Here is a 56264-nt window from a genome sequence, read left to right as displayed (position 1 = left end):
GTATGCTTTTAACTTATTGAGTAGATGAGATAACTCTGCAATCCTTGCCGAAAAGACGCGCGAATAATCCTGGATTTACCACCAGCCCAATTGCGTACCCGCCACGGCAACGATGGCGACAATAAGCATAATTATGGTGCTTTTTTTCATTACGCTCCGCCTGGTGCCGCATAGCCGCCGACAAAAAACCAGCCCAGAAAAACCACGGCGACGATAAAAATAGCCACCGGAAATAGAATACCCAGTCTCATTATTGAGCCCCTGTAAGTGCGAGTCGTGTCGACTATGATACGGGATTTCACCGTAGATTAGTCAATATGAAAAAAACGCCCCTGACGGCGAGACTGCTTATCCTGATACATCGCCTCATCGGCGGCGCGCAGCGCCAGTTCTACGTCGATCTGCCAGGGGTCGGCTTCAATCACCCCAAAACTGGCGCCGGGGTAGTTAATCCGGTGTTCGCCAAGGAAATAGATCCCCGCCAGCGCTTGACGTAACGCGGCGATATACTCCTGCTGGTCGGCTGAATCGGGACCCGGACCGACAATTAAAAACTCATCGCCGCCGAGACGACCTACAATATCGCCGCTGCGCACGCGTGCGGCCAGGCGTTCTCCGATCTGAATCAAAAAGCTGTCGCCGCACGGGTGGCCGAATCGATCGTTGATTGCTTTGAAATCATCGAGATCGATAAAAATCAGCAGCACGCTGCGCTGCTGTTCCCGGGCCTGCGAAAACTGTGCGGCAAGATGCTTAAACAGCGAGCGGCGATTCGGCAAACCCGTAAGCTCGTCGGTATACGAATGCATCTCCAGCGCGACGTTAGCCGCCCGAAGCTGCTGTACCAGCGTCTCTTTCTCAACGTAATGGGAGATGAGGTTGGCAAACAGATTCATCACCTGCTCACCCTCAATGTTATAGGGCTGTCTTGCCCGGCTGGTGGCGCACAGCGTGCCGAATAATGAGCCGTCGGTCAGGCGCACGGGAATGCTGAAAAAGGTGGCGATCCCCAAATCCTGGGCGGCGAGACACGAACGCCAGCGCTCGGCAACATCGTTGCTAAAAATGCAGCGGTCGTCCAGCGCGCGTTTGCACAGCGAGTCGTTCCACGGGACGGAGAACCCTTCGGGGATCTGCATTTCGCTGCTGTTGTGCGCGTACATAATATGCTGGCGCTGCGCGTCGAAGTCGATACGAGTCAGGTAGGTAGATTCCATTCGGGTAACCAGCTCCAGCATCTCAAGCAGCTGTCGCACCAGGGTTTCGAGGGAGTGTTCATTAGCGAGCGTTTGCGACACGCGAGCGAGAATAAAATCGGACATGAGAAATACGGCTCCCGAATGCTAATCGTCACTACCAGCAAATGATGCTAAAAAACAATCAGCGCAGAATTAACAGAGATACACAAAATTTAACACATCTGGGGGGAGAATACCTGCATCCGCGGCGGGAAAAAAAGCCCCGTCGGGGGCGACGGGGAAAACTCATTGATTATGGAATGATCTGTTCTCTGGTCAATTCGAGAACAGGGCTACTCTACGATGCAAAAGTGCAGCTAAAATGGAGAAACCGTGGAGATTCAGGGTGAAAGACCGTTTTAATCGATTAAGGAGGGGAAATGAAGGGGATGATAGTCATGCTACCTCTGGCGCTTGCCGGATGCGCGCAGAGTCAGCCGGCGCAGCAAGCACACCCGATAGGGATGGCTAACCCGGCTTCGGTATACTGCCAGCAGCTGGGAGGGAAACAGGTTCCTGTCCAAAGCCCGCAGGGCGTGCGCACCGAGTGCAAGCTACCCAGTGGTGAAACGTTAGATGAATGGGCGCTCTGGCGCCGCGATCATCCGGCTAAGTCATAGCGCTTTCAGCCAGTCAGCCAGCACCTGGGCATGGTTTTGCCGGGTGTTTTTCGCCGCGTAGAGCAGCGTCAGCGGCTGCTGCCTGGCAAGCGCGGCCAGGCGCTCGCCTTCATCGCGGTGGGCTTCCAGCTCCTGGCGATAGCGCTGGCTAAAGTGGGCAAAATCAAGCGTCTCGCCGTGAAAAGCCTTACGCAAATCAGTCGATGGCGCCAGGATTTTGCACCACTCATCGTAATTCAGCGCCTCTTTTTTTATTCCGCGTGGCCACAGGCGGTCTACCAGTATCCGGTAGCCGTCGCTCGCTTCCTGCGGGTCATAAACCCGTTTACATTGAATCATCGTCACTCTCCCTCTGTTCCATCCAGGCAAGCAGCTGCGGCAACTGCAGCTCGGAAAATACCGTTATCCCGTATTCGCGAAGCAGGGCGGCGGCAACGCCGGCACCGGGCTTGCGCTGTCCGTTAAAGGTACCATCATAGATAAACTGACTGCCGCAGGTTGGGCTGCCGTCGGTGAGCAATGCTGCGGTACAGCCTTCCTCCTGCGCTGCTTTTAGCGCCAGCCAGGCGGCCAGCTGATAGCGCGCAGTGACGTCCTGGCCGTCACTTTCAACAATTTTCGCACGGTTTTGCATGACATCCGCTCCCTGCGCGCCAAGGATTTCCGCCGGTAGCCTGGGGATGGGCAATCCGGCAGCCAGCTCCGGGCAGTGGGTGACCAGCCGCCCCTCGCTCTGCCAGCGAGACAGCGCGTTAGCCAGCCGGGCTTTGTGGCTGCCGTTATAGCGAACCTGAAAGCCCATCAGGCAGGCGCTAACCAAAATTTTGTCCTTCATCATGCATCCATAGCGATTTGTCTGCCCTATACCATAGCGCCAGTCAGGCTAAATTACCCGCGTTCAGAAGCAGACAAAATAAGGATTGTGTTCTGCCGTTGAGATCGCTAACCTGAGGCTCCTTGTGTTGCCTGATATTCGCTCTGACATAAGGATTCTGCTATGAACTCCCCCCTGCGTATTGCCCTGGTTGGTGATTACAACCCTGATGTAGTTGCCCATAAAGCGATTCCCCTGGCAATTGATGATGCCGCCGCCGTACTGGAGCTGCCGCTGCGTTATGACTGGCTGGCCACCAGCGAAATAAAGTCCGCTGACGATCTCGCTGATTACGATGCTATCTGGGTGGTTCCCGCCAGCCCCTATAAAAACGCCGAAGGCGCGTTTATCGCTATACGCCACGCGCGGGAAAACAGCATTCCGTTCCTTGGCACCTGCGGAGGATTCCAGCACGCGATTATCGAATACGCGCGCAACGTTATGGGCTGGCGAGATGCCGCACATGCGGAAACCGATACCGAAGGCCGGATGGTTATCGCGCCGCTTAGCTGCTCGCTGGTAGAAAAGTCGGACAACATTGAACTGCGGGCCAATACGCTGATCTCTCGTGCCTATGGCCGTGACAGTATTGAAGAGGGTTACCACTGCAGCTACGGGATTGCCGCCGATTTTGCCCGCGAGCTGGAGCAGGGCGACCTGCGGGTTACGGGCTGGGATGATGACGGTGAGATTCGGGCGGTAGAACTGGTGACGCATCCGTTCTTTGTCGCCACGCTATTTCAGCACGAGCGCAATGCGCTGGAAGGCAGACCTGCGCCGCTGGTTCACGCGTTTTTACGCGCGGCAAGTCAGTGAGCGAACGCCCGGCGGCGGTTGCCGGGCGTCGATATCGCTAGCCGTTGATCTCCCGATCGCGACCGGCCAGCGCGCCAAATACCGCCATCGCAACGGAAATCAGCGCCACGGCGATCAGCGGGATATGCCAGTCGCCGTTGGCATCATGAATTTTTCCCATCACCGGCGGCCCGCAGGCGGCCAGCAGATAGCCCACCGCCTGCGCCATTCCCGACAGCGCGGCGGCCTGGTGCGCCGAGCTGGCGCGCAGCCCGATAAAGGTCAATCCCAGAATCATGGTCGCGCCGGAACCGAAGCCAAAGATAAGCGTCCACAGCACCGCCTGAGCGGGTAAAAACCATAAACCGAGCGCGCTGACTGCACACATCAGGGCGACCAGCACCGCAATGCCGCGCTGATCTTTCAGCCGATGCAGTATTAACGGGATCGCCAGCCCCGGCGCCGCGGTGGCGAGCTGGAGCAGCCCGTGCAGGGAGCCCGCCTGCGCTTCGCTGTAGCCTATGCTTTGCAAAATGGCGGGCAGCCAGCCGATGATGACGTAGTAGACCAGCGAGTTAATCCCGAGAAACAGCGTCACCTGCCAGGCCAGCGCCGAGCGCCAGATCCCGCGGTTGTGGATGGCGCCCGACCCCGTCAGCGGCGCGGTGACTTGCCTGCGCGCCTGCGGTAGCCAGATAAACAGCGCCAGCAGCGGAAATGCCATCAGCATCAACAGCGCGCCGCGCCAGCCCAGTCCGGCGAGCGCCAGCGGAACGACCATTGCCGAACCCAGCGCCGCCGCGCCCCCCATGGTGAGAGAGTAAGCGCCGGTCATTTTGGCGACGTGCTGCGAGAAGTCACGTTTGATCAGTCCGGGCAGCAGAACGTTTCCCAGGGCGATGCCGCAGCCGATAATCGCGGTTCCGATAAACAGCAGCGAGACGAAGGGCAGGGAGCGCAGACCCACGCCGAGGCAAATCAGGATCATCGCCAGCAGCAGGCTACGTTCAATGCCGAATCGGCGGGCGACACCCGCCGCCAGCGGCGAGACCAGGCCAAAGGCCAGCAGCGGCAGGGTGGTTAACAGACCGGTTTGCGCGGTGGTGAGGCCATATTCGCTGCGAATGGCATCAAGCAGCGGCGCGGCGCCGGTAAAGGTGACCCGCAAGGTGGTGGCGATAAGCAGAATACCGGTAATCAATAGCAGATTACGGCGGCCGGCAGAAGGTGAAACAGAATTCATGGCTATCTCAAACAAGAATACGTGGCGCTTACCATAGCCTGTTTGCCGCCTGTTTAAATCAAGCTAAAATGACAGATTATCGCTAAAATCGGACAATATCATGATCGGACTCGGCCTGGACGGCTACGACCCGGACAGCGGCCACGAAGCGGCGGCGGCTTTTCGTATTCAGGTGGTCGCGGACGAGCAGTACATTCCGCGCCACCATCACCGTAAAGGTCAGCTCATCCTGGCGCTACACGGGGCGCTGACCTGCGAAGTGGAGAACGCGATGTGGATGGTGCTCCCGCAGTACGCGGTGTGGGTACCGGGACAGGTGCCGCACAGCAATCGCGCGACGCCGGAGGCGCAGGTCTGCTTTTTATTTATTGAACCCCACGCGGCGCCGATGCCGGATTTCTGCTGCACGCTAAAGATTTCGCCGCTGGTGCGCGAGCTTATCCTCGTTATGGCCGAGCGCGGCAGGGCCGAACTCGCTAAACCGGCAATGAACCGCCTGGTGCAGGTGCTGTTCGATGAACTCCCGCAGCAGCCGCAGGAGCACCTGCAGCTCCCGGTCTCCGGGCATCCAAAAATTCGTCAGATGGTGGACATGATGGCCGTCGACCCGGCCCGCTGGCAAACGCTGGCGCAGTGGGCGGCGGAGTTTGCCATGAGCGAACGCAATCTGGCGCGGCTGGTGGTGCGTGAGACGGGCTTAAGCTTTCGCCGCTGGCGACATCAGCTGCAGCTGATCCTCTCCCTGCAGATGCTGATCCGCGGGCAGACGGTACAGCAGACGGCGCAGAGCCTGGGCTATGACTCGACCACCGCCTTTATTACTATGTTTAAAAAGGGCCTCGGGCAAACCCCGGGGCGCTATCTTGCCAGCCTGGCTACGACTTCCCAATAAACAGCGAAATGATCCCGGCGGCGATCAGCGGGCCGACCGGGACGCCGCGGAAGAGGGCGACGCCGAGCACGGTGCCGACCAGCAGTCCGGCTACCAGCTGCGGCTGCGAGCCCATCAGCGCCACGCCGCGCCCGCCGAGCCAGGAAACAAAAACCCCCACGGCAATCGCCAGCAACGATTTCCAGTTCACGAAGGAGTGCAGCAGCGTAGAGGGCGGTAGCGTGCCGCTGGCAATGGGCGCCATCACGCCGATGGTGAGAATAATAATACCGATGGTCAGCCCTTGCTTTTCAATCCACGGAAAGAAGGCGTTGAGCGGGGTGACGCGGACGATAATTAATACCAGGATTGAAATAGCTACGGTGGTGTTATGGCTAATAAAGCCGAGCGCCGCCAGGCCCAGCAGTATTAACAGGGTGGTGTCGAGCATGTGCAGAGGTCCTTGCCAGAATATAAAAAAGAACAGCCCGTTTACTCTACGCATAATCGCGTAAGTAAACAGGTTTTTTATCGCAGACTCGCGATTTGAGGCATCTGCACGATCGATTTTCCCCCGCGGCACAATGCGCGCCCTGGCGCAGGAGAGGGAACAATCAGGCTTCGCGATGAAACGCGATCAGTTCCGGACGGGCAATACGCAGATAGTCGGCGGTATCAAGGATGATGGACTTATCAAGCTGCCCGGCGTTGAAGGCGATTTCCGGGAAGCGCTCAAACAGCAGCGGGTCGGCGACCAGGCGTAAAGAGGGGTGGAAGCTGAAAGGGGGAATGGCGCCAAAGACGCAGGCGGTCAGGGCGTCAACTTCCGCCGGACTGGCCAGAGAGGCTTTGCTGCCGCCGACGTATTCGGCCAGCCGGGCTAAATCCGCCTGCAGATCGGCGGCAAGGATAGCCAGAACGTGCTGATTAACCCCATGTCCTTTAATTTTACATACCAGCGCTTTTGCTCCCTGACCCAGCGCGGTGCCGCGGATCTTCGACACGGCTTCACACTTTCCGACGGCTTCATGTTCCACGACCCGGTAACGGGCGTGGTCGCGGTTAAGCAGCGCCAACAGCTGCTGATGAATACTCACTTTTACCGGCGCGTTCATGTCGTTTTTTTCCTTAAAAATAAAACCTCAAGATTAATCCTCTCGCCCCGGGTAAGCGTGTTTTTTTTGCTTTTTATTTTCGTACAGCCGGGCATCCGCGATTTTCATGACGTCGGCCAGGCTATCCCCCGGCGCCATGCTGCAGGCCCCCCATGAGAAATTAACGCGCTGGTTAATGTCAATTTCCTTCAGGTGCTGGCGAATACGCTCGGGTATATTTTTCGCCTCCTGTTCCTCATAATCGATCAGTATCAGGAAGAACTCATCGCCGCCCAGCCGGATACCGTAATCGCTTTTACGAATGGCGGCGGAAATGGACTGGGCGAGCAGCACGATGGCGCGGTCGCCTTCATCGTGCCCCCAGGTGTCATTAAGGTATTTAAGCCGGTCGCAGTCCAGCGCCATAAACACGATATTCACGCCTTGCTCGGTGAGCTTTTGCATACGCGATTCCAGCAGCGCGGAGAGAATTTTTCGGTTGTACAGACCGGTTAAAGAATCACTAATGTTTTCTTTAAAAACGTCGGTATACAGGCGAAAGTGCATGCGTACCAGGTGCAGCAGAACGCCGGTAGATATCAGGTAAAACAAAAATAGCTTCCAGGAGCTAAGCAGAAAATAGGTCATATCCAGCGACAGCGAAATGTGCAGGTTTTCCGCCACCTGCTGGCTATGGTGGGCGTAGCTGAAAAAATGCGTGTTGCTGCGGTGAACGCGGATTTCAGACGTTGAGTCCGAGTCCCTTAAGGTGATGTCGAGATAACGCCAGACCAGGGGGCGGTCGGTGGTATAGAGCAGCTTCTCAATATCGTGACGAGTGACGTCCACCATCACAATGCCCTTCAGCCGATCCCGATGATAGACTGGGGTTAAGAACGACAAAATATTCTGTCCGGTTAATGCGTCAGCATAGATGCTGGAAATTAGCGTACGCCCGCGAAGTAAACCGTTAAGACTGAACTGAGTGATGCCCAGTTTACTGTCGTGAAGAAAGTTCCAGTTATCAACGGGGCTGCTATCTATCTCAATCGGCGAATAGAAATACGCGTATTTATTGTCTAAATCGAGGTAATAGCGGAAGCGTTTATCGGATTTGAAGGTTGCCGAATTCAGCGCGGCGATAATATCGCTTTGGGCTATCGCGGCATCAAAAGCCTGCAGCGCCGGGAGATCGTTAATCCACGGCTCGCACGAAGGCTGGGTGGTACTGAGCGTACCGTGAAGCCCGGGGAAGGTATGCCCGGCGGTATTGAGCCCGTATACGTTGCCATTGGTCTGCACGCCAGCGCAGGCCTGTTGGGCCTTTTCGGCAGTGGGGTGCGTATCCAGCTTTCGCGAGACCTGGGAGATAACCAACTGATTTTGATATTTATCGTACAGAAAGGCGGATTCGCCCTTCTCGACGATGTAGCGCATGTATTCCGACATATCCCGATGGCTGGCGACTAATTCATACACCAGAAATGAAGATGTCAGGACAACCACCCCCGCAGAAATGAAATGTCGGAGTAATTTATTCTGTAATTTCATGATGATAATTTCGCCAGCACAATTAAGACAATTCTACCATGTGCGGCGCAGGGACGCCACGTTCGGTGGCAGGCAGACTGTTTATCTATCCAGTGCCGGAATCGGGCACCACCGCGCGGCAATGAAAATAAATAGTTTATTAAATATGAGGGCGCTAATGAATATTGCTGTCGTAAATATCCTGCAAAATCCATTTTTCACTCATTTTATCCTCAATGAAATATGCTGCAATGATGCTGCTATGGCTATCCTGGTGCAGCTAAAAATGAAATAATGTTAATTATCAAGCGAACTTTTCTTATTTTTACCAGTCCTTAGCAGGGTTACAGACAGTACTATTGAAAGCGGCAATGAGGTTATCATGATGGAAAACGCAGCGGTGCAGGGAACCCCTCGAAAGTTTAAAAAAATAAGGGCGCTAAACAGGCGTCGAAATTATTTTTTTAAGAAAATACGCAATGATCTGCGAGTCTATATCGCTAAAGCGTTCTGGGATAGTCGCGCGCGCCGCGAAGCTGATTTAACCTCCGCGAAAACGGTGCTGTTAATGCGTAATGAAGGTGCGATCGGCGATGTAGTTGTTGATTCAGCGCTGGTTAAATGTCTTCACGAGGCGGGAATGACCGTTGACTTTCTGTTGACCAAATCCAATAGTCAGGTCATGCGGTATAATCCGCGCATTCGCCATATCTATGAGGCCGAGAATGTCGACTCGGCGGATTATTTGCACAAATTTACCCATAACGTTCCTCAGTCAGTTATTACTGAGCTTGCGAATAATAAGTACGATATTGTAATCGACCCGTCGTTGTTTGATATTCCGGTACACAGGATGCTGTTGTTACGACAGATAAAGCCCAGAGCGGTACTGGGTTTCAATAAGTGGCCTTCTATTAAACACTACAGCAAGTCTTTTGATTTTGACTGTGAAAACTGGCACGTCAGTAAGACATTTTCTTTTATCGCTGATTATCTGCAGCTGGATAAAAAATCTCTGCAATCTTATGATCTGCATATACCACAGGATATCTGCCAGCAGGTTCGTGATTATCTGGCGGCGCTCAACGGGCGTAACGTGGTGATTAATATTTTTGCCGGGCATCAGGACCGCAGCATGTCGCAGGCGCAGCTGGCAACGCTTCTGGCCAGGCTGTGTGAGGATTATCCGGACGTCAATATCATATTGCTCGATCATCGCAATGAAATCCGGATCCCCCTGCCGGAGAAGGTCTGCGTGAATCCGTTTAAAACGCTGCACCACTGCATGGCGCTTATCGCCGAGGCCGACTTAGTTATCTCGCCGGATACCTCGGTGGTCCATATGGCGGCGGCGTGGAAAAAACCGCTTATCGCGGTCTACAAAGATGTGCGGATGAATAATCGACTCTGGGCTCCGGGGTACGACAACGCGCGGCAGATTATCGTTAAATGCGGCAAGGTATACCAGCTGGAGAGCTTGCCCGACCTGATAATGTCGGAGATTGAACCCGTCACCCTGCAACAGGCGCGAGCCGGGTAAGGTGGGGTAAAAAAACAGCCAGCGTCTGTGCTGGCTGTCCGGAAAGGCTTAACCGTCCGCTTTTGAGGTTTGCTTGTGAAACAGTTCACGGAACACCGGATAAATATCTTCCGGGTCGCGAATATGCTGCATAGCAAAGTTTTCGAAGGTTGACTGCAGGTGTTCATATTCCCGCCACAGCGTCTGGTGCGCGCGCCGGGTTATCTCGATATAGCTATAGTAGCGCACCACGGGCAGGATTTTCTTCGCCAGCAGTTCGTGACACAGCGGTGAATCGTCCGCCCAGTTATCGCCATCCGAAGCCTGCGCGGCGTAGATATTCCACTGCGCCGGGTCATAGCGCTCTTTGACCACTTCATCCATCAGCTTCAGGGCGCTGGAGACAATGGTGCCGCCGGTTTCTTGCGAATAGAAGAATTCGTGTTCGTCGACCTCTTTCGCCTGCGTATGGTGGCGGATATAAACCACATCAACGTTTTTATAGGTCCGGCTGAGGAACAGATACAGCAGGATGTAAAAGCGTTTTGCCATGTCCTTTGTCGCCTGGTCCATGGAGCCGGAAACGTCCATCAGGCAGAACATCACCGCCTGACTTGACGGTTCTGGCCGTTTTTCGTAGTTCTTGTAACGCAGATCGAAAGTGTCAATGAACGGCACGCGGTCAATTTTCGCCCGCAGTTCGGCTATCTCTTTACGCAGCCGCTCCTCTTCCAGCAGCTGCGCCGGTTCGCTTTTGCTAATGGTGTCCAGGTCTTCTTCCAGCGCGTGCAGTTCCCGGCGTTTACCGGCGGTCATCGCCGTGCGGCGCGCCAGCGAGTTTTGCAGCGAGCGAACGACGCTGATGTTAGCGGGCACACCGTTAGCGGTATAGCCCGCGCGATGGGTTTTATACTCCGTCAGCTGACGCTGCTGGTTTTTCTTCAGGTTCGGCAGGGCGAGATCTTCAAAGAGCAGATCGAGATATTCGTCTTTCGAAATCTGAAAAACAAACTCATCCTGGCCTTCGCCGTCGGCGCTGGCCTGGCCCTGACCGCTGCCTCCACCGCCTCCGCCGCCCTGAGGGCGCTCAATGCGGTCATTCTGTACGAAGTGATCGTTACCCGGGTGTACGCGATTGCGCAGGCCGCCGCGCCCCTGATGAAACATCGGTTCGTTAATATCGTCCGTTGGGATGGAGACGGACTCTCCGCTCTGAATATCGGTTACCGAGCGCTTGTTTATGGCCTCGGAGATCGACTGTTTTATCTGCGCTTTATAGCGGCGCAGAAAGCGCTGCCGGTTGACGGCGCTTTTATTTTTCCCGTTCAGGCGTCGGTCTATGAACCAGGTCATATGCCCTCCTGTACTGCATTTGCCAACTTATGCCCCGGCCATTCAGGCGCCGAAATATGCTGGCGCTGAATGTCATTGGGTCTTCGCAGTTATTATTAGCCCGGCAGCCGCTGCCAGCCGGGCTGGTCTATCAGGATGATTTACGTACCCGCAGATACCATTCGCACAGCAGGCGGACCTGCTTGCGGGTATAGCCTTTTTCCATCATGCGGTCGACAAAGTCATCGTGTTTTTTCTGCTCATCGGTTGACGTTTTGGTGTTGAAGGAAATCACCGGCAACAGCTCTTCGGTATTGGAGAACATTTTCTTCTCGATAACCGTGCGCAGTTTCTCGTAGCTGGTCCAGTTTGGATTACGCCCGCTGTTGTGCGCTCTGGCGCGCAGCACGAAGTTGACTATTTCGTTACGGAAGTCTTTCGGGTTGCTGATCCCGGCGGGCTTCTCGATTTTCTCCAGTTCCGCATTCAGCGACTCGCGGTCAAACAGCTGGCCGGTATCCGGGTCGCGATACTCCTGATCCTGAATCCAGAAGTCAGCGTAGGTGACATAACGGTCAAAAATGTTCTGCCCGTACTCCGAGTAGGATTCAAGGTAGGCGGTCTGGATCTCTTTCCCGATAAACTCGGCGTATTTCGGGATCAGATAGCCTTTGAGGAACTCAAGGTAACGCTCTGACTGCTCCTGCGGGAACTGCTCGCGCTCGATCTGCTGCTCGAGGACGTAGAACAGATGCACCGGGTTGGCGGCGACCTCGGCATGGTCAAAGTTAAATACCCGCGATAGGATTTTGAACGCGAAGCGGGTAGACAGGCCGTTCATCCCTTCATCAACGCCGGCATAATCGCGATACTCCTGATAGGATTTCGCTTTCGGGTCGGTGTCTTTCAGGCTTTCACCGTCATAGACGCGCATTTTTGAATAAATGCTTGAGTTTTCAGGCTCTTTCAGGCGCGACAGAATGGAGAAGCGCGACAGCGTTTCCAGCGTGCCCGGCGCGCACGGCGCATGGGTCAGCTCGCTGTTGTTAAGCAGTTTTTCATAGATACGGATCTCTTCCGAGATACGCAGGCAATAAGGCACCTTGACGATATACACGCGGTCGAGGAAGGCCTCATTGTTTTTGTTATTACGGAAGGTCACCCATTCCGATTCGTTGGAGTGGGCGAGGATAATCCCGTTGAACGGCAGGGCGGAGATCCCTTCGGTACCGTTATAGTTGCCTTCCTGCGTCGCGGTCAGCAGCGGATGCAGCACCTTGATAGGCGCTTTAAACATCTCGACGAACTCCATCAGCCCCTGGTTGGCACGGCACAGAGCGCCGGAGTAGCCGTAGGCATCCGGGTCATTCTGCGCGTAGTGTTCCAGTTTACGGATATCGACTTTACCGACCAGCGCCGAGATGTCCTGGTTGTTTTCGTCACCGGGCTCGGTTTTGGCGATGGCAATCTGCGCCAGGATTGACGGCCACACTTTCACCACGCGGAATTTCGTGATGTCGCCGCCGAATTCATGCAGACGCTTGGCCGCCCACGGCGACATAATCGTCCCCAGATAGCGGTTTGGAATGCCGTACTCTTTTTCGAGGATTTGCGCATCCTCCTGCGGGTTAAACAGACACAGCGGATGGTCGTTGACCGGGCTGCGCTCACCGTTTGCGCTGAGCACATAGATAGGGACGCGCTGCATCAAGGACTTCAGGCGTTCGGCAAGCGATGATTTACCGCCGCCCACGGGGCCCAGCAGATACAGAATCTGTTTCTTCTCTTCCAGCCCCTGAGCGGCGTGTTTTAAGTAAGAAACAATTTGCTCGATGGCATCTTCCATACCGTAAAACTCTTCAAAGGCCGGGTAGCGCGCGACGACCCGGTTTGAAAAGAGACGGGATAGCCTGGGTTCGAGGGCCGTATCGACCATGACCGGCTCACCGATGGCCATCAGCAATCTTTCTGCTGCGTTAGCATAAGCACTGCGATCTTGCCGACAGATGGTAAGAAACTCCTGCAGTGTGAACTCTTCGTCCTTGGCAGCTTCATAGCGCTGGCGATAGTGATCGAATATATTCATGGCATGCCGTCCTTTCGTTTTTAGCACAGGTTGAGAGCCGTTCATATGAATAGTGGGAGCCCCCGGAAGAGGTAAGCTGCACAGCGCTCTCTGAATCTCCAGCAACCCTTATGCCAGGTTGGCGAAGTCTCGGGATAACGTGCCCCGCATTTACTTCTTCTAAATTAAAGCGTAGATGCATTTGGAAAACTTGCATGGCGCAGAAAATCAATTTCAATGACTTATCAACAACTCATCCTGAAAAGCAGCGTCTCATTCGCACTTCGGGTTTCGCCACGTCATGACGCTGTCATTCAGCTGTCAGCGGGTGGTCATCTGATGATGAGAATCTGGTGAATTCAGTGTAATGACTGGTAAAGAATTTGAGGCATGACGTATACAACGTTAAACTGCCTGCGCTAATAATTTGACAACAGGAATATGGATCGTGACTAAAATCAAACTTCTGGCACTTGGTGTGTTGATTGCGACTTCAGCATCCGCCGTACACGCTGAAGGGAAGTTCACTTTAGGGGCGGGTGTAGGCGTCGTTGAACATCCGTACAAGCAATATGATGCTGATGTTTACCCGGTGCCGGTGATTAATTACGAGAGCGATAACTTCTGGTTCCGCGGCCTGGGCGGTGGCCTCTACCTGTGGAATGATACCAACGATAAGCTCTCCGTGACCGCCTACTGGTCGCCGATGTACTTTAAGCCAGGCGACAGCGATAGCGAGCAGATGCGCCGTCTGGATAAACGTAAGTCCACGGTGATGGCAGGGCTTTCCTACGAACACTATACGCAGTACGGTTTCCTGCGCACCGCGCTGTCGGGGGACACCCTCGATAACAGCAATGGTATCGTGTGGGATCTGGCCTGGCTGTATCGCTATACCAACGGCAACCTGACGCTTACGCCGGGTATTGGCGTGGAGTGGAACAGCGACAACCAGAACGAGTACTACTACGGTGTTTCGAAGCATGAATCGAATCGCAGCGGCATGCGCAGCTACGATCCGGACAGCAGCTGGAACCCGTACCTTGAGCTGTCGGCTAACTATCGTTTCCTCGGCGACTGGAGCGTATACGGCGTGGCGCGCTATACCCGCCTGTCTGACGAAATTACCGATAGCCCGATGGTGGACAAATCCTGGAGCGGGCTGATTTCAACCGGGATCACTTACTCCTTCTGATAGTGCATTATTACAGTGCAATTTGTGCATCAAAACAGGGCGTAAAGCCCTGTTTTGCATTACGGTGGTGCAATTAAACACAGGAGCATGTCATGGCAGAAAGGACCATCCGTTTTGGCGAGCATTCAGCGGTTCCGCTCATAGGGCAGGGGACCTGGTTCATGGGCGAAAACCCGGCTCTGCGCGCGCAGGAGTCTGCTGCACTACGCGCGGGCATCGATCTTGGCCTGACGGTGATCGATACGGCGGAAATGTACGCCGACGGCGGCGCCGAAGAAGTTGTCGGCGAAGCCATTCGCGGGCAGCGCGAGCGCGTGGTGCTGGTGTCTAAAGTCTATCCGTGGAACGCTGGCGGTCGCAAAATAGCCAGCGCCTGCGAGGAGAGCCTGCGCCGCCTCAATACCGACTATCTGGATCTCTACCTGCTGCACTGGCGTGGGGACTATTCATTGCAGGAGACGGTTGCGGGCATGGACGCGCTCGTTGCGCAGGGAAAAATTCGCCGCTGGGGCGTATCAAACCTCGATTACGATGATATGCAGGAAATCTGGCAGGCGGACGGCGACGAACAGTGCGCGACCAATCAGGTGCTCTACCATCTGGCCTCCCGCGGTATTGAACATGACCTGCTGCCGTGGTGCCAGCAGCAGCGGCTGCCGGTGATGGCATATTGTCCGCTGGCTCAGGCCGGTCGACTGCGCAATGGACTTTTAAATCATTCCGTTGTGAAAAATATTGCGCAGGAGCGGGGCGTAACCGCGGCGCAGATTCTGCTGGCGTGGGTGATTAGCCACCGGGGCGTAATGGCGATCCCGAAAGCGTCAAGCATTGAGCATGTCAGGCAAAATGCCGCGGTGCTGGATATTGTGCTGAACGATGAGGAGCTTGCGCTTCTGGATAACGCCTACCCGGCGCCAGCCAGAAAAACGCCGCTGGATATGGTCTGAACAAGCGTTAAAGAAAAGCCCCGACTTCGCGGGGCTTCAGCTGCCATCCGGCAGATATGGCGCACACGCGGTTAACCCGTGGGCCAACCTTTCTGGCGTTAGCGTTTCACCACGCGAAGGGTTTGCGTCAGGCGCGAAGGTTTCTCTTCGCTGGCCTTCTGCGTTTCGGTCACGCAGCAGGTTTCTACACAAACGAAGGTCTTGTAACCATCATCCGGCATGTCGCCCATGCTGACGGAAAGCGCCGGGCCCGGGTTCCAGGCCACTACGTTGCTGTTGTGATGATGCGTAACGTCGATGTTGCGGTTCAGCGCATCGTCATGAATCACGCTGCAGGTTTCGGCATTCAGATAGACGCGGTCGGTACGATCGGGAAAAGTCTCTGTGCCGTTGCTTAATACGCCTTCTTCCGCATTTTTCACTTTATCAATATAACGGTCGCCCAGACCGCTGACTTTCACTGCCGCAATGTCGCCGACGTTGAAATAGGTATGCAGGGCTGACGTGGTTTCAAATTCGCCGTGCGCTTCCAGCTCAATTTCGCAGGTTTTGCCCAGCTTAAAGCGCGCCAGCAGGGTGAACTCGTGCGGCCAGTACTGGCGGGTGGCGTCGCTGCTTTTCAGTGCAAAGGTCAGCACCACGCCGTTGTCGTCTTCATCGTGCCCTTTCAGGGCCCACGGCAGGTTGCGGGCGAAGCCGTGGGAGGGCAGACCCTGCTGAGCAGAAGGACCAAACCACGGCCAGCAAATCGGCACGCCGCCGCGCAGGGCAACGCCGTTTTTAAATGGGGTGTTGCCGCTGAGCCACAGGACTTCTTCTTCGCCAGCGGGCTTCCAGGAGAGCAGGTGAGCGCCCTGGAAAGCCACGGACGCTTTCACCTGCGGATGGTCAACGACGATCAGCTCCAGGTCATCAAGCTGGCGGCGGGAAAGTACAGGGGTAAGCTGTTCGATAACCGGGAGGGCAAAAATTTTATTAATCATTACGCAATCCTTTATCTTCAGACAAAAAAAAGAGCGACCGAAGTCGCTCTTACAGATTACTGTCTCATCTCAACTTATTTGGAGATGTGAGCAATCAGGTCCAGAACCTTGTTGGAGTAACCAGTTTCGTTATCGTACCAGGAAACCAGTTTCACAAAGTTGTCGTTCAGAGCGATACCCGCTTTGGCGTCGAATACGGAAGTGCAGATTTCACCGTTGAAATCGGTGGATACCACGTCGTCTTCGGTGTAGCCCAGAACGCCTTTCATTGCGCCTTCGGAAGCAGCTTTGATTGCTTTCTTAATTTCTTCATAAGAAGCAGCTTTTTCCAGACGAACGGTCAGGTCAACAACGGATACGTTCGGAGTCGGAACGCGGAACGCCATACCGGTCAGTTTGCCATTCAGTTCTGGCAGAACTTTACCTACAGCTTTAGCAGCGCCGGTAGAGGACGGGATGATGTTCTGAGCTGCGCCGCGGCCGCCGCGCCAGTCTTTGTGAGACGGGCCATCAACGGTTTTCTGAGTCGCGGTGGTTGCGTGAACGGTAGTCATCAGACCTTCGATGATGCCGAAGTTGTCGTTGATAACTTTTGCCAGCGGAGCCAGGCAGTTGGTGGTGCAGGATGCGTTGGAAACGATGTCCTGGCCTTCGTATTTGTCAAAGTTAGCGCCTTTAACAAACATCGGAGTGTTGTCTTTGGACGGGCCAGTCAGTACGACTTTTTTCGCGCCAGCGGTGATGTGTTTACGAGCGGTTTCGTCGGTCAGGAAGATACCGGTTGCTTCAGCAACAACGTCAACACCCACTTCGTCCCACTTCAGGTTAGCCGGGTCACGCTCAGCGGTAACACGGATTTTTTTACCGTTAACGATCAGATGACCGTCTTTCACTTCAACGGTACCGTTGAAACGGCCGTGAGTGGAGTCATACTTCAGCATGTAAGCCATGTAGTCAGCGTCTAACAGATCGTTGATTGCAACGATCTCGATGTCAGAACGTTCCTGAGCAGCACGGAAAACAATGCGACCGATACGGCCAAAACCGTTGATACCTACTTTGATAGTCATATATTCCACCAGCTATTTGTTAGTGAATAAAAGGTTGCCTGTAAAATTACAAAAACCTTACGCAGCGTCAAGCGGAATCGTGTCAATCATTGCGACAAATCAATCCAGAGCATGCCTTTGCGCGGTCGATTTATCCCACTTTCCCTTTGAGCCCAATTCCATATGGGGGCTGCGCCCGGAATTTTAAAGGTCACTGAAGATAAAAATGTGATATTCATCACAATTGTGTGGCTGCCTTTTGGCGTCGCCTAAGTTTAGAACAAAAGTGCACGCTTCATTGTTAATATTTTGTTAGAATTGACGTGAAAAGTTGTCCTTTCACAGCGAGAAGCAAGCCAATGTCGAATAAACCCTCTTCGGACGAGCTCAAAAAAAATTTGAGCGAGATGCAGTTTTACGTGACGCAGAATCACGGTACTGAACCGCCGTTCACCGGGCGGTTGCTCCACAACAAACGCGATGGCGTCTACCACTGCCTGGTGTGTGATGCCGCGCTGTTTCACTCGCAAACCAAGTATGATTCCGGCTGCGGCTGGCCAAGCTTTTATGAGCCCGTCAGCGATGACGCTATCCGCTACCTTAATGATTACTCCCACGGTATGCAGCGCACGGAAATTCGCTGCGGAAACTGCGATGCTCACCTTGGGCACGTATTCCCGGATGGTCCACAGCCCACCGGAGAGCGTTTTTGTGTTAATTCGGCCTCATTAAGCTTCACCAATGATGAAAACGGTGAGCAAATTAAGGGTTGAAAAAACGATTCAGCAAATTATTCCAAACGGGGTTGGCGGAAGATGGAAATTGAGCGGATTATTGACGGTATGACGCCGGAAGTTTATCAGCGCCTGGCGACGGCGGTTGAGCTGGGTAAATGGCCGGACGGCGTGGCGTTGACTGACGAACAGAAAGAGAACTGTCTGCAGCTGGTGATGCTCTGGCAGGCGCGATACAACGTTGACGCGCAGCATATGACCATCGATACCAACGGGCAGATGGTGATGAAGAGTAAACAGCAGCTGAAAGTTGACTTCGGCATTACGCCGCAGCCTATCGCGACCTTTAAATCCTGAGACTGAAAAGGCCTGCGTCAGCCCGGCTAACTGCGCGCCGGGCTCTGAGGCATCACAACGTTACTTCTTGTTCATCATCGCTTTAAGATCGGCGAAGGGGTTATATTTCGCTTCGCCGACGCTTTTCTGCGCATCTTCGCCAGCGACCACCGTCGAGCCATACAGATCGGCTTCGGTGTATTTTGAGTGCTCATGATCGTGACAGTACAGGCACAGCATCTCCCAGTTGCTACCATCTTCCGGGTTATTGGAGTGGTCGTGGTCAATATGGTGTACCGTCAGTTCACGCAGGTTTGAATAGACAAACTCTCGCGAGCAGCGTCCGCAGACCCAGGGGAAGAGCTTCAGCGCTTTTTCGCGGTAACCGACTTCCAGACGGGCGTAGTTTTTCGGGATATAAGCCATAATACCCATGCCTTTTGTTGCAAATGAAAAGCTGCGCCGGAGCCGGCGCAGCGGAATGGGGTTATCATAACCTATTGTGCTGGCGCTGACACCGCGCAGATCAGCGTTTGATCCCCAATGACTCGGCCAGCTGTTTCGCTAACTGATTCTGGTCATCGGCGCCGTACTCCCAGAACATCGCGCCACCCAGCCCCTTGCTCTTGATGTAGTCAGCCTTGATGGCCACCGAGCGCGGGTTCTCATACGAAAGCGCAAAGAGGGCTTGACCGTCGGCGGACTGCACCGACAGCCACGGTACCTTCGCTTCATCATCCCAATGCTGAGTAAAGCGCTTCTGCGGATCGTTGATTAACTTCGCCACGATATCGTTATATTTCACATAGGTATCTTTGGTCAGATCGACGCCCAGCGATTCGAACAGCTCAATCTGTTGAGCCGCAAAGTAGGGGCGGGTGGCCGGGTTTTTCTGCGCGTCCGGCTTGCTCCAGTCAATACCCGGCTCGACGGCGCGTTTGGGTATCCGGCCATAGAAACCAATCCCCAGGTTCATCTGGCTCGCCTTTAGACCGGCGGCAAGGTAGTTGTTCACTATAAAGTCCGCGCTGTACTTATCCGCTTCGGCGACCGTCGGCCAGCGGGTTGAATCATACAGGTTGGAATTGAAGTACTGGGTACCGTAGGCCAGGTCGTAGGTCATCAGGTTGATGTAGTCGAGCGATGGTGCAATGGCTTTGACGTCCACCCAGCTTTTTGGGCTCTCCGCGTTGGCGCCTACGGCGATGGTCACCAGTTTTTTATTACCGACCGCCGCGCGCAGCTCTTTCAGCAGGGCGGTAAAATTATCGCGATCGGCCGGTTGGCTGGCGACCAGCCCCCACGCGCCGTTGACCGGATACTCCCAGTCCAGATCGATCCCATCGAGACCGTATTTTTCAATAATCGCCTGAGCGGACTGAATAAACACCGCCCGGGTTTCCTTCGTCGCCGCCGCGCCGGAGAATCCGCGCGCTCCCCAGCCGCCGACGGAAAGCAAGACTTTCAGGTTCGGGTTCTGCTGGCGCAAGCGGGGGATTTTCTGTAAATCAGCCTGCACTTTCGGCGACAGCCAAATTTGATGCAGCTTGCTCGGATCTTTCAGGGCGGTGTTGGTTTCGTCTTTTTCATCGTTGTAAACCAGACCAAACGAGTAGTTGAGATGGGTAATCTGGCGTACGTCCAGTTTATCAATATCGCCGCCTGGACCGGCAGTGACGTCGCCGCCGCCGTTAAAGTAGCCGACGGACATCAGTGAGTTAGCGGAAACAACGCTCGCGCAGAGCAGGGGTAAAGCTGCCAGTAAAGGCAAAAGTTTCATAGCGGATCCTCTTTGACTTAAAAGTGACATTGAAAAGCAAACACGCCACGGAAATGGCGTGGCGAAAAAAACAGCTCGTGCAGCCTAGCATCTTCCGCTGCGCAAAAATGCGAAGCGGTTCACGGCTGCATTAGCGAAGCGGTAGTGAGACGACGTCCTTTTCTTCACTTCAATCATCTCCCTCGACGAATTTTACCGTATTTGTGATCTGAGTTGTGAAATGCAGATCAATATCTGTGTTTTAAAGATTTAATATTGACCTCAAAGATTCTGTGGTTAAGTATGGCCTTCACTGATGCAAAATCATTAAACAAAGGAAAACGCAATGAAAGCACTGGCAAGATTTGGTAAGGCCTTTGGCGGCTATAAGATGATTGATGTTCCGGAGCCGGCGTGCGGACCGGATGACGTGGTGATTGAAATCAAAGCCGCCGCCATCTGCGGCGCGGATATGAAACACTACAACGTGGACAGCGGCTCCGATGAATTTAACTCCATTCGCGGTCACGAATTTGCCGGTGCAATTGTCCGGGTTGGCGAAAAGGTCAAGGACTGGAAGGTCGGCCAGCGGGTGGTTTCTGACAACAGCGGGCACGTCTGCGGCGTGTGTCCGGCCTGCGAACAGGGCGATTTTCTGTGTTGTACAGAAAAAGTGAATTTAGGCCTGGACAACAATACCTGGGGCGGCGGATTTTCGAAATACTGCCTGGTGCCGGGGGAGATCCTCAAAATTCATCGCCACGCGCTGTGGGAAATCCCGCCGGGCGTTGATTACGAAGAAGCTGCGGTGCTGGATCCTATCTGTAATGCCTATAAATCGCTCGCCCAACAATCCAGGTTTCTTCCCGGTCAGGACGTGGTGGTTTTCGGTACCGGTCCATTAGGGCTATTTGCCGTACAGATGGCGCGCATTATGGGGGCCGTTAATATCGTGATGGTCGGTCTGGAAGAGGACGTCGCGGTGCGTTTCCCTGTTGCCAAAGCGCTCGGGGCAACGGCGGTCGTCAACGGTTCATCCGAAGATGTGGTCGCCCGCTGCCAGGCAATCTGCGGCAAAGATAATCTGGGGTTGGTTATCGAATGTTCCGGCGCCAATATCGCTCTCAAACAATCCATTGAAATGCTGCGCCCCAACGGTGAAGTGGTACGCGTAGGTATGGGCTTCAAAGCGCTGGACTTCTCCATCAACGATATCACCGCGTGGAACAAAAGCATCATCGGGCATATGGCCTATGACTCTACGTCCTGGCGCAACGCCATTCGCCTGCTCGCCAGCGGCGCTATCAAAGTCAAACCAATGATCACGCACCGCATTGGCCTGTCGCAATGGCGCGAAGGGTTTGACGCCATGGTCGATAAAACCGCCATCAAAGTCATCATGACTTACGACTTTGATGAATAACCCCCGTGATAAAAAGGAACGTTATCCGATGGAACAGATAGCAAAACCGCACTGCGGCGCCAGGCTGGATCGCCTGCCTGACTGCCGCTGGCACTCTTCAATGTTTGCCATGGTCGCTTTCGGATTACTGGTCTGCTGGAGTAATGCCGTTGGTGGATTAATTCTCGCGCAGTTAAAAGAGCTCGGCTGGACCGACAATTCGACTACCGCCACGTTCTCCGCCATTACCACGGCAGGTATGTTTCTCGGCGCGCTCGGCGGCGGCATCATCGGCGATAAAATTGGGCGTAAAAACGCGTTTATTTTGTATGAAGCGATTCATATTATCGCCATGGTCATTGGGGCGTTTTCCCCGAATATGAGCTTCCTTATTGCCTGTCGTTTTGTCATGGGCGTGGGATTAGGCGCGCTGCTGGTGACCTTATTTGCCGGTTTCACCGAATATATGCCCGGCAGAAATCGCGGAACATGGTCCAGTCGGGTCTCGTTTATCGGTAACTGGTCTTATCCGCTCTGTTCGCTGATCGCGATGGCATTAACGCCGCTAATTAGCGCGGAATGGAACTGGCGCGTGCAGCTGTTGATCCCGGCCGCGTTGTCGCTGATAGCTACCGTGATTGCCTGGCGCAGTTTCCCTGAGTCCCCCCGCTGGCTGGAGTCGCGCGGGCGCTATGTGGAAGCTGAGGAGATAATGCGGGCCATTGAAGGGCGGGTGGCTCGGCAGACGGGCAAGTCGCTGCCGCCGGTAGTTATCGATGATGATGGTAAACCGCCGCGCGCCGTTCCTTATTCGGCCTTATTAACGGGCGCATTGCTGAAACGGGTTATTTTAGGCTCCTTCGTGCTGATAGCCATGAACGTCGTCCAGTACACCTTAATTAACTGGCTACCGACGATATTTATGACCCAGGGTATTAATCTGAAAGACTCTATTGTCTTAAATACCATGAGTATGTTCGGCGCGCCGTTCGGGATTTTTATCGCCATGCTGGTGATGGATAAAATTCCCAGAAAGACGATGGGTGTAGGTCTGTTAGTGTTAATTGCCGCGCTGGGATATATCTATTCGCTGCAAACCAGCATGCTGCTGATTACGTTAATTGGCTTCTTCCTGATTACGTTTGTCTATATGTACGTCTGTTACGCCTCGGCGGTTTATGTTCCGGAAATATGGCCGACTGAAGCGAAGCTTCGCGGGTCGGGTCTCGCGAACGCGGTGGGGCGAATCAGCGGTATCGCCGCGCCTTATGCGGTGGCGGTACTGCTTAACGGCTATGGCGTAACTGGTGTGTTTGTGCTGCTGGGGGCCGTCTCTATTATTGTCGCTATCGCTATTGCAACCATCGGAATTGAAACCAAAGGCGTCTCTGTCGAAAGTCTCGGTATTGATGCAGTTACCAGCAAATAATATTGACGGGAAATAAAATGAAAAATTCAAAAGCGATATTAAAAACACCGGGCACGATGAAAATTATCGCTGCCGATATCCCGGTACCCAAAGAACATGAAGTGCTGATCAAAATTGAATACGTCGGAATTTGCGGTTCAGATGTCCACGGTTTTGAGTCGGGGCCCTTTATTCCGCCGAAAGACCCTAATCAGGAAATTGGTCTGGGACACGAATGCGCCGGTACGGTGGTGGCCGTAGGCAAGCGCGTAAGCAAATTTAAGCCGGGCGACCGGGTGAATATTGAACCCGGCGTGCCGTGCGGCCACTGCCGCTACTGCCTGGAAGGAAAATACAATATCTGTCCCGACGTCGACTTTATGGCCACGCAGCCAAATTATCGCGGCGCGCTAACCCACTATTTATGCCATCCGGAGAGCTTCACTTACAAACTGCCCGATAACATGGACACCCTTGAAGGCGCTTTGGTGGAGCCTGCGGCGGTTGGCATGCATGCCGCAATGCTGGCGAACGTCAAGCCGGGCAAGAAAATCGTCATACTTGGCGCAGGCTGTATTGGCTTAATGACCCTGCAGGCATGCCTTTGCCTGGGGGCAAGCGACATCGCGGTGGTTGATGTGCTGGAAAAACGCCTTGCCATGGCCGAACAACTCGGAGCCAAAGTCGTTATCAACGGCGCGAAAGAGGACACCGTTGGGCGTTGCCAGCAGTTCTCCGGCGATATGGGGGCCGATGTTGTTTTTGAAACGGCCGGGTCTGCCATCACCGTTAAGCAGGCTCCTTACCTGGTGATGCGCGGAGGAAAAATCATGATCGTCGGTACGGTTCCCGGTGATTCAGCCATCAATTTCCTCAAAATTAACCGTGAGGTCTCGATTCAGACCGTCTTCCGCTATGCCAACCGCTATCCGGTCACCATAGAAGCGATCTCCTCCGGGCGTTTCGATGTGAAATCGATGGTGACGCATATTTATGATTTTGAGGATGTTCAGCGCGCGTTTGATGAATCCGTTAATAACAAACGCGAGATTATTAAAGGCGTTATTAAAGTTAACCATTAATGTATTGCAAAGGGAGAAACAACCATGCTGGCAGATATTAAATATTGGGAAAGCGATGCCCAGAATAAACATTATGCGATTGCCCACTTTAACGTGTGGAATGCGGAAATGCTGATGGGAGTTATTGATGCAGCGGAAGAGGCTAAGTCGCCGGTGATTATCTCTTTCGGTACCGGATTTGTGGGCAATACCTCGTTTGAAGATTTTTCGCATATGATGGTTTCGATGGCCAAAAAGGCGTCGGTTCCGGTGATTGCTCACTGGGACCACGGGCGCAGCATGGAGATAATCCACAACGCCTGGGTCCACGGCATGAATTCGCTGATGCGCGACGCTTCAGCCTTTGATTTTGAAGAGAACATTCGCCTGACCAAAGAGGCGGTGGATTTCTTCCATCCGCTGGGTATTCCGGTTGAGGCGGAGCTGGGGCATGTGGGGAATGAAACGGTCTACGAAGAAGCGCTGGCGGACTATCACTATACCGACCCGGATCAGGCGGCGGAGTTCGTCGAGCGTACCGGCTGCGATTCGCTGGCGGTGGCGATTGGCAACCAGCACGGCGTCTATACCTCAGAACCGAAATTGAATTTTGATGTAGTGAAACGCGTGCGCGAGGCGGTATCCGTTCCGCTGGTGCTACACGGCGCGTCCGGCATTAGCGACGCGGATATTAAGCAGGCCATTTCGTTAGGTATTTCGAAGATTAACATCCATACCGAACTGTGCCAGGCGGCGATGGCGGCGGTACAGGAGAACCACAATCAGCCGTTCCTGCACGTAGAACGTGAAGTTCGCAAAGCGGTGAAAGCGCGCGCGCTGGAGAAGATCAAACTGTTTGGTTCTGACGGGAAAGCGGAATGACAATATGGATAATATCGAGGTTATTTGTCTGGGTGCGGCTATCGTAGATATTCCTCTGCAGCCGGTGAGTAAAAATATCTTTGATGTCGACTCTTATCCGTTAGAACGCATCGCCATGACCACCGGGGGAGATGCCATTAATGAGGCCACTATTATTTCCCGACTCGGTCACCGAACAGCATTAATTAGCCGGATAGGGAACGACGCAGCAGGACATTTTATTCTTGAACACTGCCGCCGGGAGAATATTGATATCCATAGCCTGAAGCAGGATAGCGAAATCGATACCTCAATCAACGTGGGCTTAGTCACCGCCGATGGCGAGCGTACTTTTGTGACTAACCGCAACGGGAGCCTGTGGAAGCTGAATATTAACGATGTTGATTTTGACCGCTTCTCTCAGGCAACGCTGCTGTCGCTGGCGAGCATTTTTAATAGCCCGCTGCTCGACGGCAAAGCGTTAACGGAGATCTTCATTCAGGCCAAAGCGCATGGGTTAATTATTTGCGCCGATATGATTAAGCCGCGGCTTAACGAAACCCTTGAGGATATTCGTGAGGCGCTGAGCTACGTCGATTATCTGTTTCCCAATTTTGCCGAGGCAAAACTGCTCACCGGCAAAGAGACGCTGGATGAGATTGCCGACTGTTTCCTGAGCTGCGGCGTAAAAACGGTCGTCATCAAGACCGGTAAGAGAGGCTGCTTTATTAAGCGTGCCGATATGAAAATGGCGGTTCCGGCGGTTTCTGGCATTACCGCCATCGACACCATTGGCGCGGGGGACAATTTTGCCTCGGGATTTATCTCCGCGCTGCTGGAAGGCAAGCCGCTGCGCGACTGCGCGCTGTTTGCTAACGCAACGGCCGCGATCTCGGTGCTTAGCGTAGGCGCCACCACGGGCGTGAAGAACAGAAAGCTGGTTGAACAACTTCTCGACGAATACGAAGGGTAATAGCAGCAGATGAAAATGATTCCTTTAGGCAGTACGGATATGACGCTTTCCCGCATGGGATTAGGCACATGGGCCATTGGCGGAGGCCCGGCATGGAACGGCGATCTCGACCTGCAGATATGTATCGATACCATTGTTGAGGCACATCGCTGCGGGATCAATCTGATTGATACCGCGCCGGGCTACAACTTCGGCAACAGCGAAGTGATTGTCGGCCAGGCGCTTAAACAGCTTCCGCGCCGTGAAGTCGTCGTCGAAACCAAATGCGGTATCGTCTGGGAGCGGACGGGTAGCCTGTTTAACAAGGTCGGCGATCGCCAGCTGTACAAAAACCTGACGCCCGAGTCGATTCGCGAAGAGGTGGAGGCCAGCCTGCAAAGGCTGGGTATCGACACCATTGATATCTATATGACCCACTGGCAGTCGGTGGAGCCCTGCTTTACGCCAATTGCGGAGACCGTCGCCACGCTGAACGCGCTAAAGAAAGAGGGCAAGATTCGCGCCATCGGCGCGGCGAATGTCGATGTCGGGCATATCAGGGAGTACCTCAAACACGGCGAGCTGGATATCGTGCAGGCCAAGTACAGCATTCTTGACCGGGCGCTGGAAGCCGAGCTGCTGCCGCTCTGTCAGCAGAACGGTATTGTGGTGCAGGTCTACTCGCCGCTTGAACAGGGGCTACTGACCGGCACTATCGGCCGCGATTATGTTCCCGGCGGCGCGCGCGCTAATAAGGTCTGGTTCCAGCGGGAAAATATGCTGCGCGTGATTGATATGCTTGAGCAGTGGCAGCCGCTGTGCGAAAAATACCGCTGCACCATCCCCGCGCTGGCGCTGGCGTGGATTTTAAAGCAAAGCGATTTAATCACCTTACTCAGCGGCGCCACGGCGCCCGAACAGGTGCGTGAGAATATTGCCGCGCTGACCATCGCTCTGACGGATGATGATTCATTATTGATGAGACGAATGGCGGAAGCGGTGGAGACAAAATAAGAGCGGCATCATTGACCTCTGTTTCTGTGTAAAAGAATATTGGAATCTGCTATTCGGACATGTTATTTTGAAAACAAACATATCCTGGCAGAAGCCAGGGGGTTATTACTTTGCGGGAAACAGAGGTGTTATCGTGGCGGCAAAAGATAGGATTCAGGCCATTAAGCAAATGGTGACTAACGATAAGAAAGTGGCGGTTTCTAATTTAAGCGCAATTTTTCAGGTCACTGAGGAAACCATACGCCGCGATCTGGAAAAGCTCGAAGATGAAGGTTTTTTGACCCGAACGTACGGCGGTGCGGTATTAAATACCAGTGCTTTATCCGACAATATTCATTTTTATAAACGGGCAAAGTCTCATTTTGAAGAGAAGCGAATTATTGCCCGTAATGCCTTGCCGTTTATTAAAAATAAAACCACCATGGCTGCCGATTCCAGCAGTACGGCGATGGAGTTATTAAAGCTGCTAAAGGAGAGAAACGATCTCACGCTGTTAACCAACTCGGCGGAAGCATTTCATGAGCTGGCGCAGTCGGAAATAAATGTTGTTTCGACCGGCGGAGAACTGAATAAGAACACGCTGTCGCTGCAGGGGCGAATCACCAAGGAAATTATCAGTCGTTATCATGTAGATATTATGGTAATGAGCTGCAAAGGCCTCGATATGCAGAGCGGGGCGCTTGACTCTAACGAAGCGGAAGCGGAAATCAAGAAAACCATGATTCGCCAGGCAGCCGAAGTAGCTCTGCTGGTCGATCACTCCAAATTCGATCGTAAAGCGTTCGTCCAGTTGGTGGATTTTAGCCATATTAATTACCTGATCACTAATAAGGCGCCGGGTGCACAGTGGATTGCATTCTGTAAAGAAAATAATATTCAACTGGTTTATTAACTTCGCCGTTGGTGGTGTCGATATTGTTTTCGTTTGCACCTGGGTAATGCCATAAAAATTTAATGATGACGGACAGCGCGGCAAAAGTGACCCTGCCGCCAACGCCATACTTTATAATTTAGCTGAATTTGAGGCATCCAGATGGAACAATGTGACCCTATCGGCGCAAGATTAGACCGCTTACCCTTGTCGCGATTTCATTTTCGTATTTTTGGCATTATTAGTTTTAGTTTATTAATCACCGGTTTCCTCAGCTATTCCGGTAACGTGGTGCTGGCAAAATTAGTCAGCAACGGCTGGTCAAATAATTATCTCAATGCGGCATTTACCTCGGCGCTGATGTTTGGCTACTTTATCGGCTCGCTGACCGGTGGTTTTATGGGGGACTATCTCGGACGGCGCAAAGCTTTTCGCGTCAATTTACTGATCGTCGGGATCTCTGCCTGTGCGGCAACCTTTGTGCCCAATATGTACTGGCTTATCTTATTCCGCTGTCTGATGGGCTGCGGGATGGGCGCGCTGATTATGGTGGGCTATGCCTCATTTACCGAATTTATACCGCCCGCGGTACGTGGCAAATGGTCCGCCCGACTGTCGTTTGTCGGCAACTGGTCGCCCATGCTGTCGGCGGCCATCGGCGTTGTAGTGATCGCTTTTTTAAGCTGGCGGATGATGTTTCTGCTCGGGGGGGCGGCTATGCTGTTGGCCTGGTATCTGTCGGGGATGTATTTTATTGAATCCCCACGCTGGCTGGCCGGCAAGGGACAACGACATGCGGCTGAAGAACACCTCCGGCAGGTGGAGTCGCAAATCGAGAAAGAGAAAAACATCACATTACCGTCCTGGCAGAGTACTGCCCCGGTTGCGGAGCCGTGCGCGGAAAGCGGCTCTTTCTGGCTGCTGTTTAAAGGTCAGATGCTGCGGCGAACGCTGGTGGCGATCGCGGTACTGATCGCCATGAACATTTCGCTCTATACCATCACGGTGTGGATCCCAACGATTTTCGTCAATTCGGGGATCGACGTGACGAAATCTATCTTGATGACCGCGATAATGATGGTTGGGGCGCCGGTGGGGATATTTATCGCCGCGCTGATTATCGACCGTTTTCCGCGGCGATTATTTGGCTCATTTCTACTGATAATTATTGCGGTGCTCGGCTACGTCTATTCGATTCAAACCGCAGAGTGGGCCATCTTAAGCTATGGTCTGGTGATGATATTTTTCCTGTACATGTACGTCTGCTTTGCTTCAGCGGTATATGTGCCGGAGCTGTGGCCAACGCATCTCCGTCTGCGCGGTTCAGGTTTTGTTAACGCGGTAGGCAGAATTGTCGCCGTATTTACCCCTTACGGCGTCGCTATCCTGCTGACCCGCTACGGCGCGATTACCGTATTTATGGTTCTTGGTTTATTGCTGGCGCTTTGCGCGCTGATTCTGTTTTGTTTTGGCATCGAAACGCGCAACGCGTCGCTGGAAGAGATTTCCGCTCTGGCCTGAGATAACGCGCCGACAGAACAATGCCTGTCGGCGTATTTTATGCGTGGGTTTCCAGCCAGTCGTCAAGGGTATAGAGAGTTGCGCCCGCGGCGGCCATCTCCATAAACGCCAGATTGCTATCCTGCGGCTGAATATTCACCCCGCGGCAGCCGTCGGTAATCACGTTGACGGTGTAGCCCAGATTGAGGGCGTCAAGCACGGTAAACTTGACGCAGTAGTCGGTGGCGAGACCCAGCACCGTTAGCTCGCTGATGCCGCGCTCGCGCAGCCACGCATCGAGCTGCGTTTTCTGCCGGTGGCCGTTGTCGAAAAAGGCGCTGTAGCTGTCAATGGCCGGATTTTCCCCTTTGTGGAACACGGCGGCAATAGCCTGCTGTTTGAGCAGCGGATGCAGCGACGCGCCTTCGCTATTCTGCACGCAGTGATCCGGCCAGAACGTCTGCGCCAGGCCATCAAGCTCGCCCTGGGTATAGGGTTCGACCTGATGCTGACTGGCAAAGCTGCCGTGGTTCGCCGGGTGCCAGTCCTGGCTGGCAACCACCGTTTCGCCCCGCGCCGTGCTCCAGGCGATAAGCTGGTTGGCGACGTCCACCGTGCTGTCGCCCTGCGGGACGGCTAGCGCGCCGCCGGCGCAGAAATCATTTTGTAAATCGACCAGTAGCAGCGCGCGCTGGGTCATGTGCTTCTCCTTACTCATCGGGTGTCAGTTCGCCGCGCAGATTCTCCTGCATGGCGTGACGGATAGCCGCTACGTCCAGATCCTGGCTCAGCAAATAGTGTAGCTTGGTCAGTGTGGCCTCGACGGTCATATCAAATCCGCTAATCACGCCAGCCTGCGCCAGCGCGTTGCCGGTGGCGTAGCCGCCCATGTTGACCTTGCCGGACATACACTGGGTCAAATTAATCACCACGATACCGCGCTGGCTGGCTTCGGCCAGGACCTGAATAAACTCGCCGTTCTGCGGCGCGTTACCGACGCCATAGGAGCGCAGGATCAGCGCTTTGACCGGCTGGCGCAGGAAGTTGCGCACCACGTCGGCGGAAATGCCGGGATAAATCGTCACCACGCCAATCGGCTGCGGCGTGATAGGGTGCACCACCAGCTCGCCGCTGCCGTGCGGCGCGGGAGGCGTGCCGAGCCGGCGAATATGGATACCGGCTTCCAGCAGCGGCGCCAGGTTGGGCGAGGCGAAGGCGTTAAAGCCGTCGGCATGGGCCTTCGTCGTGCGGTTGCCGCGGTAGAGGCGATTATTGAAGAACAGCGACACTTCGTTAATCGGATAGTTGGCGGCGACGTACAGCGCGTTGAGCAGGTTAATCTGGCCATCAGAGCGCAGTTCGGCAAGCGGGATTTGTGACCCTGTCACAATGACCGGTTTTCCCAGATTCTCCAGCATGAAGGAGAGCGCCGAGGCGGTAAACGCCATGGTGTCCGTGCCGTGGAGGATCACGAAACCATCGTACTGGTCATAATGGTCGCGAATATCGTCGGCGATATGCTGCCAGTCTTCCGGCGTCATATCGGAAGAGTCCATTAACGGGGCGTATTCATGAATGGTGAAGTCCGGCATCTCCGGGCGGTGAAACTCGGGCATCAACGCCAGCTGGCGCTGTAAATGGCCGGAAACGGGGATATAGCCGTGTTCAGAACGCTGCATACCAATGGTGCCGCCGGTATAGGCAACGTAAATAGATTTCTTCTGCATAGCATCGCTTAGGTTAAACGTAGACAGGCGCAGTATAGAGGGGCGGAAGAAAAAATAAAGTAAATGCCGCCCCACGGGATGGGGCGGCAGAGGATTAACGAATATTGGCGCAGGTTAAGCAGAACGCGTAGCGGTTCTGCGGATCGTTGAATGCCGCCAGCTTATCGCTCTCGGTTTTCACCGCATTGGCCGCCGCGGCGACCGGTGCGGGCAGATACGCCTGGACCGCTGCCGGCAGCGCCGCGCGAACGGAACCCGTCAGGCTATCCACCACCATCGAAAAGAAGGTCGGTTCTTCCTGATAGTAGTTGATATGCCACTGTTTCAGCTTCGCCAGCTCGGCGGCTTTTGCCACTGCATCGTCAAAGTCGCCAAGGCTATCGACCAGGCCGTTCGCTTTTGCATCTTCACCGGTCCAGACGTGGCCCTGAGCGATTTGGTCAATTTTCTCCGGCGTGCTCTTACGCGCGTTCGCCACCAGGGTGATAAAACGCTTGTAGCCGTTTTCGATGCTGAGCTGCATCAGCTGTTGCACTTCCGGAGGCAGCGCTTTGGTGGTTGAGACATCAGCCAGCGGCGAGGTGGCCACGCCGTCGGTATGGACGCCAATTGAGCCGAGGGTATCTTCGACGGTATTGATCACCCCAAAGATACCGATAGAGCCGGTAAGGGTGCTGGGGTTGGCGACGATATAATCCGCCGGGGTGGAGATCCAGTAGCCGCCGGAGGCTGCCATGCCGCCCATTGAGACCACCACCGGTTTACCGGCCGCTTTTGCCGCCGCCAGCTCTTCGCGAATCATCTCGGAGGCGCTGACGCTGCCGCCCGGGCTGTTAACCCGCAGCACGATCGCTTTCACTTTCGGATCGAGGCGCGCGTCGCGGATCTGCGCGGCGGTGGTGTCGCCGCCGACGTTACCCGGCGTTTCTTCGCCATCCATAATCGCGCCGTTAGCAAAGATAACCGCTATTGCGGAACCCTGGTCGGCAGGCGTTTTCAGCGTGTAATCGTAGTAGCTGATTGCGCTGTAGTTGTTGTCCTCTTTACTCCAGCCAAACTGTTTAGTCAGCGCTTTTTCCACCTCGGTAGAGGTGCCCAGCGCATCAACCAGCTTGTTATCCAGCGCGTATTTTGCCGTATCGCCATCGACTTTACGCAGGCCGTCAATCACGCCCTGAGCGCCGGGGAACAGCTGCTGAGCGGTGATCTGGCGGTTGGCGGCAATGGTATTGAGGTAGTTTTGCCACAGCTCGCCAATCCAGCGGCTGTCCGCCTCGCGCGCCGCCGGGGACATATCATCGCGGATAAACGGCTCTACCGCTGACTTATAGGTGCCGACGCGGAAAACGTGGGTCGACACTTTGAGCTTGTCGAGCAGCGATTTGTAGTACAGGCCGTTGGTCGCGAAGCCGTGCAGGTCCACTTCGCCCTGCGGCGAGAGCCAGATCTTATTGGCGAAGCTGGCCAGATAGTACTGACCCTGGCTGTAGCTGCTGCCGATGGCATATACCGGCTTGCCGCTATCGCGGAATTCGCGCAGCGCTTTACCGATATACTGCATCGACGGCTGATCGCCGCCGGCAAAGTCCTTCAGATCCAGCACGATACCGGTGATATTGCGGTCGTCTTTCGCCTGGCGAATTGTCTGCACAATGTCGAACAGCGAGTTTTCCTGCAGGCGATCGGAACTGGCGCCAAACAGCTGGCGGCCAATCACGCCAAGCTTGCTGCTGGCCGAGGGTTTATCGACCACCACGCCGGTGATATCCAGCAGCAGCGCGCCGCGGGTAGCGTGCTCTGTCGTTGTACTGCTGAACTGGGCCCAGATGCCGACGCAGGCCAGCACCAGCACCAGGAAAACCACGTTCAGTGCGAGCTGGCGAATGAAATTGAGCACGCGCCATGTCCATTTAAAAAATCCGGCGAGCAGTCGCCAAAGAGTTCGCATGTATTCTCCCTAACCATAATCAAAAATGGGCGAGCCGCAGGGGCTGCCGCGTCTGGCTATCCTAATGAGAGTGCCGTCGGTTGTCAGCAGGAATCACCCGTTGGGCTGTAACAAAATCCTTGCGCATGTTAATTTTATGAAAAATCACATCACAGGAGTTATACAGATGGATGCTCTCGAACTACTGGTTAATCGCCGCAGCGCTTCACGTCTGACCGACCCGGCTCCGGCGGGCGAACAGCTGGAAAACATCCTTCGCGCTGGCCTGCGCGCGCCGGACCACGGGACGCTGCAGCCGTGGCGCTTCTTCATTATTGCCGATGAAGGGCGCGAGCGCTTCAGCCAGCTGCTGGAAAAAGGCGCGGTGGCGGCAGGGGGAGATGAAAAAGCGATTGAAAAAGCGCGCAGCGCGCCGTTTCGCGCGCCGCTGATCATTGCGGTGGTGGCGCACTGTGAAGATCATCCGAAGGTGCCAAAGTGGGAGCAAGAGATGTCGGCGGGCTGTGCGGTGATGGCCATGCAGATGGCGGCCGTGGCGCAGGGGTTTAACGGCATCTGGCGCAGCGGCGCGTTAACCGAAAGCCCGGTTGTACGCGAAGGGTTTGCCTGCCGCGAGCAGGATAAGATCGTGGGCTTTCTCTATCTGGGGACCCCGCAGCTCAAAGCGTCAACCACCATCGCTTTGCCGGATACCGCGCCGTTCGTGACGCGCTTCTGAGTCCGTTCTCGTTATGCCGGGCGGGCCCGGCTCACCGCCTCCTCGGGGGAAGTAGCCCGGCTAAGCGCAGCGCGAGCCGGGTGGAAGCAGTGTCAGTGTATCAGACTTGACACCTTTCCCGGAGGCGGTGCTGGCGCACCAGTCCGGACTACCAAACCGCGGACGGCTGGGAACCCGTAGCCGAGGCAGAGCGTTTCAGACGCCGCCTCCGGGCATTCAACGGCGACGATGTTACTTCTGTCGTTTCGCGAATTCGTCTTTCGCTTTCTGAAGCTGCTGCTGGAAGGCCGGATTGGTATGCAGCGTGGCGACGACCGCCGAACCGACGATACGCGCCGCGTCTACGTCGCTCTGCCAGTGATAGCCGCAGATCACCCGGCTCTCGCCGAGCTCAAAGCCGCGCTTAAGGATTTCATTTTGCCGCTGGGGATTAATCTCAGCCAGCACCAGCGCGGTGGCCCAGCCGATAGAGGTGTGGCCGGAGGGGTAGGAGCCGTTTTTCGACAGCGTATCCTGTTCCTTGGTGTTACAGGTGGCGACGCCATAAAACGCAAATGGGCGAATGCGCATGTACTTCTCCTTCGCTCCTCGCGTCGCCAGGTCGCCGGCATCTTCAATCATGTTGGTGAGCAGCTTGTGCAGCTCCGGCGCATCTTTGGCGGTAATGGGCGAGCCGAAGGCGCCGGAGAAGGCGTTGGCGACGCCGCCGCCGCTCAGGTTGGCGTCTTCAACCGCCAGCTTACCGCGCTCGGTGCCGCGCAGCAGACGGCCTTTCTCATACATCGCCTGATCGTTTAAAAACGCGATACTGCCCACTTCCGGCGGCGGCGGCAGCAGCGTCAGGCTGTCGATGGCCTGGGCGTTGGTCAGGTAGTAGAGATCGGGTTTTGTGGTGACGTCGTTACCGGCGGGAACCAGGGCGAAAGCGTTAAGGGAGAAGAGACTGGCCAGGCAAACGGCGAGAACACGCTTTTTCATGAAAACTTCCTTACGTTGTTATATGTCCAGAGAAAACAGAATTTATGCTTGTCATATTTCTGTCATTTTTTAGTAAAGGGTAAAATTACGTTGAAAAAGCGGGGCCGCATCGCAAAATCGGTTTTTTGTCTGCTTAATGAGCAACCATACGCGATTTCGGACTGTCGCACTTACCACTCCGCCATTTGGGCGCTACCATATCGGGATTGCAATGACAGGAGATGTCCATGAGCGAGCAAGCCATTCGTTTAACGCAATACAGCCACGGAGCCGGTTGCGGGTGTAAAATTTCCCCTAAGGTGCTGGAAACTATCCTGCAAAGCGACCAGGCCAAATTTATCGACCCGAATCTGCTGGTGGGCAACGAAACCAGCGATGATGCCGCGGTCTACGATCTCGGTAACGGCACGTCGATCGTCAGTACTACCGATTTTTTTATGCCGATCGTCGACAACCCGTTCGACTTTGGGCGCATTGCGGCGACCAACGCCATCAGCGATATTTTCGCCATGGGCGGTAAGCCGATTATGGCGATCGCTATTCTCGGCTGGCCCATCAATACCCTGGCGCCGGAAATTGCCCGTCAGGTGGTTGAGGGCGGGCGCTTTGCCTGCCAGCAGGCGGGGATCGCGCTTGCCGGCGGCCACTCCATTGACGCTCCGGAACCCATTTTCGGGCTTGCCGTGACCGGCGTCGTCCCGACCGAGCGGGTGAAGAAAAACAGCACCGCGCAGGCCGGCTGCAAGCTGTATCTCACTAAACCGCTGGGTATTGGCGTGCTGACCACCGCGGAGAAAAAGTCGCTGCTGAAGCCTGAGCACCAGGGGCTGGCGACGGAAACCATGTGCCAGATGAACCTCGTCGGCTCGGCGTTCGCCAACATTGACGGCGTGAAGGCGATGACCGACGTCACCGGCTTCGGGCTTCTGGGCCACCTGAGCGAAGTGTGCCGCGGCGCGGGCGTACAGGCGCAGCTTACCTATGCGGATATCCCGAAATTGCCCGGCGTCGAAGCCTACATCGCGGCGGGTGCGGTGCCGGGCGGTACCGGGCGTAACTTTGCCAGCTACGGCCATTTGATGGGCGACATGCCGCCAGCGTGGCGCGATCTGCTGTGCGATCCGCAAACCTCCGGCGGTCTGCTGCTGGCGGTAACGCCGGAAGCCGAGGCTGAGGTGCAGGCTGCCGCCGCTGAGTTTGGTATCACGCTTACCGCTATCGGCGAGCTGGTTACCGCCCGCGGCGGACGCCCCATGATCGAGATCCGTTGATTTCATGCGGCTGTTTATTGCAGAAAAACCGAGTCTCGGTCGCGCCATCGCCGATGTGCTGCCAAAACCGCATCGCAAAGGCGACGGCTACATTGAGTGCGGTAACGGGCAGGTGGTCACGTGGTGCATCGGCCACCTGCTGGAGCAGGCCCAGCCCGACGTCTACGATGCGCGCTATGCGCGCTGGAACCTGCTCGACTTGCCTATCGTGCCGGAAAAGTGGCAGCTGCAGCCTAAACCGTCGGTGACCAAACAGCTTAACGTGATTAAGCGTCTGCTCGGCGATGCGCAGGAAGTCATTCATGCGGGTGACCCGGACAGAGAGGGGCAGCTGCTGGTGGATGAGGTACTTGACTACCTGCAGCTGGCGCCGGAAAAGCGTCAGCAGGTGCAGCGCTGTCTGATTAACGATCTTAACCCGCAGGCGGTGGAGCGGGCGATTAACCGCCTGCGCGCCAACAGCGAATTTGTTCCGCTGTGCGTCTCCGCGCTGGCCCGCGCCCGCGCCGACTGGCTATACGGGATCAATATGACCCGCGCGTACACCATCCTTGGCCGTAACGCGGGTTACCAGGGGGTACTCTCGGTCGGGCGCGTGCAAACGCCGGTGCTTGGCCTGGTGGTACGCCGCGATGAAGAGATTGAAAACTTCGTCGCTAAAGACTTCTTCGACGTCAAGGCGCATATCGTTACCCCCAAGGATGAGCGTTTTGTCGCCACCTGGGTGCCCAGCGAGGCCTGTGAACCGTACCAGGATGAAGAGGGGCGACTGCTGCATCGCTCGCTTGCCGGGCACGTCGTCAAGCGCATTGAGGGCCAGCCGGCGACGGTCACCGCTTATAACGATAAGCGGGACTCTGAGCCAGCGCCGCTGCCATTCTCCCTCTCGGCGCTGCAGATTGAAGCCGCGAAGCGCTTCGGCTTTAGCGCGCAGAACGTGCTGGATATCTGCCAGAAGCTGTACGAAACCCATAAGCTGATTACCTATCCGCGTTCGGATAGCCGCTATCTGCCGGAGGAGCATTTTGCCGGGCGCCATGCGGTGCTGAACGCGATCGGCGTGCACGCGGCGGATCTGCTGCCGCAGCCGGTGGTGGATCCGGAGATCCGTAACCGCTGCTGGGACGATAAAAAGGTCGATGCCCACCACGCGATTATTCCGACCGCCCGCAGTTCGCAGGTTAAACTCAGCGACAACGAAGAAAAGGTTTACGGCCTGATTGCCCGCCAGTATCTGATGCAGTTCTGCCCGGATGCGGTGTTCCGCAAATGCCAGATCGATCTCGATATCGCCAACGGCAAGTTCGTTGCCAAAGCGCGTTTTCTGGCGGAAGCGGGCTGGCGAACCCTGCTGGGCAATAAAGAGCGCGATGAAGAGAACGACGGCATGCCGCTGCCGGTGGTGGCAAAGGATGACGAGCTGCTGTGCGAAAAAGGCGAAGTGGTGGAGCGTCAGACCCAGCCGCCGCGTCATTTTACCGATGCGACGCTGCTATCGGCGATGACCGGTATTGCCCGCTTTGTGCAGGATAAAGACCTGAAGAAGATCCTGCGCGCAACGGACGGCCTCGGTACGGAGGCAACCCGCGCCGGGATTATCGAACTGTTGTTCAAACGCGGCTTCTTAACCAAGAAAGGGCGCTATATCCACTCCACTGACGCCGGGAAGGCGCTGTTTCACTCTTTGCCTGAAATGGCGACGCGCCCGGATATGACCGCCCACTGGGAATCTATTCTGACGCAAATCAGCGAGAAGCAGTGCCGCTATCAGGACTTTATGCAGCCGCTGGTCGGTACCCTGTTCCAGCTTATCGACCAGGCCAGGAGCACGCCGGTACGCCGCTTCCGCGGAATTGTGGCCCCGGGCGACGGCAAGAAGAGCTTTAGTAAGGGGAAAGGCAGAGCCAAAGCGAAAGATAAAAAAAGCGCCGCCGGCCCTGCGGCGGAAAGTCCGCAATAAAAAACCCCGGGAAACCGGGGTTTTTCAATTATGCTCCGAACCCATATACAGGGGTTCATTCAGCGAATGGACTTAAATAACACCCTGCGCCAGCATAGCGTCAGCAACCTTCACGAAACCGGCGATATTCGCGCCGCGTACGTAGTTGGTCTGCTTCGCTTCACCGCCGTATTCAACGCAGGCGTGGTGGATATCCAGCATGATATGGTGCAGACGGGCATCCACTTTCTCCGCTTTCCAGCCCATACGCGCGGCGTTCTGCGCCATTTCCAGTCCTGAAGTGGCGACGCCGCCGGCGTTGGCCGCTTTACCCGGCGCGAACAGCACGCCCGCTTCGAGGAACAGATCGGTCGCCGCGATAGTGGTTGGCATGTTGGCGCCTTCCGCGACGGCCTTCACGCCGTTGGCAATCAGCTGGCGGGCAGCGTCGACGTCCAGCTCGTTCTGCGTGGCGCACGGCAGAGCGATATCCACCGGCACGGACCACGGCTGCTTACCTTCAAGGTAGGTCAGGCCGAACTCGCGCGCGTAATCCGCCACGCGGCCGTGGCAGCGCTCTTTAATGTCGATCAGGCGCGCCAGTTTTTCTTTGGTGAAGCCAGATTCGTCAACCACGGTACCGTTGGAGTCGGAAGCCGTAATCACCCGGGCGCCGAGCTCCATGGCTTTCTCAATCGCGTACTGCGCCACGTTGCCCGACCCGGACACCGCGACGCGAGCCCCTTCAAAGCCCAAACCGTGGCGCTTAAGCATCGCTTCGGTGAAGTAAATCAATCCGTAACCGGTGGCTTCCGGACGAATCAGGCTGCCGCCGAAGGAGAGGCCTTTACCGGTGAAGACGCAGGCGCTGTTGTTGGAGAGCTTACGCATCATTCCGGCCATAAAGCCCACTTCACGACCGCCCACGCCGATATCACCGGCCGGCACGTCGGTATCCGGACCGAGGTGGCGATACAGCTCAGTCATCAGCGACTGGCAGAAACGCATCACTTCGCCATCGCTTTTTCCTTTAGGATCGAAGTCGCTGCCGCCTTTACCGCCGCCCATAGGCAGGGTGGTGAGGGCGTTTTTGAAGGTTTGTTCAAAGCCGAGGAATTTCAGAATCGACAGGTTTACAGAGGGATGGAAACGCATACCGCCCTTATACGGGCCGATGGCGGAGTTGAACTGCACGCGCCAGGCGCGGTTAACCTGAACCTGATTGCGGTCATCAACCCAAACGACGCGGAACTGGATAGCACGCTCCGGTTCAACCAGACGTTCCAGCAAATTCATCTGACGATAGCGCGGATTTTCCTCAAGGAATGGCCACAGGGTGGTCATCACCTCGCGGACCGCCTGAGCAAATTCAGTTTGATTTGGATCGCGCTGTTGAACGCGGGCGAGAAAACCTTCCAGAGTGCACGTCTGATCCATAGATATAAGTTCCCCTTATGGTTGTGGTTGCGTCTATTTATTATGATTCGGCCCTTGAAAAAGCCGATTTTCCGACTATACCATCGGAAATCGTTAGTTAAGCAAGGAAAAATTGTTCAGAAAGCAAAATTTATAATCAGGCGGTGGTCATAATCAAAAACGATGACAACCACCCGATAAAATTAGCGGGAATGGAGAGCGGCGCGCTGGGCGATAAAGGCTTCGAGCAGGGGAATATCGGCTGGCGCAAGAGGGAAGGTTAACGCCTCCTGCGGTGAACACCAGCGCAGATGGCTGTGGTAGCGGGCGATGGGTTCGCCGTTAAAATGCGGAACCCACCAGGCGTGAAGATGTATCAGGCGGGCGGACACTTCGCGCTGGTGGCTGGCGATGTAGCATTCCGGCCGGGCGTCGATCGCCAGCTCCTCCTGGAGCTCGCGCGCCAGCGCCTGGGCCTGGGTTTCGCCGGGTTCGACTTTACCGCCGGCCAGTTCCCACATTCCCGGCTGATCCGCGTGGGGCGGCCGCTGCGCCAGCAGAATTTGCCCGTTGCGTTCGATAATGGCGGCAACAACATCAAGGGTTTTTAGCATGTGAATCATCGTTCTGTACGGGATAATGGCCTATTATCACCGTCCTTGTCCCCGTCAAACAACCCTGAATTCACTGGAGAGACTTTGTGCTTGACCGTCATTTGCATCCCCGCCTGAAACCTGTCCTCAACGCCGCCGCCGCCCTGCTGGATCGTCCGGCTATCTCTCCCGATGGCCTGACGCTCTTTGGCTTTGCGATTGGCGTGCTGGCGCTGCCGTTTTTAGCCCTGGGCTGGTATCCGGCGGCGCTGGCGGCGATCGTGCTCAATCGCCTGCTGGATGGCCTGGACGGCGCGCTGGCCCGGCGACGCGGATTGACCGATGCGGGCGGTTTTCTCGATATTTCGCTCGATTTCCTGTTTTACGCCCTGGTGCCGTTTGGCTTTATTCTTGCCGATCCGACGCACAACGCGCTGGCGGGCGGCTGGCTGCTGTTCGCGTTTATCGGCACCGGCAGCAGCTTTCTCGCCTTTGCCGCGCTGGCGGCTAAGCATCAAATCGATAATCCGGGCTACGCCCACAAATCGTTTTATTATCTCGGCGGGCTGACGGAAGGGACGGAAACTATCGCGCTGTTTGTGCTGAGCTGCCTGTTTCCGGCGTGGTTTGCGTGGCTGGCGTGGATGTTTGGCGCACTGTGCTGGCTGACGACCTTTACGCGGGTGTGGAGCGGATACCTTACCCTGAAGCAGGTAAGAGATTGATGGGCGGTTTTTTCCCGGCTCGCGCTGCGCTTAGCCGGGCTACGGGGCCGCAGTCGTCAGCGGTCCGGTGCGCCAGCGCCGTCTTCGGGAAATGCGCCGGGAAGGATGCTTCCCGGCGGTGCATATGGCCAACAGGCGAATTACATACTGCTTTCCGGGCCGCGTTCCCCGCGCGAGACCGGGTTTTTCGGGTTGCTGCTCCACTCGTACCAGCCGCCGTCGTAGACCGAGACGTTGTTCCAGCCCATCGCCCGGGCGTACATAAAGGTTTCTGAGGCGCGCCAGCCGGTACCGCAGTAAAAAGAGACCTGCTGGTTCGGCAGAATATTCCATGATTTCCACATCGCGGCGATATCATCTGCGCTACGCATGGTGCCGTCCGGATTATGGAAATCCTCCATATGGGTGGAGTCGCTTCCGGCATGACCCCAGCGGGCCCCGGCAATCTCCCCCATCGGCTTGATATAGCTGTAGCCGCTGGTGGTGCCGATAAACTCCGGCCAGGAACGAATGCTCACCAGCGAGGCGTCCTGACGGTGCAGCAGGGCGCGAGCCTGCTCGGTATTGAGCATCAGCTGCGGCTGACCCGGGATCGGCGCGCCGAACTCCGGCTCGGGCTTCTGCTTCGGCGGCGTTCCGCGCTCGACCGGCAGCCCGGCGTCGGACCAGGTTTTCCAGCCGCCGTCGAGCAGGCGCACATCCTTCACCCCGGCGTAGAGCATGATCTGCGCCACGCGGGCGGCGGCATACACGTCGCGACCGTACAAAATCACCGTGGTGTCATGGCGAATACCGTGTTTTGCCAGCATCGCTTTAAGCTGCGCGTCGGAGACTTTATTCCATAGCGGCTCGCTCTCCACCTCGTTGGTATCGATATACCCGGCGCCCGGAATATGGCTCAGCAGATAAAACTTCGGCGCGCCCCAGGCGGCCTCGAACACCTTCCAGTGCCCGGCAGGCGCGGCGGTGACCGGTTTACCCTGCTGGAGGTCGTGCAGCCACTGCGGATACACCAGCTGTTCAAAATGCGGCAGCTTCTGCAGGCGGTCCGCCTGGCTCAGGGCGTCGCCGAGCGAGCTGAGGTGAGTGAAACCTGCCGCCTTAAGGCGCGCCGCGACTTTCGCGTTGTCGTCGGCGTTGCCGTACAGCGCAATCGGCGTAGAGGCCTGCAGATTGTGCAGCTTAGCCCAGGCGCTCAGCTGTTCATCGTTCAGCGAGCCAAGCCAGCTGGCGGCGAGGTTGAGCGCCTGCGGTTCATGGCCCTGAGGGCCGTTGGCGCCTTGCGGCCAACCGTTATAGAAAGCGCTAAGGCGCGTGTCAATAGCGACGCCGTTGTGCTGTTGCAGCGTGGAAAGCGTTAGCGTTGGCATGGTGTCAGCGGCGGAGGTGGAAGCAGCAGCAAGCCCCATCAGCAGGGCGAGTGCGGTCAATTGAGAAACACGTTTCATCGAAATGCCCGGCAGTAGAAAATTGAGCGGCAATTCTCCGCGAACAACGCGGAGAATTCTTTGCGATAGCGCAGGCTTTCATTGCCAGAGCCCCATATGCAAACAGCGTCCGCCGGTGGGCGTATCCTGGTCATCATGCGTGACCAGCACCGCGGGGATCGCCTGCCGCGCCAGTTCGTTGAACACCCAGCGGCGAAAATCGGCGCGCAGCGCAACGTCGAGGCGGTTAAACGGCTCATCCAACAGCAGCGCCCGCGGTCGGGCCAGCAGGGCGCGCAGCAGGCTGACCCGCGCCCGCTGGCCGCCGGAAAGGGTGGCCGGATCGCGCGTATAAAACCCCGCCAGACCGGCGCGCTCCAGCGCCTGTTCGACCTGGGCTTTGCGCTGGGGGCCGCGGACGTCAGCGGCAAGCGCCAGCAGTAAATTTTGCCCGACGCTGAAGTGGTCGAACAGCAGCGCGTCCTGGAACAGGATGCCGATGCGCCGTCGCTCGGTGGGTAAACTGTCGCAGCGCTGGTTATCCAGCCACAGCTCGCCGGCGGCGCGAAAATTCTCCGCCAGCGCGCCGACCATCCAGGCGAACAGGGTTGATTTACCGCTGCCCGAGGGCCCCATCAGGGTCAGTATCTCGCCGGGAGCAACGGAAAAGTCGACGTTGCGCAGCAGCGGCTCTCCGTTGAGGCTGAGAGTCAGGTTTTTGACGATCAACATTAGCGTAATCCTTGTCGATAGCGGCCGGTCAGCCAGGCCAGCAGCGCGGTGGCGGCAAAAAACAGCGCCGGCAGCAGTAGCTGCCATAGCGCCTGCGCGGCCAGAGTGGACGTCTCGCCGCCGCTGCTCAGCGCGACGGCTTCGCTGGTGAGCGTCGGGAACCGTCCGCCCCCCAGCCATAACGTCGGCAGATATTGCGCGATGCTTACCGAAAAGCCCACCGCCAGCGCGGTCAGCAGAGGACGCGTCAGGGCGGGTAAGGTAACCAGCCAGAAGATGCGGCCTCGTTGCCAGCCGAGGGTGCGGGCGAGCAGCTCCATGCGCGGGTCGCGAGCGCGCCACGCGGGACGCAGAATAAACAGCATCCACGGCACGACCCACAGCAGGTGCCCCCATAAAACGGCGACCCACTCGCCGTCCAGCCACGTATACAGCGCCAGCTGATATTGGCCGTCTACCAGCGGCAGCGCCGGTAAAATCAGCGGCAGCCAGATCCATCCGTCGAAACGGGAAGGGCCAGACGCCAGCCACAGCAGGCAGATAACCGCGCCGAGCGACGCTGAGCAGAGTCCAAGCCACAGGCTGTTGCCGACGCTATCGCTGACCGGCTGGCTATTCTGCGCCGCCGCGGCAAGCAGCAGGGCGCAGGCCACGCCGCACAGCGGCAGAAGAAGGGCGAAGCTTTTCCCGGTGAGCACCCGCGGCTGCGGGTGGCGGATCCCCTGAACCTGCGGGATCCGCCGTCGCCAGAGACGCCAGACTCCCCACGCCGCCAGCGCCATGATGGCCAGCGTCAGCAGCAGTACCAGGCTGGCGAGGGCGCCTTTCGCCTGCTGGATCTCATCGCCCTGGCTTAACCATTGCCAGGCCAGCACCGCCAGCGTCGGCGGGTTACCCGGGCCAATCACCAGAGCGACGTCGACCGCCGAAAGGCTCCAGGCGGCGGTGGCCAGCAGCGCTATCGACAGCGCCGGAAGCAGCGTGGGCAAGACTAACCATTTCAGGCACTGCCAGCGTCCGTAGCCGAGGCTTTTTAATACCGTCGCCTGTCCGGCCAGGCGTTTCTCGCCTAACAGGCCATAAACCACCCACAGCAGAAACGCGCTCTCTTTGAGCGCCATCGTCAGGCCCAGTCCAATGCCGTAGCGGTCAACCGGCGGGGTAAAAAAGGGCAACAGGCGCGGGAGCCAGCCGCCATCGGCGAAGAGCAGCAGGGCTGCGGTGGCGAAGGCCACGTGAGGTACCGCCAGCAGCAGAGGGAGCCTTGCGGCCAGCCGCCGCCAGCCGCCCGACGGCCAGAGTGCGGCCACGACGGTGAGCGTGATGATCAGCGCGCCGCCAACCGATAGCAGGGTTGAGACGAGAGTCGCCGCCAGCGCCTGGCTGAATTGCGGGTCGGCAAACAGCGACAGCCAGCGCGCGCGGCGGAGCGCCGGAAGCGCCATCAGCGCAGCGGCCGGCAGCAGCGGCAGATAGATCAGCGCGACGGCGGCCCAGGCCAGCAGCCTTAGTGCGTGCCGTAGCGGCGCAGCCATTCCTGCTCCAGCGCGTCAACCCAGGCCGCGTGCGGTTCACCCAGCATCGGCGGCATATTCTGCGGCACAACGGCGTTAAAGGCCTGCCGCTCAGTCTCGGTTAATTTCGCCGGATCCAGCACGCTGGGGTCGCCCCACACCGTCGGGTCGGCCTTGCGCAGCTGGGCCTGCGGCGAGAGCAGAAAATTCGCGACCACTTTCGCCCCCGCCGTCGCCCGGGCATTGGCCGGGATCGCCACAAAGTGGACGTTGCCAAGCATCCCCTCGCGGAAGCCGAAACCGTAGCTGTCTTTCGGCAGCTCGCCGCTGACCGCTTTTTGCTGCGCGTGCAGCGGGTTAAAGGTGATGGACAGCCTGAGGGTCCCATTTTTAAGCATGGCATCCATGCGGGCGGGCGAAGCCGGGAAGTCGCGGCCCTGGCGCCACAGCAGGGGGTGAAGCCGATCAAGATAGTGCCACAGCGGCGCGGTCACGGCGGCGAAGGTGGCCTCCTCAGGCGGCTGGCGTAGCGCGGCGGGCCGCGGAGTCAGCGTCAGCAGCAGCTGTTCAAGAAACGCGGTACCGGTAAAATCCGGCGGACGCGGATAGGTGACGCTGCCGGGATGCGCGGCGGCGAAAGCCAGCAGCGCCTGCGGAGTGGTGGGCCCGTCGGGCGTTTGTGAGCGGCGGGCGATAAAAGTGAGCTGCGCGCCGCCCCACGGCGACTCGGCGCCGTCGGTGGGGATAGAGAAATCCTCGCGCACCGGCTTTTGCGTATCGACAAAGCGCCAGTTGGGCAGGGTTTCCGCCCACCGGGTTTGCAGCAGCCTGGCGTTTTTCAGGGTGCGGAAGTTTTCGCCGTTGACCCACAGCAGATCGATGGAACCGCCTTTACTGCGTCCGGCGCGGGCTTCGGTCTGGATGCGCTTCACCGCGTCGGCGGCATCCGCAATATGCACGATACGCAGGTCGATAGCGTAGTCGCGCTTTACCTCACCGCTGACCCAGTCGAGATAGCGGTTCACCGCCGGATCGCCGCCCCAGGCGTTAAACCACACCGTCTGGCCGCGGGCTTCTTGTTGTAGGGATTGCCAGCCGGCGCTGGCGGCCAGCGGGGAGAGCAACAGCAAAGCGAAGACCAGCACACTGCGCATAACCACTCCTTATGGTTTTGAATCGGTTGGGATCCGGCACAATCCCTGGGCGGGGATCGCCATGGCCGAATTAAAGCGCGCCGACAGGTTTTGTAAACCGATCAGCGCCGTGAGTTCGGTGAGCGCGCGGGCGTCAAACTGGCCTGCCAGCCTGTCGCGCAGCGCATCGTCGACCACCGGCGGCGTCATGCTGGCCGCCTCGGCATACTCCAGCGCCAGCCGCTCGCGGTCGCTGAACAGCGCGCTGTTCCGCCATTCGGCGACCGCCAGCAGCTTAGCGCTGCCGCCGCTGCGTTCCGCCAGCTTCATATTGGTGATATCAATGCAAAACTCGCACAGGCACAGCTGCGCGACGCGGGCGCTGACCAGCGATCTCAGCACCGGATCGAGGGGCGAACGCTTGCGTTCCAGATAGCCGACGAACATCGACACCAGGTAAAACACCAGCGGAATACGGCCCCACCAGCGGATAGGGCTGAGCACCTCGCCGTAGTGGCGACGATGCAGCCAGGCCTGCGGGCGAAGAATCAGCGGAATAGACTTCAGAGGGGGTAAGCTCATCGTGAACGCCTCTTTTGTTGTTCAAGATAGAGCGCTTTCGCGACGACCACCACAATCGCCAGCGCAAACAGGATCGATAAACCGGTCACCAGCCAGAATGTGCCGCCGGTCAGCAGGCTGCCGGTCCACGAATAGACTATCGTCGCGGGCAGCTGGCCGAGACCGGTGGCCAGCATAAAGTGGCGAAAGCGCATTGACGTCAGCCCGGCGGCGTAGCTCACCGGGTCGAAGGGAACGAAAGGGAGCAGACGGCAGATTAATATGGTGTGTTTGCCGTAGCGGGTAAAAAAGCCATCCGTACTCTGCAGTACGCTCTTGCCGGTGAGCTTTTCCACCGCGTCGCGGCCGAGCGCTCTGGCGATAAAAAAGCACAGCGCCGCGCCGGCCATCGCGCTCACCCACGACAGCGCGCCGCCCCAGAAGGCGCCGAACAAGGAAGCGTTAGCGAAGGTGATCAGGAAGGCGGGAAGCGGGGCGATAATCGCCTGCAAAATCATCAGGGCGAAGGAGACCAGCGCCGCCTGCGGGCCCCAGGAGTCGATAAAGCGTTCAATAGCCTGCTGATCGAGTGTGGCAAAAGCGGCGAGGCTGCGCTGCATAAACTCATTGACGCCGGGTATCAGCCACCATGCCAGCAGAAGCGCAAACAGCGTCATGCCGATGGCTATCCGGTAGCGCGCGTTGCTATTTTTCATCGTGAGCCTGTATCCGTGATGTCTCGATTCGCCGATAGCGGGCATATCTTTTCGCCGCCTGAATCAGGACAAATAAAGCCAGCCCCGCGAGGGTCAGCTTCAGTATAAACAGGGGGGTGATACCCTCGCGGATAAGCTCGCTGGCCATCAGCGTATAGATAAATATGCCGGGCAAGGTGGTGAGGGCGGAAATAAAGGTAAACGTCCAGAATGGAATCGCCGTCAGGCCATAGGCGTAGTTCTGTACATTATAGGGAAACAGCGGGATGAGCCGGGTCAGAATTAAAAAATCGGTGCCGCTACGGGCGATGCCTTTTTCAATGGCCTGAAAAATCGCCGTCTGCCCGACGTATTTAAGCAGCAGCTCGCGGCCCAGCCAGCGGGCGAACAGAAACGACGCGGAGGAGGCGAGCGTCGCCGCCAGCAGCGATAGCAAGGTTCCCGCCAGCGGACCGAAAATCACCCCGCCGGCAATCACTAAAAGAGTGCCCGGTAGCAAAAAAAGGGTGGCGACGATAAACAGCAGAATATAGAGCGTATAGCCGAAGGCGCCGCTCTGGCGGATCATTTCGCGCAGACGATCAAAATGGGTAACCAGCCCGGCAAAACCCGATTGCTGAATAATACAGGCGACAATGCTCAATATCACCACAACAAAAAGCAGCTTATATTCTGCTTTATGACGGCTTCTTTTGCATTGGGTTCTCCTGTATGGCGCGGGCGGTCTGAAGTGCGCGCGACAGTATAATAGTTTGCCGCCGTTCACAATCTCTGACGGCGGCTTTTTTGATATGGCTCAGGCTCTCCGGACGGGAGAGCCTGACGGAGGGAATATTTAGACTTTAAAGGTCGCCCATACCGGCGCGTGGTCGGACGGCTTTTCCATTGCGCGAATTTCGTAGTCGATGCCGGTTTCGATGCAGCGCTGCGCCAGCGGGGTGCTTGCCAGCAGCAGATCGATACGCAGCCCGCGGTTATCGTCAAAGCCCTTAGAGCGATAGTCGAACCACGAGAAGTGTTCGTTATCCTGCGGATTCGCATGGCGGTAAGTATCCACCAGGCCCCAGCTCAGCAGGCGCTCCATCCATTCGCGCTCTTCCGGCAGGAAGGAACACTTGCCGGTACGCAGCCAGCGCTTGCGGTTCTCTTCACCGATGCCGATATCGAGATCGGTCGGGCTGATATTCATGTCGCCCATGATCAGTACCGGATTCTCTTTATTCAGTTCGGTATCAAGGTAGTTTTGCAGGTTCTGATAAAACGCCGCCTTCGCCGGGAATTTGGTTTCATGATCGCGACTTTCGCCCTGCGGGAAATAGCCGTTAATCACCGTCACGTTGCCAAACGGGGAAGGGATTTCCGCCATGATGATGCGGCGCTGGGCCTCTTCACCATCGTTTGGGAAACCGCGACGCACGGAGATCGGCGTCTCTTTGGTCAGCAGCGCGACGCCGTAATGGCCTTTCTGCCCGTGATAAAAGACGTTATAGCCCAGCTTTGCCACCTCTTCGAGAGGAAACATATCGTCGTGAACTTTGGTTTCCTGTAGGCCGATGACGTCGGGCTGGTGTTTATCGATGATGGCGGCCAGCTGATGCGGGCGGGCACGCAGGCCGTTGATATTAAAAGAGACAAATTTCATAGTCGCTGCCACTGTGCAAGGTGAATAGTGCAGGGATGGTAGCAGAAATTCGCCGGGCTGGCTGCGCAAAGGCGCTTTATTCTGCCGATTGCAGCGGTTGGTAGCCTGTTTGCACAAACTGTGCACCATTCTGGAACGCGTTGCGCCAAAAAAGGGCGATTATTGCCGATAAATTTCGTCAAGGATCACAATTACAGAATTATATCTTACCCCTGCATAATCTTTCTTTTTATTCCACTGCAAAAGCCTCTTTTAGTATTTTTATTCACTTTTTATGCATTTTATGTGAATAACGGTCTTTCGTAACTTATTGATATTTCGTTGACGACCTCGATTTATGCATTTTTACCTCTGGCTGGCACGAACCGTGCAATCTACATTTACAGCGTAATAACCATATTCATTAACATTATTTAAACTTTTTATTTACCGGAAGAGGTCGATATGTCTCAGTCAATTACGCGTAGCAACTTTGATGAATGGATGATGCCTGTATACGCGCCAGCGGCTTTTATTCCGGTACGCGGCGAGGGGTCACGCCTGTGGGATCAGCAGGGAAAAGAGTATATCGATTTTGCCGGCGGCATTGCGGTGAACGCCCTCGGTCACGCTCATCCTCGGCTGGTTAAAGCGCTGACCGCGCAGGCGGAAAAGTTCTGGCATACCGGTAACGGCTATACCAATGAGCCGGTATTGCGTCTGGCTAAGCAGCTGATTGACGCCACTTTTGCCGACCGGGTCTTTTTCTGTAACTCCGGGGCCGAAGCCAACGAAGCGGCGCTAAAACTGGCGCGCAAATATGCCCACGATCGTTTCGGCAGTGAGAAAAGCGGCATCGTGGCGTTCAAGAATGCCTTCCACGGCCGCACGCTGTTTACCGTTTCCGCTGGCGGCCAGCCGGCCTATTCGCAGGATTTTGCGCCGCTGCCGCCGCAGATTCAGCACGCCATCTATAACGACCTCGATTCGGCAAAGGCGCTGATCGACGACAATACCTGCGCGGTGATCGTTGAACCGATGCAGGGTGAAGGCGGCGTAGTGCCTGCGAATGCGGACTTCCTGCGCGGCCTGCGTGAGCTGTGCGATGCGCACAACGCGCTGCTGATTTTCGACGAAGTCCAGACCGGCGTCGGCCGTACCGGGGAGCTGTACGCCTATATGCACTACGGCGTGACGCCGGACGTGCTTTCCACCGCGAAAGCGCTGGGCGGCGGTTTCCCGATCGGCGCGCTGCTGGCATCGGAGCGCTGCGCCAGCGTGATGACCGTCGGCACCCACGGCACGACCTACGGCGGCAACCCGCTGGCCTGCGCGGTGGCGGGAGAAGTGTTTGCCATCGTCAACACCCGCGAAGTGCTCAGCGGCGTTAAGCAGCGCCATCAATGGTTCTGCGAACGGCTCAACGCGATTAACGCGCGTTACGGCCTGTTTAAAGAGATTCGCGGCCTGGGGCTGCTTATCGGCTGCGTGCTGAAGGATGAATATGCCGGCAAGGCGAAGACCATCAGTAATGAGGCGGCGGAAGAGGGGCTGATGATGCTGATCGCCGGCGCCAACGTGGTGCGTTTCGCTCCGGCGCTGATTATCAGCGAAGAAGAGATCAACGCCGGGCTGGATCGCTTCGAACTGGCCTGCAAACGCTTTCTCGCGGGGGTCTCATCATGATGGTGATCCGTCCTGTAGAAAAAGGCGATCTGCCGGGGCTAATGACCCTGGCGGGCGAGACCGGCGGCGGCCTGACGTCGCTGCCGGCCGATGAAGCCACGCTGGCCGCGCGCATTGAACGTTCGCAGATGACCTGGCGCGGCGAGCTGCCGAAAAGCGAGCAGGGTTATGTGTTCGTTCTTGAGGACTGCGCCAGCGGCGCGGTAGCGGGAATTTGCGCCATTGAGGTGGCCGTGGGGCTTAACGACCCCTGGTACAACTATCGCGTCGGTACCCAGGTGCACGCATCGAAAGAGCTTAACGTCTACAACGCCCTGCCGACGCTGTTTCTCAGTAACGACCATACCGGCAGCAGCGAACTGTGTACGCTGTTCCTGGACCCAAAATGGCGTAAAGAGGGCAACGGCTATTTGCTGTCGAAATCGCGTTTTCTGTTTATGGCCGCCTTTCGCGAACGCTTCAACGATAAGGTCGTGGCGGAAATGCGCGGCGTCATTGACGAACACGGCTACTCGCCGTTCTGGGAGAGTCTCGGGAAACGCTTCTTCGCGATGGAGTTCTCCCGCGCCGACTACCTGTGCGGCACCGGGCAGAAGGCGTTCATCGCCGCGCTGATGCCGAAGCACCCGCTGTATATCGACTTTTTAAGCGACGAAGCGCGAGCGGTCATCGGCGAGGTCCATCCGCAAACCGCGCCGGCACGCGCGGTGCTGGAGAAAGAGGGATTTCGCTATCTCAACTACGTCGATATCTTCGACGGCGGCCCGACGCTGGAGTGCGAAATTGACCGGGTGCGGGCCATTCGCAAAAGCCGGCTGGTCACCGTCGTCGAAGGCCAGCCCGCGCCGGGCGAGTGGCCGGCCTGTCTGGTTGCTAATGAGCAGTACCAGCAGTTTCGCGCCATGCTGGTTCACGCCGACCCGGAGAGCGACCGCCTGGTGCTAAGCGCGCGCGAGCTGGATGCCCTGAAATGCCACCCCGGCGACCAGATTCGCCTGGTTCGTCTGTGCCCTGAGGAGAAAAAATCATGAGTTTATGGATTAACGGCGACTGGCAAAGCGGTCGCGGCCCGGCCCGTAGTAAACATAACCCGGTAAGCCAGGCGCTGCTGTGGCAGGGCAACGATGCCGATGCCGGGCAGGTGGCGCTGGCGGTCACCGCGGCGCGCGCGGCGTTTCCCGCGTGGGCGCGTCAGCCGTTTGCCGCCCGGAAAGCGATAGCGGAAAAGTTTGCTTCGTTACTGGAAGCGAACAAAGGTGAATTAACCAGGATTATCGCCCAGGAGACCGGCAAACCGCGCTGGGAAGCGGCAACGGAAATTACCGCGATGATCAACAAAATCGCCATTTCGGTGAACGCGTATCATAGCCGTACGGGGGAAGCGCAGACCGCGATGGCGGACGGAGAGGCGACGCTTCGCCATCGGCCGCACGGCGTGCTGGCGGTCTTTGGCCCCTACAATTTTCCCGGACATTTGCCTAACGGGCATATCGTTCCGGCGCTGCTGGCGGGAAATACCGTGGTATTCAAACCCAGCGAGCTGACGCCTCAAAGCGGAGAGGCGGTGGTGAAGCTATGGGCCGAAGCCGGCCTGCCGCCGGGCGTGCTTAACCTGCTCCAGGGCGGGCGGGAAACCGGCGAAGCGCTGAGCGGCCAGGCGGACATCGACGGCCTGCTATTTACCGGCAGCTCTGCGACGGGTTTTCAACTTCATCGCCAGCTTGCCGGGCAGCCGGAAAAAATTCTCGCTCTTGAGATGGGCGGCAACAACCCGCTGATCGTCGATGACCCACAGGATATCGACGCCGCGGTCCATCTGACCATTCAGTCGGCGTTTATTACTGCCGGACAGCGCTGTACCTGCGCGCGCCGGCTGCTGGTAAAACGCGGCGAGGCCGGCGATGCGTTTCTTCAGCGGCTTGTGACGGTGTCACAAACGCTGATTCCCGACGCGTGGGACGCTGAACCTCAGCCGTTCCTCGGCGGGTTAATTTCAGCGCAGGCCGCGCAAAAGGTACATCAGGCCTGGCTGGCCCACGTGGCCAGCGGCGGAAAAACCCTGCTGGAGCCGCGCCTGCTGCAGGCCGGAACCTCGCTGCTGACGCCGGGTATTATCGAGATGAGCGCGGTGGCGCAGGTGGCCGACGAAGAGGTCTTCGGGCCGCTGCTCTGCGTCTGGCGCTATGACCATTTCGATGAGGCGATTGCCCTCGCTAACGCGACCCGTTTCGGGCTTTCCTGCGGGCTGATCTCCGCCGAACGCGACAAATTCGACCAGCTGCTGCTGGAGGCGCGGGCCGGGATCGTTAACTGGAACAAACCCTTAACCGGCGCCGCCAGCACCGCGCCGTTCGGCGGTACCGGCGCTTCCGGTAACCACCGGCCGGGGGCGTGGTACGCCGCAGACTATTGCGCCTGGCCGATGGCCAGTCTCGAATCACCGGAGCTGGCGCTGCCGGCAACCCTCAGCCCCGGGCTGAATTTCCGTAAGGAGACATCACAATGAAAGCCCGGGAAGTGAACTTTGACGGGCTGCCGGGCCTGACCCACCACTATGCGGGTTTATCTTTCGGCAACGAAGCCTCGACGAAGCACCGCTATCGGGTGTCGAACCCGCAGCTGGCGGCAAAGCAGGGGCTGAAAAAAATGAAAGCGCTGGCGGATGCGGGCTATCCGCAGGCGCTGATCCCGCCGCAGGAGCGGCCAAACATTCCGCTGTTGCGGCAGATCGGTTTTAGCGGTAGCGATGAGCAGGTGCTGGAAAAGGCGGCGCGCCAGGCGCCGGAACTGCTCTCGGCGGTCAGCTCCGCGTCATCGATGTGGGTGGCTAACGCCGCCACGGTCTCCCCCTCGGCCGATTCGCTGGATGGCCGGGTGCATCTGACCGTCGCCAATCTGAACGATAAATTCCATCGCGCCAGCGAAGCGCCGACCACCGAAGCGCTGCTGCGGGCGATTTTCCCCGATGAGCAGCGGTTTGCCGTACACGGCGCGCTGCCCCAGGTATCGCTGTTCGGCGATGAAGGGGCGGCAAACCACAACCGCCTCGGCGGCGACTACGGCGCGCCCGGCGTGCAGCTGTTTATTTACGGCCGCCAGCAGGGGGGCGAAGATAATCCGCTGCGCTACCCGGCGCGGCAGACGCTCGAGGCCAGCCAGGCCGTCGCCCGCCTGAATCAGGTCAATCCCCGGCAGGTGATTTTCGCCCGGCAAAATCCGGCGGTGATTGATAAAGGCGTGTTTCATAACGATGTGATTGCGGTAAGCAATCAGCAGGTGCTGTTTTGCCACGAGCAGGCGTTTGTTGACCAGCCGCAGCTCCTGCAGCAGCTGGCGCAGCAGGTCTCCGGCTTTACGCCGCTGGTGGTGCCGGCGAGTCAGGTTTCGGTTGAAGAGGCGGTAGCGACCTATCTGTTCAACAGCCAGCTGCTGAGCAAAGAAGAAGGCGGGATGCGGCTGATTTTGCCGCTGGAAGCGCAGGAACACCCGGGCGTCTGGCGCTACCTGAACCGGCTGGTGGAGGGCGATAACCCCATCGATGAGCTACAGGTTTACGATCTGCGCGAAAGCATGGCCAACGGCGGCGGCCCTGCCTGCCTGAGGCTGCGGGTGGTGCTGACGGAGGACGAGCGACAGGCGGTGAATCCGGCGGTCATGATGAACGATACGCTGTTCGCCACCCTTAATGACTGGGTAGACCGCTACTATCGCGATCGCCTGACCCAGGTTGATCTCGCGGATCCGCAGCTGCTGCGCGAAGGCCGCGAGGCGCTCGACCGCTTAACGCAAATCCTGCGCCTGGGCTCAGTGTATCCGTTTCAGCAATAAGGAGGCGTCGTGGACGACTTTCTGGCACTTACTCTGGCGGGGCGTCTGCCCCACCATTTCCATGGTCAAACCGCGCATTTTCGCTGGCACTGGATTGACTGCGGTATTCTGCAGCTCATTCCTCATGAACCCTGCGATCGGTCATTGGTTTTGTCATCCGGGCTTCACGGCAATGAAACCGCGCCGGTCGAAATCACCGATTTACTGCTGCGGCAGCTGTTTCGTGGGGAAATACCGCTCCGCTGGCGGCTGCTGGCGATCTTTGGTAACCCTCCGGCGCTGCGGGCCAACAAGCGCTATATGCACAGCGATATCAACCGGATGTTCGGCGAGCGATGGCGCGCTTTTAGCGCCAGCGATGAAACCGTTCGCGCCCGGCAGCTGGAGCATGCGCTGGCGCGATTTTATGCCGGGACGCCCGGCGAGCGCTGGCACCTGGATTTACATACCGCCATACGCGGTTCGCTGCATACCCGCTTTGGTGTCCTGCCGGCGCGGGATACGCCGTGGGATGAAGCGTTTTTGCGCTGGTTAGGGGCGGCAGGGCTGGAGGCGCTGGTGTTTCATCAGCAGCCTGGTGGGACTTTTACCCATTTCAGCTGCGAACGCTTCGGCGCGCGCTCCTGCACGCTGGAGCTCGGCAAGGCGCTACCTTTTGGCGAAAACGATCTGCGCTTGTTCGCGGCGACTCAACGCGCGCTGTCGCTGCTGCTGGCGGGAGAAGTGGCGGCGGAAGAGGCGCACGCGCCGCTGCGCTACAGGGTGGTACAGCAAATTACCCGCAGCAGCGACAGTTTCCGGCTGCATATGTCGGCGCAGACGCTGAACTTTACGCCGTTTGCCGCCGGGACGCTGCTTGCTGAGGATGGCGATACCCGCTACATAGTGGAAAGGGAGCAAGAGTACGTTTTGTTTCCCAATCCCAGCGTCGCCTTCGGCCAGCGCGCCGGGCTCATGCTGGAGCGCTTCCGGTGAATCCGTCGCCCGTCCGGGCGGCGGCATTTATTTCAGCGTTTATTTTTCCGCAGCCATCTTATTTTTTCGTGCTCTGTCCATTGATTGCAGATTATTCCTGGTTAAATGCTTTGTTTTTAATCTCTGCTGATTTATAATCTTCATAATTTCCCAATAAAACAGTTGCTTATTTATTTTTTATTGCATTTATTCCCTCATTTTCCTTATTTTCTCCATAATTGGCGAGAAAATGTTTTTTACATTTTCAATGTTTTACGCTTGCTCTGATTAATTGACGATAAACGTCGTAAAGTTAATCTCGTCAACACGGCAACGCGCCGTAAGAATAACGCAAAGTAAGGATTGAACTATGAAGAAGATTACTGCACTGTTTGTTGCCTCTACTCTGGCTCTGGGCGCGGCTAACCTGGCCCACGCGGCTGACGCTACTGCAACCCCAACCGATAACGCGCCGATGATGCATCATAAGCGCGGACCTGCGGGCCCACATGAAATGATGTTTAAAGGGCTGAACCTGACCGATGCGCAGAAAACGCAAATCCGCGACATTATGAAGAGCCAGCGCGACAACATGAAGCGTCCGTCCCTGGATGAGCGCCGCGCGATGCATGAGCTGGTAGCCAGCGATACCTTCGATAAGGCAAAAGCGGAAGCGCAGATTGATAAGATGGAAGCCCAGCATAAAGAGATGGCGCTGGCTCGTCTGGAAACCCAGAATAAGATTTACAACATTCTGACGCCGGAACAGAAAAAGCAGTTCAATGCCAATTTTGAGAAGCATCTGACAGATCGTAAAGCGCCGGAAGGTAAAATGCCTGCACCTGCTGAATAACTCAGCGCGCTGACTTAAGACCGCCGGTCTTGCCCAATAACGCCAACAGGCTTTGGGCAGGACCGGCGGTTTTTCTTTATCTGTAGCGACAAGCTGATTTACCCGGCAGGGACGAATGTGCCAGTATGAGTGCCATCGCCACGGACTCTGGTGTCCTGGTCTAAAGCCTACTTTGCTCATGGATCTTGCATATGGAAATGTATATCGGCCTCGCCGTCCTCGTTGTCGTCCTCATCTGGGTCGTGATGACCTATAACCGCTTTATCTCCCTGCGACGTTTCAAGGACGAAGCCTGGAGCGGCATTGCCGTACAGCTTAAGCGCCGCCACGACCTGGCGCCGAATCTACTGAGCCTGGTGAAACGCTATGCGCAGCATGAAAAAGAACTGCTGGAAGAGATCTCCCGCCAGCGCGGCGAACTGGTCGGCAGCACCCGACAGATCGCCGACAGCGAACGCCAGTACTCTGGTACGCTAGGGCGCGTTTTCGCGCTTGGCGAAGCGTACCCGGAACTTAAAGCCAGCGAAAACTACCTTGCCTTACAGCAATCTCTCAGCGAAATAGAAGAGCAGCTGCAGATGGCTCGCCGCTACTTCAACGGTACGGTGCGCGATTTCAATATCCTGGTCGAGTCTTTCCCCAGCCTGCTGCTGGCGCGACTGTTTAATTTT

General features: G+C 56.7%; 55 protein-coding genes (1 of these 55 cut by a window edge). 27 read left to right on the top strand and 28 right to left on the bottom strand.

The annotated features are described in order from the left end of the window. Positions 1-149 precede the first annotated feature (149 nt). The gene (locus ABLU87_RS19910; protein ID WP_004101234.1) at positions 150-251 is read right to left on the bottom strand and encodes a YoaK family small membrane protein; all 102 of its coding nucleotides are present in this window, start codon (positions 249-251) and stop codon (positions 150-152) included. Positions 252-308: 57 nt separating this feature from the next. After that, positions 309-1322: a sensor domain-containing diguanylate cyclase gene (locus ABLU87_RS19905; RefSeq protein ID WP_025106942.1), complete on the bottom strand. Its 1014-nt coding sequence runs from the start codon at positions 1320-1322 to the stop codon at positions 309-311. Positions 1323-1618: 296 nt separating this feature from the next. On the opposite strand from ABLU87_RS19905, the gene ABLU87_RS19900 reads away from it, so the two are divergent. Continuing rightward, positions 1619-1858, top strand: coding sequence for a DUF333 domain-containing protein (locus ABLU87_RS19900; protein ID WP_025106943.1), 240 nt, complete (start codon positions 1619-1621; stop codon positions 1856-1858). On the opposite strand, the gene ABLU87_RS19895 is transcribed toward ABLU87_RS19900, so the two are convergent. Next, positions 1853-2197, bottom strand: coding sequence for a DUF488 domain-containing protein (locus ABLU87_RS19895; RefSeq protein ID WP_014228940.1), 345 nt, complete (start codon positions 2195-2197; stop codon positions 1853-1855). The two genes, ABLU87_RS19900 and ABLU87_RS19895, sit on opposite strands and share 6 nt — an antisense overlap. Then, complete coding sequence (locus tag ABLU87_RS19890; protein WP_064377937.1) at positions 2184-2693, bottom strand: DUF523 domain-containing protein; 510 nt, start codon at positions 2691-2693, stop codon at positions 2184-2186. The genes ABLU87_RS19895 and ABLU87_RS19890 overlap by 14 nt, the downstream gene beginning before the upstream one ends. Before the next feature lie 162 nt (positions 2694-2855). Between ABLU87_RS19890 and ABLU87_RS19885 the strand changes: the two genes are divergently transcribed. Next, complete coding sequence (locus tag ABLU87_RS19885; protein ID WP_049070256.1) at positions 2856-3548, top strand: CTP synthase; 693 nt, start codon at positions 2856-2858, stop codon at positions 3546-3548. A 37-nt stretch (positions 3549-3585) separates the two neighbouring features. Here the strand turns inward: ABLU87_RS19885 and ABLU87_RS19880 are convergent, their stop codons facing one another. Next, complete coding sequence (locus tag ABLU87_RS19880) at positions 3586-4770, bottom strand: CynX/NimT family MFS transporter (RefSeq protein WP_025106946.1); 1185 nt, start codon at positions 4768-4770, stop codon at positions 3586-3588. A gap of 97 nt (positions 4771-4867) precedes the next feature. Here ABLU87_RS19880 and ABLU87_RS19875 point away from each other — a divergent pair, with 97 nt between their 5' ends. Next, on the top strand, positions 4868-5662 hold the full coding sequence (locus ABLU87_RS19875; RefSeq protein WP_162557687.1) for a helix-turn-helix transcriptional regulator: 795 nt from the start codon (positions 4868-4870) through the stop codon (positions 5660-5662). Here ABLU87_RS19875 and ABLU87_RS19870 read toward each other — a convergent pair. From ABLU87_RS19870 to dgcJ, 3 genes are all read right to left on the bottom strand, one after another. Further along, positions 5646-6092, bottom strand: a complete 447-nt coding sequence (locus ABLU87_RS19870) for a DUF441 domain-containing protein (protein WP_004138309.1) — start codon at positions 6090-6092, stop codon at positions 5646-5648. The genes ABLU87_RS19875 and ABLU87_RS19870 overlap by 17 nt on opposite strands. Before the next feature lie 163 nt (positions 6093-6255). Beyond that, complete coding sequence (locus ABLU87_RS19865) at positions 6256-6756, bottom strand: YbaK/prolyl-tRNA synthetase associated domain-containing protein (RefSeq protein WP_004850011.1); 501 nt, start codon at positions 6754-6756, stop codon at positions 6256-6258. Positions 6757-6789: 33 nt separating this feature from the next. Beyond that, positions 6790-8286, bottom strand: coding sequence for a diguanylate cyclase DgcJ (dgcJ, locus tag ABLU87_RS19860; protein WP_122116722.1), 1497 nt, complete (start codon positions 8284-8286; stop codon positions 6790-6792). Between the two features lie 361 nt (positions 8287-8647). Here dgcJ and ABLU87_RS19855 point away from each other — a divergent pair, with 361 nt between their 5' ends. Further along, entirely contained in the window at positions 8648-9805 is a 1158-nt protein-coding gene (locus ABLU87_RS19855; protein ID WP_122116721.1) for a glycosyltransferase family 9 protein, read from the top strand. A gap of 48 nt (positions 9806-9853) precedes the next feature. Here the strand turns inward: ABLU87_RS19855 and ABLU87_RS19850 are convergent, their stop codons facing one another. Together ABLU87_RS19850 and yeaG are read right to left on the bottom strand one after the other, a co-directional pair. Then, complete coding sequence (locus ABLU87_RS19850; protein WP_004138302.1) at positions 9854-11137, bottom strand: YeaH/YhbH family protein; 1284 nt, start codon at positions 11135-11137, stop codon at positions 9854-9856. 130 nt (positions 11138-11267) lie between these two features. Then, a complete protein-coding gene (gene yeaG, locus ABLU87_RS19845) occupies positions 11268-13202 on the bottom strand; it encodes a protein kinase YeaG (protein ID WP_004121478.1) in 1935 nt (644 codons plus the stop codon). Positions 13203-13629: 427 nt separating this feature from the next. Here yeaG and ABLU87_RS19840 point away from each other — a divergent pair, with 427 nt between their 5' ends. Beyond that, positions 13630-14376: a MipA/OmpV family protein gene (locus ABLU87_RS19840; RefSeq protein WP_004850021.1), complete on the top strand. Its 747-nt coding sequence runs from the start codon at positions 13630-13632 to the stop codon at positions 14374-14376. Positions 14377-14468: 92 nt separating this feature from the next. Next, positions 14469-15323, top strand: coding sequence for an aldo/keto reductase (locus ABLU87_RS19835; RefSeq protein WP_348866006.1), 855 nt, complete (start codon positions 14469-14471; stop codon positions 15321-15323). Between the two features lie 98 nt (positions 15324-15421). Here ABLU87_RS19835 and ABLU87_RS19830 read toward each other — a convergent pair whose 3' ends face one another. Both ABLU87_RS19830 and gapA read right to left on the bottom strand, forming a co-directional pair. After that, positions 15422-16306: a D-hexose-6-phosphate mutarotase gene (locus ABLU87_RS19830; protein WP_014838178.1), complete on the bottom strand. Its 885-nt coding sequence runs from the start codon at positions 16304-16306 to the stop codon at positions 15422-15424. 74 nt (positions 16307-16380) lie between these two features. Then, on the bottom strand, positions 16381-17376 hold the full coding sequence (gene gapA, locus ABLU87_RS19825) for a glyceraldehyde-3-phosphate dehydrogenase (RefSeq protein ID WP_004138295.1): 996 nt from the start codon (positions 17374-17376) through the stop codon (positions 16381-16383). A 338-nt stretch (positions 17377-17714) separates the two neighbouring features. Here gapA and msrB point away from each other — a divergent pair, with 338 nt between their 5' ends. Together msrB and ABLU87_RS19815 are read left to right on the top strand one after the other, a co-directional pair. Further along, a complete protein-coding gene (msrB, locus tag ABLU87_RS19820) occupies positions 17715-18128 on the top strand; it encodes a peptide-methionine (R)-S-oxide reductase MsrB (protein ID WP_004121465.1) in 414 nt (137 codons plus the stop codon). 42 nt (positions 18129-18170) lie between these two features. Further along, positions 18171-18446 carry a YeaC family protein gene (locus ABLU87_RS19815; protein ID WP_004850031.1) on the top strand — a complete coding sequence of 92 codons (276 nt, stop codon included), beginning with the start codon at positions 18171-18173 and terminating at the stop codon, positions 18444-18446. A 60-nt stretch (positions 18447-18506) separates the two neighbouring features. Here the strand turns inward: ABLU87_RS19815 and yajD are convergent, their stop codons facing one another. Next, positions 18507-18851: an HNH nuclease YajD gene (gene yajD / locus ABLU87_RS19810; protein ID WP_004138290.1), complete on the bottom strand. Its 345-nt coding sequence runs from the start codon at positions 18849-18851 to the stop codon at positions 18507-18509. A gap of 100 nt (positions 18852-18951) precedes the next feature. Then, positions 18952-20205: a glycoside hydrolase family 18 protein gene (locus tag ABLU87_RS19805; protein ID WP_064358726.1), complete on the bottom strand. Its 1254-nt coding sequence runs from the start codon at positions 20203-20205 to the stop codon at positions 18952-18954. A gap of 325 nt (positions 20206-20530) precedes the next feature. On the opposite strand from ABLU87_RS19805, the gene ABLU87_RS19800 reads away from it, so the two are divergent. The 8 genes from ABLU87_RS19800 (at position 20531) to ABLU87_RS19765 (ending at position 29274) form a co-directional block, all read left to right on the top strand. Beyond that, complete coding sequence (locus ABLU87_RS19800) at positions 20531-21607, top strand: zinc-binding dehydrogenase (protein WP_032720024.1); 1077 nt, start codon at positions 20531-20533, stop codon at positions 21605-21607. A 28-nt stretch (positions 21608-21635) separates the two neighbouring features. Next, the gene (locus ABLU87_RS19795; protein ID WP_102802813.1) at positions 21636-23015 is read left to right on the top strand and encodes an MFS transporter; all 1380 of its coding nucleotides are present in this window, start codon (positions 21636-21638) and stop codon (positions 23013-23015) included. 17 nt (positions 23016-23032) lie between these two features. Further along, positions 23033-24076, top strand: coding sequence for an NAD(P)-dependent alcohol dehydrogenase (locus ABLU87_RS19790; RefSeq protein ID WP_049082151.1), 1044 nt, complete (start codon positions 23033-23035; stop codon positions 24074-24076). 24 nt (positions 24077-24100) lie between these two features. Beyond that, positions 24101-24937 (top strand): ketose-bisphosphate aldolase, encoded by an 837-nt coding sequence (locus ABLU87_RS19785; RefSeq protein ID WP_014228956.1) that lies wholly within the window; start codon positions 24101-24103, stop codon positions 24935-24937. A gap of 4 nt (positions 24938-24941) precedes the next feature. After that, entirely contained in the window at positions 24942-25889 is a 948-nt protein-coding gene (locus tag ABLU87_RS19780; protein ID WP_048261794.1) for a sugar kinase, read from the top strand. A gap of 9 nt (positions 25890-25898) precedes the next feature. Further along, positions 25899-26882, top strand: coding sequence for an aldo/keto reductase (locus ABLU87_RS19775; RefSeq protein ID WP_032749514.1), 984 nt, complete (start codon positions 25899-25901; stop codon positions 26880-26882). A 133-nt stretch (positions 26883-27015) separates the two neighbouring features. After that, positions 27016-27774, top strand: coding sequence for a DeoR/GlpR family DNA-binding transcription regulator (locus tag ABLU87_RS19770; RefSeq protein ID WP_122116720.1), 759 nt, complete (start codon positions 27016-27018; stop codon positions 27772-27774). 141 nt (positions 27775-27915) lie between these two features. After that, positions 27916-29274 carry an MFS transporter gene (locus tag ABLU87_RS19765; protein WP_047724040.1) on the top strand — a complete coding sequence of 453 codons (1359 nt, stop codon included), beginning with the start codon at positions 27916-27918 and terminating at the stop codon, positions 29272-29274. A 37-nt stretch (positions 29275-29311) separates the two neighbouring features. Here the strand turns inward: ABLU87_RS19765 and pncA are convergent, their stop codons facing one another. The 3 genes from pncA to sppA form a co-directional block, all read right to left on the bottom strand. After that, positions 29312-29953, bottom strand: coding sequence for a bifunctional nicotinamidase/pyrazinamidase (gene pncA, locus ABLU87_RS19760; protein WP_032749510.1), 642 nt, complete (start codon positions 29951-29953; stop codon positions 29312-29314). A gap of 10 nt (positions 29954-29963) precedes the next feature. Continuing rightward, complete coding sequence (gene ansA, locus ABLU87_RS19755; RefSeq protein ID WP_004850037.1) at positions 29964-30980, bottom strand: asparaginase; 1017 nt, start codon at positions 30978-30980, stop codon at positions 29964-29966. A 94-nt stretch (positions 30981-31074) separates the two neighbouring features. Further along, positions 31075-32928, bottom strand: coding sequence for a signal peptide peptidase SppA (gene sppA, locus ABLU87_RS19750; protein ID WP_014228962.1), 1854 nt, complete (start codon positions 32926-32928; stop codon positions 31075-31077). A 166-nt stretch (positions 32929-33094) separates the two neighbouring features. On the opposite strand from sppA, the gene ABLU87_RS19745 reads away from it, so the two are divergent. After that, positions 33095-33646, top strand: a complete 552-nt coding sequence (locus ABLU87_RS19745) for an NAD(P)H nitroreductase (protein ID WP_038424334.1) — start codon at positions 33095-33097, stop codon at positions 33644-33646. 231 nt (positions 33647-33877) lie between these two features. On the opposite strand, the gene phoC is transcribed toward ABLU87_RS19745, so the two are convergent. Beyond that, a complete protein-coding gene (phoC, locus tag ABLU87_RS19740; protein ID WP_032749502.1) occupies positions 33878-34624 on the bottom strand; it encodes an acid phosphatase PhoC in 747 nt (248 codons plus the stop codon). A 227-nt stretch (positions 34625-34851) separates the two neighbouring features. Between phoC and selD the strand changes: the two genes are divergently transcribed. Beyond that, on the top strand, positions 34852-35895 hold the full coding sequence (selD, locus tag ABLU87_RS19735; RefSeq protein ID WP_014228965.1) for a selenide, water dikinase SelD: 1044 nt from the start codon (positions 34852-34854) through the stop codon (positions 35893-35895). A gap of 4 nt (positions 35896-35899) precedes the next feature. After that, positions 35900-37855 (top strand): DNA topoisomerase III, encoded by a 1956-nt coding sequence (locus tag ABLU87_RS19730; RefSeq protein WP_122116718.1) that lies wholly within the window; start codon positions 35900-35902, stop codon positions 37853-37855. 72 nt (positions 37856-37927) lie between these two features. On the opposite strand, the gene gdhA is transcribed toward ABLU87_RS19730, so the two are convergent. Together gdhA and ABLU87_RS19720 are read right to left on the bottom strand one after the other, a co-directional pair. Further along, entirely contained in the window at positions 37928-39271 is a 1344-nt protein-coding gene (gene gdhA, locus ABLU87_RS19725; protein WP_004850048.1) for an NADP-specific glutamate dehydrogenase, read from the bottom strand. 182 nt (positions 39272-39453) lie between these two features. Further along, positions 39454-39864 (bottom strand): pyrimidine (deoxy)nucleoside triphosphate diphosphatase, encoded by a 411-nt coding sequence (locus tag ABLU87_RS19720; protein ID WP_109240985.1) that lies wholly within the window; start codon positions 39862-39864, stop codon positions 39454-39456. 86 nt (positions 39865-39950) lie between these two features. On the opposite strand from ABLU87_RS19720, the gene ABLU87_RS19715 reads away from it, so the two are divergent. Continuing rightward, on the top strand, positions 39951-40568 hold the full coding sequence (locus ABLU87_RS19715; protein ID WP_025106957.1) for a CDP-alcohol phosphatidyltransferase family protein: 618 nt from the start codon (positions 39951-39953) through the stop codon (positions 40566-40568). A 140-nt stretch (positions 40569-40708) separates the two neighbouring features. Here the strand turns inward: ABLU87_RS19715 and ABLU87_RS19710 are convergent, their stop codons facing one another. From ABLU87_RS19710 to xthA, 8 genes are all read right to left on the bottom strand, one after another. Continuing rightward, positions 40709-42016, bottom strand: a complete 1308-nt coding sequence (locus ABLU87_RS19710; RefSeq protein ID WP_032750157.1) for a rhodanese-like domain-containing protein — start codon at positions 42014-42016, stop codon at positions 40709-40711. 78 nt (positions 42017-42094) lie between these two features. Beyond that, complete coding sequence (locus ABLU87_RS19705; protein ID WP_109240958.1) at positions 42095-42727, bottom strand: ATP-binding cassette domain-containing protein; 633 nt, start codon at positions 42725-42727, stop codon at positions 42095-42097. Beyond that, positions 42727-44262: an ABC transporter permease subunit gene (locus tag ABLU87_RS19700; protein WP_122116717.1), complete on the bottom strand. Its 1536-nt coding sequence runs from the start codon at positions 44260-44262 to the stop codon at positions 42727-42729. The genes ABLU87_RS19705 and ABLU87_RS19700 overlap by 1 nt, the downstream gene beginning before the upstream one ends. After that, positions 44235-45395 carry an ABC transporter substrate-binding protein gene (locus tag ABLU87_RS19695; RefSeq protein ID WP_049070247.1) on the bottom strand — a complete coding sequence of 387 codons (1161 nt, stop codon included), beginning with the start codon at positions 45393-45395 and terminating at the stop codon, positions 44235-44237. The genes ABLU87_RS19700 and ABLU87_RS19695 overlap by 28 nt, the downstream gene beginning before the upstream one ends. 9 nt (positions 45396-45404) lie before the next feature. Continuing rightward, complete coding sequence (locus ABLU87_RS19690; protein ID WP_042944930.1) at positions 45405-45956, bottom strand: carboxymuconolactone decarboxylase family protein; 552 nt, start codon at positions 45954-45956, stop codon at positions 45405-45407. After that, positions 45953-46651 carry a TVP38/TMEM64 family protein gene (locus tag ABLU87_RS19685; RefSeq protein WP_014838194.1) on the bottom strand — a complete coding sequence of 233 codons (699 nt, stop codon included), beginning with the start codon at positions 46649-46651 and terminating at the stop codon, positions 45953-45955. The genes ABLU87_RS19690 and ABLU87_RS19685 overlap by 4 nt, the downstream gene beginning before the upstream one ends. After that, the gene (locus ABLU87_RS19680) at positions 46641-47303 is read right to left on the bottom strand and encodes a TVP38/TMEM64 family protein (RefSeq protein WP_032692748.1); all 663 of its coding nucleotides are present in this window, start codon (positions 47301-47303) and stop codon (positions 46641-46643) included. Before ABLU87_RS19680 ends, ABLU87_RS19685 begins: the two co-directional genes overlap by 11 nt. Before the next feature lie 183 nt (positions 47304-47486). After that, positions 47487-48293 (bottom strand): exodeoxyribonuclease III, encoded by an 807-nt coding sequence (gene xthA / locus ABLU87_RS19675; protein ID WP_014228976.1) that lies wholly within the window; start codon positions 48291-48293, stop codon positions 47487-47489. Between the two features lie 444 nt (positions 48294-48737). On the opposite strand from xthA, the gene ABLU87_RS19670 reads away from it, so the two are divergent. The 7 genes from ABLU87_RS19670 to ABLU87_RS19640 form a co-directional block, all read left to right on the top strand. Beyond that, a complete protein-coding gene (locus ABLU87_RS19670; protein ID WP_122116716.1) occupies positions 48738-49958 on the top strand; it encodes an aspartate aminotransferase family protein in 1221 nt (406 codons plus the stop codon). Then, positions 49955-50989 (top strand): arginine N-succinyltransferase, encoded by a 1035-nt coding sequence (gene astA / locus ABLU87_RS19665; protein WP_014228978.1) that lies wholly within the window; start codon positions 49955-49957, stop codon positions 50987-50989. The genes ABLU87_RS19670 and astA overlap by 4 nt, the downstream gene beginning before the upstream one ends. After that, entirely contained in the window at positions 50986-52464 is a 1479-nt protein-coding gene (astD, locus tag ABLU87_RS19660; RefSeq protein WP_047724036.1) for a succinylglutamate-semialdehyde dehydrogenase, read from the top strand. Before astA ends, astD begins: the two co-directional genes overlap by 4 nt. Continuing rightward, positions 52461-53786, top strand: a complete 1326-nt coding sequence (gene astB, locus ABLU87_RS19655; RefSeq protein WP_009653522.1) for an N-succinylarginine dihydrolase — start codon at positions 52461-52463, stop codon at positions 53784-53786. The genes astD and astB overlap by 4 nt, the downstream gene beginning before the upstream one ends. Positions 53787-53795: 9 nt before the next feature. Beyond that, on the top strand, positions 53796-54761 hold the full coding sequence (astE, locus tag ABLU87_RS19650) for a succinylglutamate desuccinylase (RefSeq protein ID WP_047724034.1): 966 nt from the start codon (positions 53796-53798) through the stop codon (positions 54759-54761). 349 nt (positions 54762-55110) lie between these two features. Next, a complete protein-coding gene (gene spy, locus ABLU87_RS19645; RefSeq protein ID WP_014228981.1) occupies positions 55111-55593 on the top strand; it encodes an ATP-independent periplasmic protein-refolding chaperone Spy in 483 nt (160 codons plus the stop codon). Between the two features lie 191 nt (positions 55594-55784). Continuing rightward, a protein-coding gene (locus tag ABLU87_RS19640; protein ID WP_014228982.1) for a LemA family protein crosses the window boundary here: on the top strand, positions 55785-56264 show its 5' portion. 63 nt of this gene lie beyond the right edge of the window; only the first 480 of its 543 coding nucleotides appear in the window; it begins with the start codon at positions 55785-55787; its stop codon lies off the right edge, out of view.

The sequence above is a fragment of the Klebsiella sp. CB_Kp196 genome (assembly GCF_040061575.1).
Taxonomy (GTDB): domain Bacteria; phylum Pseudomonadota; class Gammaproteobacteria; order Enterobacterales; family Enterobacteriaceae; genus Klebsiella; species Klebsiella michiganensis.
Note: the sequence above shows the minus strand (reverse complement) of the source record. Positions and strands in the feature narration are given on the sequence as shown.

Bases quoted from the DNA above. Each gene is read 5' to 3' on its own strand.
- ABLU87_RS19910 (WP_004101234.1), bottom strand. From the start codon at position 251: ATGAGACTGGGTATTCTATTTCCGGTGGCTATTTTTATCGTCGCCGTG.
- ABLU87_RS19905 (WP_025106942.1), bottom strand. From the start codon at position 1,322: ATGTCCGATTTTATTCTCGCTCGCGTGTCGCAAACGCTCGCTAATGAA.
- ABLU87_RS19900 (WP_025106943.1), top strand. From the start codon at position 1,619: ATGAAGGGGATGATAGTCATGCTACCTCTGGCGCTTGCCGGATGCGCG.
- ABLU87_RS19895 (WP_014228940.1), bottom strand. From the start codon at position 2,197: ATGATTCAATGTAAACGGGTTTATGACCCGCAGGAAGCGAGCGACGGC.
- ABLU87_RS19890 (WP_064377937.1), bottom strand. From the start codon at position 2,693: ATGAAGGACAAAATTTTGGTTAGCGCCTGCCTGATGGGCTTTCAGGTT.
- ABLU87_RS19885 (WP_049070256.1), top strand. From the start codon at position 2,856: ATGAACTCCCCCCTGCGTATTGCCCTGGTTGGTGATTACAACCCTGAT.
- ABLU87_RS19880 (WP_025106946.1), bottom strand. From the start codon at position 4,770: ATGAATTCTGTTTCACCTTCTGCCGGCCGCCGTAATCTGCTATTGATT.
- ABLU87_RS19870 (WP_004138309.1), bottom strand. From the start codon at position 6,092: ATGCTCGACACCACCCTGTTAATACTGCTGGGCCTGGCGGCGCTCGGC.
- ABLU87_RS19865 (WP_004850011.1), bottom strand. From the start codon at position 6,756: ATGAACGCGCCGGTAAAAGTGAGTATTCATCAGCAGCTGTTGGCGCTG.
- dgcJ (WP_122116722.1), bottom strand. From the start codon at position 8,286: ATGAAATTACAGAATAAATTACTCCGACATTTCATTTCTGCGGGGGTG.
- ABLU87_RS19855 (WP_122116721.1), top strand. From the start codon at position 8,648: ATGATGGAAAACGCAGCGGTGCAGGGAACCCCTCGAAAGTTTAAAAAA.
- ABLU87_RS19850 (WP_004138302.1), bottom strand. From the start codon at position 11,137: ATGACCTGGTTCATAGACCGACGCCTGAACGGGAAAAATAAAAGCGCC.
- yeaG (WP_004121478.1), bottom strand. From the start codon at position 13,202: ATGAATATATTCGATCACTATCGCCAGCGCTATGAAGCTGCCAAGGAC.
- ABLU87_RS19835 (WP_348866006.1), top strand. From the start codon at position 14,469: ATGGCAGAAAGGACCATCCGTTTTGGCGAGCATTCAGCGGTTCCGCTC.
- ABLU87_RS19830 (WP_014838178.1), bottom strand. From the start codon at position 16,306: ATGATTAATAAAATTTTTGCCCTCCCGGTTATCGAACAGCTTACCCCT.
- gapA (WP_004138295.1), bottom strand. From the start codon at position 17,376: ATGACTATCAAAGTAGGTATCAACGGTTTTGGCCGTATCGGTCGCATT.
- msrB (WP_004121465.1), top strand. From the start codon at position 17,715: ATGTCGAATAAACCCTCTTCGGACGAGCTCAAAAAAAATTTGAGCGAG.
- ABLU87_RS19815 (WP_004850031.1), top strand. From the start codon at position 18,171: ATGGAAATTGAGCGGATTATTGACGGTATGACGCCGGAAGTTTATCAG.
- yajD (WP_004138290.1), bottom strand. From the start codon at position 18,851: ATGGCTTATATCCCGAAAAACTACGCCCGTCTGGAAGTCGGTTACCGC.
- ABLU87_RS19805 (WP_064358726.1), bottom strand. From the start codon at position 20,205: ATGAAACTTTTGCCTTTACTGGCAGCTTTACCCCTGCTCTGCGCGAGC.
- ABLU87_RS19800 (WP_032720024.1), top strand. From the start codon at position 20,531: ATGAAAGCACTGGCAAGATTTGGTAAGGCCTTTGGCGGCTATAAGATG.
- ABLU87_RS19795 (WP_102802813.1), top strand. From the start codon at position 21,636: ATGGAACAGATAGCAAAACCGCACTGCGGCGCCAGGCTGGATCGCCTG.
- ABLU87_RS19790 (WP_049082151.1), top strand. From the start codon at position 23,033: ATGAAAAATTCAAAAGCGATATTAAAAACACCGGGCACGATGAAAATT.
- ABLU87_RS19785 (WP_014228956.1), top strand. From the start codon at position 24,101: ATGCTGGCAGATATTAAATATTGGGAAAGCGATGCCCAGAATAAACAT.
- ABLU87_RS19780 (WP_048261794.1), top strand. From the start codon at position 24,942: ATGGATAATATCGAGGTTATTTGTCTGGGTGCGGCTATCGTAGATATT.
- ABLU87_RS19775 (WP_032749514.1), top strand. From the start codon at position 25,899: ATGAAAATGATTCCTTTAGGCAGTACGGATATGACGCTTTCCCGCATG.
- ABLU87_RS19765 (WP_047724040.1), top strand. From the start codon at position 27,916: ATGGAACAATGTGACCCTATCGGCGCAAGATTAGACCGCTTACCCTTG.
- pncA (WP_032749510.1), bottom strand. From the start codon at position 29,953: ATGACCCAGCGCGCGCTGCTACTGGTCGATTTACAAAATGATTTCTGC.
- ansA (WP_004850037.1), bottom strand. From the start codon at position 30,980: ATGCAGAAGAAATCTATTTACGTTGCCTATACCGGCGGCACCATTGGT.
- sppA (WP_014228962.1), bottom strand. From the start codon at position 32,928: ATGCGAACTCTTTGGCGACTGCTCGCCGGATTTTTTAAATGGACATGG.
- ABLU87_RS19745 (WP_038424334.1), top strand. From the start codon at position 33,095: ATGGATGCTCTCGAACTACTGGTTAATCGCCGCAGCGCTTCACGTCTG.
- phoC (WP_032749502.1), bottom strand. From the start codon at position 34,624: ATGAAAAAGCGTGTTCTCGCCGTTTGCCTGGCCAGTCTCTTCTCCCTT.
- selD (WP_014228965.1), top strand. From the start codon at position 34,852: ATGAGCGAGCAAGCCATTCGTTTAACGCAATACAGCCACGGAGCCGGT.
- ABLU87_RS19730 (WP_122116718.1), top strand. From the start codon at position 35,900: ATGCGGCTGTTTATTGCAGAAAAACCGAGTCTCGGTCGCGCCATCGCC.
- gdhA (WP_004850048.1), bottom strand. From the start codon at position 39,271: ATGGATCAGACGTGCACTCTGGAAGGTTTTCTCGCCCGCGTTCAACAG.
- ABLU87_RS19720 (WP_109240985.1), bottom strand. From the start codon at position 39,864: ATGCTAAAAACCCTTGATGTTGTTGCCGCCATTATCGAACGCAACGGG.
- ABLU87_RS19710 (WP_032750157.1), bottom strand. From the start codon at position 42,016: ATGAAACGTGTTTCTCAATTGACCGCACTCGCCCTGCTGATGGGGCTT.
- ABLU87_RS19705 (WP_109240958.1), bottom strand. From the start codon at position 42,727: ATGTTGATCGTCAAAAACCTGACTCTCAGCCTCAACGGAGAGCCGCTG.
- ABLU87_RS19700 (WP_122116717.1), bottom strand. From the start codon at position 44,262: ATGGCTGCGCCGCTACGGCACGCACTAAGGCTGCTGGCCTGGGCCGCC.
- ABLU87_RS19695 (WP_049070247.1), bottom strand. From the start codon at position 45,395: ATGCGCAGTGTGCTGGTCTTCGCTTTGCTGTTGCTCTCCCCGCTGGCC.
- ABLU87_RS19690 (WP_042944930.1), bottom strand. From the start codon at position 45,956: ATGAGCTTACCCCCTCTGAAGTCTATTCCGCTGATTCTTCGCCCGCAG.
- ABLU87_RS19685 (WP_014838194.1), bottom strand. From the start codon at position 46,651: ATGAAAAATAGCAACGCGCGCTACCGGATAGCCATCGGCATGACGCTG.
- xthA (WP_014228976.1), bottom strand. From the start codon at position 48,293: ATGAAATTTGTCTCTTTTAATATCAACGGCCTGCGTGCCCGCCCGCAT.
- ABLU87_RS19670 (WP_122116716.1), top strand. From the start codon at position 48,738: ATGTCTCAGTCAATTACGCGTAGCAACTTTGATGAATGGATGATGCCT.
- astA (WP_014228978.1), top strand. From the start codon at position 49,955: ATGATGGTGATCCGTCCTGTAGAAAAAGGCGATCTGCCGGGGCTAATG.
- astD (WP_047724036.1), top strand. From the start codon at position 50,986: ATGAGTTTATGGATTAACGGCGACTGGCAAAGCGGTCGCGGCCCGGCC.
- astB (WP_009653522.1), top strand. From the start codon at position 52,461: ATGAAAGCCCGGGAAGTGAACTTTGACGGGCTGCCGGGCCTGACCCAC.
- spy (WP_014228981.1), top strand. From the start codon at position 55,111: ATGAAGAAGATTACTGCACTGTTTGTTGCCTCTACTCTGGCTCTGGGC.